The organism is Paraburkholderia sp. J10-1, assembly GCF_905220165.1.
GTDB lineage: Bacteria > Pseudomonadota > Gammaproteobacteria > Burkholderiales > Burkholderiaceae > Paraburkholderia.
On sequence record NZ_CAJMYW010000005.1, the window covers coordinates 344,757 to 402,427 of the forward strand.

Below are 57,671 nucleotides of genomic sequence, written 5' to 3' on the forward strand. Positions count from 1 at the left end.
CATGGAGTCGCTCAACGTCGCGGCGGCGGCGGCCGTGTGCGTGTTCGAGCAATGCCGGCAGCAACGGCATGCGCGTTGACGCTCGCAGCAGTCAGTAATAAAAAAGCCCGCGTCGTGACGCGGGCTTTTTTATTTCAGGCAGGCCGTTTCAATACGACGGCTTGTCGATGCGAATTTCCTGCAGGATCGTGGTGGCGATTTCCTCGATCGACTTGTGCGTTGACGAGAGCCACTTGATGCCTTCGCGGCGCATCATCGCCTCGGCTTCGTTCACTTCATAGCGGCAGTTTTCCAGCGCGGCGTACTTGCTGCCCGGACGCCGCTCGTTGCGGATCTCAGTGAGACGCTGCGGGTCAATTGAAAGGCCGAAAATCTTCGTGCGATGCGGCAGCAGCGAATTCGGCAGCTTGCCGCGCTCGAAATCGTCGGGAATCAGCGGATAGTTCGCGGCCTTCACGCCGTACTGCATGGCGAGGTAGAGGCTGGTAGGCGTCTTGCCGCTGCGTGACACGCCCACGAGGATCACATCGGCGTCGGCGAGGTTGCGGTCGGACTGGCCGTCGTCGTGCGCGAGCGAGAAGTTGATCGCCTCGATACGGTTCTTGTATTCGTCGGTGTCGGCGTTCTGGTGGCCGCGACCCATCGCGTGGCTCGACTTCAGTTCCAGCTCTTGCTCGAGCGGCTCCACGAAGGTCTGGAACATGTCCATCACGAGCGCATTCGCGCGCTTGACGATTTCGTTCGAATTGCTGTCCACGAGCGTTGTGAACACGATCGGCCGGCGGCCTTCCTGCACGGCGGCTTCGTTGATCTTCTCGGCGGTCGAGTAGGCCTTGTCGGTCGAATCGACAAACGGCACGCGCACGAGGCGGAATTTCTGGTCGAACTGCGACAGGATCGAATGCGCGAAGGTTTCGGCAGTGATCCCGGTACCGTCGGAGACGATGAATACGGTTGGCGGCATCGGTTGAGGCTGGGTACGTGAGCTGCAGGGCCGCTCGGGACAGGCTTGGGCGCCCGGAAAGCCCCGTCCGGCGGGACCGAGGGGCAATTCTCGCCGACTGGCACAAATTCCAGAGTCGGCACGGTAGAATAGCGGCAACCTGTTGGATAAGCAATTGCAGTGCAACCGCGCCAAACAGCCGCCTATCGCGGCGCATTCTGGTGTCAATTTGCAGCGATTCCATCTAACTCCATGTAATCGCGCGCATCTTCGTGCTTTTCCATTGAACGGAAATTCGCTCGGCGCCTGAGCGATTGCTTCTCCAACAGGTTGCGCAAGACGCGAATCCGCTTCCAATGGGCGGACCGCGTTCGAGCCCACTTGCGCAATCGTGAATTTTTTTCACACTTAGGGGCTTGTATGACTAACACCGTTGCCAAGGATCAGGCTTATGTAGTGCCTTTCGAGCAGTTGCGGATGACCGATGTCGAGATCGTGGGCGGCAAAAACGCCTCGCTCGGCGAAATGATCAGCCAACTGGCTGAAGCAGGCGTGCGTGTGCCCACGGGCTTCGCGACGACTGCGCTGGCGTTCCGCGACTTCCTGAAACATAACAACCTGACCGAACGGATCGCCGCTCGTCTTGAGACGTTCGACGTCGACGACGTGAAGGCGCTGGCCGAAGCTGGCAAGGAGATCCGTCAATGGATCATCGACGCGCCGCTGCAGCCGAAGCTCGAAGCGGACATCCGCGCCGGCTTCGAAACGCTGCAGGCCGGTTCGCCGTCTGAGCTGTCGTTTGCCGTGCGTTCGTCGGCAACGGCGGAAGACTTGCCCGACGCATCGTTTGCCGGTCAACAGGAAAGCTACCTCAACGTGGTAGGCATCGAAGACGTGCTCGATCGCCTCAAGCACGTGTTCGCGTCGCTCTACAACGACCGCGCTATTTCCTATCGCGTCCACAAGGGCTTCACCCACGCCGAAGTCGCACTGTCGGCTGGCGTGCAGCGCATGGTCCGTTCGGACCGCGGCGCCGCAGGCGTGATGTTCACGCTGGATACCGAATCGGGCTTCAAGGACGCCGTCTTCATCACGTCGAGCTACGGCCTCGGCGAAACGGTTGTTCAGGGCGCCGTGAATCCGGACGAGTTCTACGTCTTCAAGACCACGCTCGCACAGGGTAAGGCTCCGATCATCCGCCGCTCGATCGGCTCGAAGCTCATCAAGATGGAATTCACGCAACCGGGCGAACCGGGCCGCGTGAAGACGGTCGACGTTACGCACGAACAGCGCAACCGCTTCTCGATCACCGACGAAGACGTGATCGAGCTGGCCAGGTACGCCGTCATCATCGAGCAGCACTACCAGCGTCCGATGGACATCGAGTGGGGCAAGGACGGCCTCGACGGCAAGATCTTCATTCTCCAGGCGCGTCCGGAGACGGTGAAGAGCCAGGCCGCGGGCAAGGTCGAGCAGCGCTTCAAGCTCAAGGGCCAGTCGCAGGTTCTGGCAACGGGCCGCGCAATCGGCCAGAAGATCGGCGCGGGCCGCGTGAAGGTGATTCACGATCCGTCCGAAATGGAACGCGTGCAGCCGGGCGACGTGCTGGTCGCCGACATGACCGACCCGAACTGGGAGCCGGTAATGAAGCGTGCGGCGGCGATCGTCACGAACCGTGGCGGGCGTACCTGCCACGCGGCGATCATCGCGCGTGAGCTGGGCGTGCCGGCAGTCGTTGGCTGCGGCGACGCGACCGACGTGCTGAAGGACGGTGCGCTCGTGACGGTGTCGTGCGCGGAAGGCGACGAAGGCCGCATTTACGACGGTCTGCTCGAAACCGAGGTCAGCGAAGTCCAGCGTGGCGAGCTGCCGGCCATTCCGGTCAAGATCATGATGAACGTCGGCAATCCGCAGCTCGCGTTCGACTTCTCGCAACTGCCGAACGCAGGTGTTGGCCTCGCGCGTCTCGAGTTCATCATCAACAACAACATCGGCGTTCACCCGAAGGCGATTCTCGAGTACCCGAACATCGACGCGGACCTGAAGAAGGCCGTGGAAAGCGTTGCACGCGGCCATGCGTCGCCGCGCGCGTTCTATGTCGACAAGCTGACGGAAGGCATCGCCACGATCGCGGCGGCGTTCTATCCGAAGCCCGTCATCGTGCGTCTGTCCGACTTCAAGTCGAACGAGTACAAGAAGCTGATCGGCGGTTCGCGCTACGAGCCGGACGAAGAGAACCCGATGCTCGGTTTCCGCGGCGCGTCGCGTTACATCGCCGAGGACTTCGCGCAAGCGTTCGAAATGGAGTGCCTGGCGCTCAAGCGCGTGCGTGAAGAGATGGGTCTCACGAACGTCGAGATCATGGTGCCGTTCGTGCGCACGCTCAAGCAGGCTGAGCGCGTGGTGGGCCTGCTCGAGAAGTTTGGCCTCAAGCGCGGCGTGAACGATCTCAAGCTCATCATGATGTGCGAAGTGCCGTCGAACGCGATTCTCGCCGAAGAGTTCCTGCAGTACTTCGATGGTTTCTCGATCGGTTCGAACGACCTCACGCAGCTCACGCTCGGCCTCGACCGGGACTCGGGCATGGAACTGCTGGCCGTCGACTTCGACGAGCGCGATCCGGCCGTGAAGTTCATGCTCAAGCGCGCGATCGAAACTTGCCGCCGCCTGAACAAGTACGTCGGCATCTGCGGTCAGGGCCCGTCCGACCACCCGGATTTCGCCCAGTGGCTCGCGGAAGAAGGCATCGCTTCGATCTCGCTGAACCCGGACTCGGTTGTCGAGACGTGGCAGCAGCTGGCGAAGTCGCAGTCGAAGTAAGCGTATTGCCGAGGGTGCGAATCCTCGGGGGAGCTTGATGCGGCTTCCTGAGCGGCGTTACACGCTGCGGAAAAAAGTGTCAGCTTCGTGCTATAACACCCCGGTCTATCCGGGGTGTTTTACTTTGGGAGGTCGCCGTGGGTCCGCATGGTTTGTTCTGGTGGATTGCCGCCGGCGTGCTCATCGTCGCCGAGCTGATGACCGGCACCTTTTACCTCTTGATGATCGCGCTAGGCTTGCTCGCAGGCGCGCTCAGCTATGAGCTTGGCGCGCCGCTCGACGTCCAGTTGATTGTCGCGGCGGTGGTTGGGCTCGCAGCTGTGGTCACGCTGCGGCGCTCTCGTTTCGGCCGCCGCCGGCGCATGACCGATGCCTCGACCGATCCGGGCGTGAATCTCGATATTGGCGCAACACTCGCCGTCGCCGCCTGGCGCGATGGCCGCGCGCGCACGATGTATCGCGGCGCCGAATGGGATGTCGAACTCGCACCTGGCGAGCCCGAAGATGCGCCGCTCTATGAAATCAAGGCGGTGCGCGGCAGTTGCCTGATCGTTGCGGCGAAGCGCGAGCACCGCGAAGCCAAGGCGTCCGGCACCGCTCAAGACGGCGCACGCCACGCATAGCGGGTCGCATTCGAACTCACACCAGCAAACTACACAGAAGCGAACGGAGGTCCCGTATGCAAGTCCCAGTCGTCGGCCTGATTCTGCTCGTGATCGTCATCGTGCTGATCGCGCAGACCATCAAGATCGTGCCGCAGCAGCATGCCTGGGTGCTCGAACGGCTTGGGCGTTACCATGCCACGCTCACGCCAGGCTTGACGATCGTGTTGCCGTTCGTCGATCGGGTGGCCTACAAGCACGTGCTGAAGGAGATTCCGCTCGACGTGCCGAGCCAGGTTTGCATCACGCGCGACAACACGCAGCTTCAGGTGGATGGCGTGCTGTACTTCCAGGTGACCGATCCAATGAAAGCGTCGTACGGGTCGAGCAATTTCGTCTTCGCGATTACGCAGCTTTCGCAGACCACGCTGCGTTCGGTCATCGGTAAGCTCGAACTCGACAAGACCTTCGAGGAACGCGACTTCATCAACCATAGCGTTGTGTCGGCGCTCGACGAAGCCGCCTCGAACTGGGGTGTGAAAGTACTGCGCTACGAGATCAAGGATTTGACGCCGCCAAAGGAAATCCTGCACGCCATGCAGGCGCAGATCACCGCCGAGCGGGAAAAGCGCGCGCTCATCGCGGCCTCGGAGGGTCGCAAGCAGGAGCAGATCAACCTGGCGGCTGGGGCGCGCGAGGCGGCGATCCAGAAGTCCGAAGGCGAGCGCCAGGCGGCGATCAACCAGGCACAAGGTCAAGCGGCCGCCATTCTAGCCGTGGCCGAGGCGAACGCGCAGGCCATCCAGAAGATCGGCAACTCGATCCAGTCGCAGGGCGGTATGGATGCCGTCAACCTGAAGGTGGCCGAGCAGTACGTGAATGCTTTCGCCAATCTCGCGAAGCAGGGTAATACGCTGATCGTGCCAGGCAATATGGGCGATCTGAGCACGATGATCGCTTCGGCACTCACGATCGTGAACCGGGCGGGTTTGCGCGAGGGGCAGATCAGCGGTGCCGGTGCGACAAAGGGTCCATAGGCGCCGAGACCGCCGAAAATGACAACGGGCCGCATGAGCGGCCCGTTTTTCATCTGAACGATTCCGGAAGAATCAGGTGGGCGAGCGCATCAGGCGCGCCTTTTCGCGCTCCCAGTCGCGTTTCTTCTCGGTTTCGCGCTTGTCGTGCAGCTTCTTGCCTTTAGCGAGGCCGATCTCGCACTTCACGCGGCCGCCCTTGTAATGGAAGTTCAGCGGCACGAGCGTGAAGCCGCGCTGCTCGACCTTGCCGATCAGTTTGTCGATTTCTTCGCGTTTCAGCAGCAGCTTGCGGATGCGCGTGGGGTCGGGCTGGATGTGCGTCGAGGCCTCGGGCAGCGGGCTGATGTGCGTGCCGATCAGATACAGCTCGCCATCCTTGATCATGACGTAGCTTTCCTTGATGTTGGCTCGCCCGGCGCGCATGGCCTTGACTTCCCATCCTTCCAGCACGAGCCCGGCCTCGTGACGCTCTTCGATGAAGTAATCGAAGAACGCTTTTCTGTTGTCGATGATGCTCATAGGAAAATGGGATCGGCCCAACTCGTTTAAAATTACGATTTTAGCAAAGCGGGCTCCCGAAAGCCCGTGGCGCTTTCACCCTAGCCACGCATTGCGCAATTTATGGCGGATGTCCAGAAAACCGTGTTGATTCGCCATTCGGCGGAGCAGATGTTCGACCTCGTCACCGACGTCGCCGACTACCCCAACTTCCTGCCGTGGTGCGGCGGTGTCGAGATTCGCCGTCAGGACGAAAGCGGCATGGAGGCGAAAATCGACATCAACTTCAAGGGCATCAAGCAGCACTTCGCCACGCGCAACTCGCAAAAGCGGCCCGAACGCATCGACATGGAATTCGCCGACGGCCCGTTCCGCAAGTTCACGGGCTACTGGCGCTTCACGCCGCTGCGCGCCGACGCCTGCAAGATCGAGTTTGCGCTGCATTACGAGTTTTCAAACATCATTCTCGAAAAACTCATCGGGCCGGTGTTCCATCACATCGCGAACACCTTCGTCGACTCTTTCGTGAAGCGCGCCGACCAGCGCTACGGCAAGCCATGAGCGCGAACCTTTCTGTTGACGTCTGCTATGCGCTGCCGGACGCGCAAACGCTCATCAGCATCGAGCTGCCGCCCGGCGCGACCGTCCAGCAGGCCATCGACGCGAGCGGCATCCTCGCACGCCATCCCGAGATCGATCTGGCAAAGCTCAAGGTGGGCGTGTACGGCAAGCTCAAGCCGCTAGACACCGTGCTCGCCGACCATGACCGCGTGGAAATCTACCGGCCGCTGATCGTCGACCCGAAGATGGCGCGCCAGCGCCGCGTCGACAAGACCCGCAAGGAAGGTTCGATCGAAGGGCGCAAGTGGTTGCCCAAGGACTCGCGCTAGGGCTCGAAGCGGGTTGCCCACGGGCGGCCGCACAAACGTAATGGGCGAGACAGCATGTGCTGTCTCGCCCATTTGGCCTTTTGGGGCATCGCGCTCAGGCGGTGGTAGTCCGACCGCTTCGCTTCGCGTCGGTATGGGAGTGCGTGAGGCGGCTGTCGTTGCCGATTCCTGGTAGATCGCCGTCCGGCACGATGCCGTCGCCGTGCGCGGTCTCTGCGGGGCCGCCCGAATGCTGGCGTACCGACCAACTTACGCCCGCCACCAGCAGCACGACGGCCGCGACTTCCAGGCCGCGCGGCAGCCGGTGATCATAGATAAAGCCGTAGAGCAGGGCGAACAGCGTTTCGAAGGCGATCATCTGACCCGAGAGCGTGAGCGGCAGGCGCTTGGCGGCGGCGTTCCACAGGCCGTTGCCGAGCCACGAGGCGCCGATCGCGAGCACCAGATTCAACTGCCAGAACGTGGTCCAGCGGCCGGCGTCGACGGTTTCCTGGACCCAGTGCGACGGCACGACAAGAATGCCGAGCCAGAGCAGGCCGCCAAGCGCGCCCGTCACCACGCCCCAAAGCACCGACCATTCGTTGCCGCCGAAGTGCGCATTGCGCTGCAGATAGCGGGCGTTCTCGACGGCGAACCAGGTCCAGCACACGAGCGCGCCGACGGCGCAGCCAATGCCGGCAATGCGCGTGAGGATGCTCGCGCCGCCCGCGTCGCCAGCCGCGGTGAAGACGTCCACGTTGATGCAGACGATGCCGGCCGCGATCATGGCGAGCGGCCAGATCAGGCGTGAAAGCGGCACGGCGCCGTGGTCGCGACGGCCGAGCAGCGTGACCGTGACGGGCAGCACGCCGACGATCAGCGAGGCCGGCGCAATGCCTACCAAATGAATGGCGCTCGCGAGAAAGAGGTAATAGAGCACGTTGCCCACGAGCGCCAGTTTCACGAGCGCGACGAGATCGGCACGCGTCAAGCGTGGCCAGACCCGGCGCAGCATGGGCAGGAGCGCGGCGAGCGAGACAAGCCCATACATGACGTAGCGGCCCGCGCTCAGGAGCAGTGGCGAGAATTCCGCCAGTTGCCGGGGCACGACGAACACCGTTCCCCATAACGCGCCGGCGAGCACGCCGTACAACACACCACGCTGCATTTGTATTGCCTCCAGAAACTTCGGGTGACCCAATCGGGCCGTTTTAACAGGACGGCCGAAGCTTAACTGGAGGCGTGCGTGGCCGTCTTGTTCAATCCTGCACCGTGTGCCCGATATTCGGGTCGGAGGCGTGGCGCACCCGCACGCCTTGCGCCGGCCGGGCCCGAGCGTGGAAATAATCCCGAAAACGGCGCTAAGCTACTGTTAGCGCTGATGATTTCCAGGGCGCTATCGCGTATAATCTGCTTTTGCGCCTATAGGATTTGCCATGCGTCTGATCCAGAAAGCACTCACGTTCGATGACGTGCTCCTCGTTCCCGCCTTCTCCGACGTTCTCCCGCGCGACACCAGCCTGAAGACCCGGCTGACCCGCAATATCTCCCTGAACATTCCGCTCGTGTCGGCCGCTATGGATACCGTCACGGAAGGCCGTCTGGCGATCGCCATGGCGCAGCAGGGCGGCGTCGGCATCATCCACAAGAACCTCACGCCGGCCGAGCAGGCGCGCGAGGTCGCGAAGGTGAAGCGCTTCGAGTCGGGTGTGGTGCGCGATCCGATCACGATTCCGCCGCAAATGAAGGTCGCCGACGTCATCGCGCTTTCGCAGCAGCATGGCATTTCGGGCTTCCCGGTCGTGGAAGGCGCGCAGCTCGTCGGTATCGTCACGAACCGCGACCTGCGTTTCGAAACGCGTCTGGACGAGCCGGTGCGCTCGATCATGACGCCGCGCGAGCGCCTCGTGACCGTCAAGGAAGGCACGCCGCTGACCGAAGCCAAGGCGCTCATGCACAGCCACCGCCTCGAGCGCGTGCTGGTCGTGAACGACGCGTTCGAACTGCGCGGTCTCATGACCGTCAAGGACATCACGAAGCAGACCGAGCACCCGGCCGCCTGCAAGGACGAGCACGGCAAGCTGCGCGCAGGCGCGGCCGTCGGCGTGGGTCCGGACAACGAAGAGCGCGTCGAGCTGCTGGTGCAGGCCGGTGTGGACGTGATCGTGGTCGACACGGCGCACGGCCACAGCAAGGGTGTGCTCGAGCGCGTTCGCTGGGTCAAGAAGAATTTCCCGCACGTCGAAGTGATCGGCGGCAACATCGCAACGGCTGATGCGGCGCGCGCGCTCGTCGAGTACGGAGCGGACGGCGTGAAGGTCGGCATCGGCCCGGGTTCGATCTGCACGACGCGTATCGTGGCAGGCGTGGGCGTGCCGCAGATCAGCGCGATTTCCAATGTCTCGGAAGCGCTCAAGGGCACCGGCGTGCCGTGCATCGCCGACGGCGGCGTGCGCTACTCGGGTGACGTTTCGAAGGCGCTCGCAGCCGGCGCGAACGCTGTGATGATGGGCAGCATGTTCGCGGGCACCGAAGAGTCGCCGGGCGACGTGTTCCTGTATCAGGGCCGCCAGTACAAGTCGTACCGCGGCATGGGCTCGGTCGGCGCGATGAAGGACGGCGCCGCGGACCGCTACTTCCAGGACAACTCGGCCAATATCGACAAGCTCGTGCCGGAAGGCATCGAAGGCCGTGTTGCCTACAAGGGGCCCATCAACGCAATCCTGTTCCAGCTGATCGGCGGGGTGCGCGCCTCGATGGGTTACTGCGGTTGTCGCACGATCGACGACCTGCATGCGAAGGCAGAGTTTGTGCAGATCACTGGCGCCGGCCTGAACGAATCGCACGTGCACGATGTGCAGATCACGAAGGAAGCGCCCAACTACCACGTGGACTAAGCCCCGATGAAGCCGCTGCTGCGCGTGCTGCTGATTGTCGATGCGTTGACGTTGCTGGGGTTTGGCGTGCTGTTCGTTCTCACGCCCTCGACCCTGGTGTACAACGCGCTGCAACTGGTGCAAACGCAGCCGGCACTCGTTGGGCAGGCGTTTGGTGTGGTGCTGTTGGGCTTCGCGTGGCTTGCGCTGCGTGCGGCCTTCCACGGGGAGATGACAGTGCCTGTGGGCCGCACCGTGGGGCACGTCAACTGGATTGCCGGCGTGCTGATGTTGGTCTGGCTGATCGGGTTGCGTGCGCCGCAGCTCACCGGGTTGGGCCAACTGGTGGCTGGCGCGGTTGGCGTGTGGCTGATCCTCCTCGGCCTCGGCGGCGTCCGGCTCGCGGGCGCGGTGCGCAAGCGCCAGAAGGGGCAGGCGAGCGGCAACGCCGTGCAGCAGCGTAAGGCGGCGAAGGCGCAGCCGGAACGCCGTGACGAGCCGGTAACGTACGCGAAGCCGGGCTTTCTGAAAACGATGGCGTGGGGCGGTGCGCGCGAGGCGAAACGGCCGGCGGCGCCGGTCGAACCGGTCGTGGAAGTGCCGACCGTGACGCCCGCAGCGGTTCCGCCGGTTACGCCGCGTCCAGCGACGGTTGCGCCGCCGGCCGCCAGTGCGGTGCAAGCTCAAGAGGCGCGCCAGGCGGCTCGCGACGAAGCGGCCGACGCACCGAGGCCCCCGCTGCGTGGCTGAGGCCGCGCTCAGACCCGGCCTCCGAAACACCAGACTTAATGCGTCCACAGCAGCGTCCAAAGCTCACCCGAATTTGCGCTACCCGGTTCCGCCGTAGTGCGCTGCCCTGGTCCCGATGAATTCACGCTGCGCGCGTTTTTATTGTCGCGCGGCTTTCCGTATCCGTTCTTTTTTTAGGTCTCGTCCGCAGCCATGCACGACAAAATCCTGATCCTCGACTTCGGCTCGCAAGTCACCCAGCTCATCGCGCGCCGCGTGCGCGAAGCCCACGTCTATTCGGAAATCCATCCGTACGATGTGGACGACGCGTTCATTCGCGAATTCGCACCGAAGGGCATCATCCTCTCGGGCGGCCCGAACTCGGTCACCGACACCGATACCCCGCGCGCGCCGCAAGCCGTGTTCGAACTGGGCGTGCCGGTGCTCGGCATTTGCTACGGCATGCAGACGATGGCCGAACAGCTCGGCGGCAAGGTCGACGGCGGCCACCTGCGCGAATTCGGCTACGCCGAAGTGCGCGCGCGCAACCACACGAGCTTCCTCGAAGGCATCGAAGACTTCCGCACGAGCGAAGGCCACGGCATGCTCAAGGTGTGGATGAGCCACGGCGACAAGGTCACGGAAATGCCGCAGGGCTTCAAGCTGATGGCCTCGACGGAATCGTGCCCGATCGCGGCGATGGCCGACGAAGCGCGCCACTTCTACGGCCTGCAATGGCACCCGGAAGTCACGCACACGGTGCAGGGTCGCGCGATGCTCGAGCGCTTCGTGCTCGGCATCTGCGGCGCCAAGGCCGACTGGGAGATGGGCCACTACATCGACGAGGCCGTCGAAACGATCCGCAAGCAGGTGGGCAACGAGCACGTGATTCTCGGCCTCTCGGGCGGCGTGGATTCGTCGGTGGCCGCGGCGCTGCTGCACCGCGCGATTGGCGACCAGCTGACCTGCGTGTTCGTCGATCACGGCCTGCTGCGTCTGAACGAAGCCGAGCAGGTGATGACGATGTTCGCCGACAACCTCGGCGTGAAGGTCATCCACGTCGATGCAAGCGAAGCGTTCATGTCGAAGCTCGCGGGCGTGACCGACCCGGAAGCGAAGCGCAAGATCATCGGCGCAGAGTTCGTCGAGGTGTTCCAGACCGAAGCGGGCAAGCTCAGCGACGCGAAGTGGCTTGCGCAAGGCACGATCTATCCGGACGTCATCGAGTCGGCTGGCAAGGGCAAGAATGCCGCGCACACGATCAAGAGCCACCACAACGTGGGCGGCCTGCCGGAAACGCTCAACCTCAAGCTGCTCGAACCGCTGCGCGAACTCTTCAAGGACGAAGTGCGCGAACTGGGCGTGAAGCTCGGCCTGCCGCACGAAATGGTCTATCGCCATCCGTTCCCGGGCCCGGGCCTTGGCGTGCGGATTCTCGGCGAAGTGAAGCGCGATTTTGCGGATCTGCTGCGCCGTGCGGATGCGATTTTCATCGAGACGCTGCGTAACACGATCGACAAGGAAACCGGCAAGTCGTGGTACGAACTCACGAGCCAGGCGTTCGCTGTGTTCCTGCCGGTGAAGAGCGTGGGCGTGATGGGCGATGGGCGGACTTATGAGTATGTCGTTGCGCTGCGCGCGGTGCAGACGCTCGATTTCATGACGGCGCATTGGGCGCATCTGCCGCATGAGTTGCTTGGGCATGTGTCGAATCGCATCATCAATGAGGTGCGTGGCATCAACCGAGTGGTGTACGACATCTCGGGCAAGCCGCCTGCGACGATTGAGTGGGAGTGACACCAATCTGAGCTGTAATCTGGCCAGGCGAGGCAGATACTGGTAGAAAAATGAAAAAGCCCGCGATGTTGCGGGCTTTTTCACATCCACACCTCGATCTATGACGGCGTCGCGTCGGTCGCGTTCAATCCTGCCTCTGTATCCGGCGTGTGAGACGCATGCGCCCCGGCGGCTCGAAGTACGTTCCGAACCGCACGAGGCCCGCCTTTTTCAAATGACAGGTCATCTCGAAGCTGACTAGCACACCGGGGTCGTCGTTTGCCAGGATCGAGACATCGATCGACCGGATACGCGGCTCGTACTTTAGCAGCGTTACCTGCATCTGGTCCCGGAGCTGATGTGCCGAGGCTGGCAGCGCCATATAGATGTTCGTCAAGTCAGGCAGGCCATAATCGGGCAGGTGCTTGAGCGAGCCCGCGCGAGTGTTCAGGATCCGCTGCACGTTATGCTGCACGCTCAGGCATTCAAGCGTGCGATCGTCGTATGCGTCCAGCGATTCCCCGCCGATCTGGCCGAGGAGCATGTCGTAGAGTGACGGTCCTGTGGACATTGGGTTTGTCCTCAGCCTTCGGCGTGAGCAGGCGTGCCCGTTTCTGCTGTTGCCTGTTCGCGGTCGACAAAATCAATCGTGAGATTTCCGTCGGTCGAACTGGACAGCACGATCTTCGCCGGAACTGTGGCGCTGGCCATGCGGGTGAGGAGTTCACGGGAAACCGATGGCAAGATGCGCTGGTTCAGGAACGCGTCCACATTGCGCGCGCCAGAATGGCGTTCGAGACATAGCTGCGCCATCGTGTCAATCAGCGTGTCGTCGCAGACGAGTTCGACCGCATGCTGTCTGCGAAGACGCTCGTCGACCTTTGCCAGTTTCAGCCGCACGATCGTGGCGAGTGCGTGCACGTCGAGGGGGCGATACACCAGGGTCTGGAAACGCGCGAGAAGGGCCGGCTGAAAGTGTGCGAGAAGTTGTGGCCGGATCGCGTCGAGCAGGGCCGCGTGTGCAATCTGCGGTGTATCCAGCACAGCTTCGTCGATCTGTTCACTGCCCAGGTTGGAGGTCATGAGGATCACGCAGTTGCTGAAGTCGATTTCACGGCCTTCGCCGTCTCGCATGGTCCCGCGGTCGAACACCTGGTAGAAGATATCCAGCACGTCGCGGTGGGCTTTTTCAACTTCATCGAGCAGCACGACGCTGTAAGGGCGCTGGCGCACCGCCTCGGTCAGGATGCCACCGCGGCCATAGCCGACGTAGCCTGGAGGCGAGCCCTTGAGTTGCGATACCGTGTGCGATTCCTGGTACTCCGACATGTTGATTGTCGTGAGTGCAGCCTCGCCCCCGAAGAGCAGGTCCGTGAGCGCGAGGGCGGTCTCCGTCTTGCCGACGCCCGACGGACCCGCGAGCAGGAATACGCCGAGTGGCGCGTGTTCGTTCTTGAGACCTGCTTTCGCCGTGCGCAGACTCTCCGCGAGCGCAGCAAGCGCCTCGTCCTGCGCGACGACCCGTTTCGCGAGCTGGGTCTCCAGCGCGAGCAGGCCCTGCAACTCGTCTTCGAGGAGATTGCCAACCGGTACGCCGGTCCATTCAGCCACCACGCGCGCGATCGCCTGAGCGTCCACATCGGCAAAGATCAACGGTGCTTTGCCCTGCGCTTGTGCGAGCGCTTCGCGCGTTTCGACAAGTGAAGCGTTGCTGCCGGCAGCCCCAGCGCCGCGTTGTTCGAGCAGCGCCTGTACGAGGCCGAGTTCCTGTCCGTAACGCTTCTGCAGCGTTTCCATGTGGGCGTTCGCATCGATGAGGGCAACATCGAGTGAAGCACCTCGCCCTGGTGCGCTTTCGATGCCGGCGCGCGCGTCGTCTTCGAGGGTGGCTAATTCCAGCTTCAGCGCGGCCACCGCGGCGTGGGCGCGTTGCAATTCCGCCGGCGGCGATTCGAGACCCATTCGCACGCGCGCGGCCGCCGTGTCGATAAGGTCAACCGCCTTGTCTGGTAACTGCCGTGCAGGAATGTAGCGGCGGGATAGCTTGACCGCGGCCACCAGCGCCTCGTCGCGGATGTGGACATTGTGGTACGTCGCGTAGCGATCCTTGAGACCGCGCAGCATCAGGCAGGCTGCCGCGTCATTGGGCTCGCCGACCTTGATCATCTGGAAGCGACGCTCGAGCGCGGCATCGCGCTCGAAGTATTCTTTGTACTCCGACCACGTCGTGGCTGCGATCGTGCGCAGCCCGCCGCGTGCCAATGCCGGCTTGAGCAGATTGGCGGCGTCGGCGCCGCCAGCTGCATTGCCCGCGCCGATCAGGGTATGCGCCTCGTCGATAAAAAGCAAAATCGGCACGCTTGATGCCTGCACTTCGTCGATCACGTTCTTGAGGCGCTGCTCGAACTCGCCCTTTACGCCCGCGCCAGCCTGCAGCAGGCCCAGGTCGAGCGTGAGGATGCGCACATCGCGGATCACGTTGGGCACGGTGCCCTCGGCCACGCGCAGCGCAAGGCCTTCGACGAGCGCGGTCTTGCCCACGCCAGGTTCGCCTACAAGAATCGGGTTGTTCTTGCGGCGCCGCGCGAGCACGTCGACCATCTGCTGGATTTCGCGGTCGCGCCCGAACACCGGGTCGATCTTCCCATCGCGTGCCTTTTCCGTTATATCGATTGCAAAGCGTGCCAGGGCGTCGCCTTCTACGCTGCGCTTCGTAGCCTGCGCTGGTTTTGCTTCGGTAACCTTATTAGCCGAGCCGACCTGACTCGGGACAGCGGTTTGGTCAGAGGGAACTTCTGGCTCCGCCCGCTCGTTCTCGCAGGTTCGCAGCCCGAGACGGGGCAGCAGGCGCTCAATCTGTGCGGTGCTGACTGACAGCAACTGCCACGCATTGGTCGCGCGCAGGACATGGGGCGCCTCGACGATGGCCTGCAGGATATTGGCCGAACGGATGGTCGTCTCGCCTCTGTCGGCCAGATTCAACGCGTTGGACCATGCATATTGAAGCACGGCGGCGAGGTGCGGAGAGAGGCTGGGGCGGCCACGCAGGTTGCGTGGTGTGTGGTCGATTGCCTTGAGCAGTGCTTCCCATACGGCGTCGATATTCAGTTCATAGTGGTTCATGATCGCCGGGATATCGCCGTCCCCGGCCTCGATCAGCTTGAGCAGCCAGTGTTCGACCGTAATCTCGTCTGCGAGCCGTGTCTGGCACAGGCTTGCCGCGGCCTCGAGCGTGTTTGCGCAGTGGGGATTGAGCCGCTGCAGAAGCTGGCTGGCGTCGCGAAAGTAGGAGTTTCGGTCGTGGTGCACGGTCATGGTCGAGCTGTTGGTACATCGGAAGAAGGGGCGCGCCAACTGAAAGCGGTCGCCCCTTGCGGGAAAAAACCAGTCTGCCCGAGGGCAGACTGGTAAAAGGAGGCCGTCCATGCGTGGCAGGCCTCCAGACTACCGTTGGATCAGGAACGCTCGTTCCAGGTATCCGAATGGATAATGTTGCCGTCCTTGTACGACCAGGTGATCTTTTCGTAGCGCAGCTCGACTTCCTCCAGATGGTTGTGCTTCTCGAAGTCAGGCACCTTGATGTCGAGCATCTTCGGACGCACGGCGACGACCTTCACGTTCTCGAGTTTCGTGTTGAAGTACTCTTTTTCCTTGCCCGCGTCATCGATCTTGTACCACTTGATCTCCGCCGACTTCAGCGTCTGGCCGCTGGTGACGGCTTTGTAGAGGTACGGCGTCGACGCGTCGGTTTCCTTGATCAGCGTGATCGGCGCGTGAACGCGCGTGCCTGTCAGCTTGCCGGTGTTGCCATCGGTCGGAATATGCAGGCTGTGATCGAACTGCGTGATTTCGATACTGCCCTCGCGGCCTTGGACGGTCACCGAACCCTTGATGTCCGCACCACCATCGTCCTTGAGCCACATGTATGACGGAATTGCCATTTACCACTCCCTTCTTCTTTGCTGCGACATTCGCCCGGAATCAGTGATCGGGCTTCAACATCCCGAAGCCTGCGCTTCGGGGGCTAAAAAGAACTACCCCGGTGTGTTTGCCGAACGAACCTGTGGCGCGGCCGCAGCTGTTGCCGGGTGGGCGGCGATATCGTCCGGAACGAGTGTGATCTCGACCCGGCGGTTGCGGGCGCGTCCCTCTGGTGTGTTGTTGTCCGCGACCGGACGGGTATCGCCATAGCCCTGGATGGCGAACTGGGTGGCGGGAATGCCCGACGCATCGACGAGCCAGTCGCGCACGGCGCCTGCGCGCGCAACGGACAGCGCCAGATTGCCGCGTGGGTCGCCGACGATGTCAGTGTGACCAGCCACGAGAATGCGCTTGCCAGGATTCGCGCGGATCATCTCGACGGCGCCGACCATGACCCTGTTCGAGCCGTCCCTGAGCTGCGCCTTGCCGCTGTCGAAGAGCGACATGCTGTCGAGGGACACGATGGTGGGCGGCGGCGGAGGCGGCACGTACGAGGCGATAGCGTCGTCGAGCGGCGGGATCAAACCCGCGCCGTGGTACATCCCAAATGACAGGTTCAACGGCACACCAGTCCGGGCATAACGGTCGAGCTGATCGCGATCGGCCACGAGCGATTGCAGGGCGTCGCGCCGTGGTGCGTCGTGCGCCGCAGGTATCGAGCGAAAGCGTGCGAGGTCTGCGCCGATCCTCGTGAGGAGTGCTTCGTTATTCTTCGCGGCGCCCCAGAATGCAATGCCCGCCGCGCAAGTGAGGAGTGTGAGCGCATGAGCGAAGGCGCTCATCCAGGGCGAGACCCACCGGGGAGCAGGCAGTGCCTCGATCAGCGGTTGCGGCAGGGGCCATGGCGTTGGGGAGGCGACGACTTCAGCAGGGGCGATCGTCGTACGCTGTTCGACTTCGCGCTCCCAGAGGCACGCTGGCCCGCTAGCCGGTCCGCAGTCGATCCAGCCCGCACCATATAGCGGCCACGGGGCGGCGGGCTGTTGTCGGTCCGCGAGCGTCCCCAATACGACACGCTGCGTCCAATTGATGAGGGAATCAAGGCCGGCTGAGCGTGCAACTAACGTGGCGGCCTCACGCCTGCTGGCGGCAGTTTCAATCGCCTCCCCGGCGGCACGCACAGCCACCTCGAAATTCCACGAGCCGGTGTGTGGCGCGCTTGTCGTTACGCCGTGCCATTGCGCGGCGACAGGGCCGTCAACACGCGTACCGTCTACGGCGGCATGCGTGCCTCTCGTCAGACGCTGATAGATCGACACATAGGCTGGCAGACGCGTGCCGAGCATGCGGCAGGCGTCGGCTACTGACTGGCGCGCCAGACGCAGTTTCTGTGTGAGTGCGTCCGTGTTGGGATGTATTGCGGGAGCAATACTCAGCACAACGCCATCGGGCGAGCGACCGTCGCGCCAGTGCCGCACCGCAATGGCGAGGCGCGGGAGATCGCGCGGGTCGTCGACACGCAGCCAGATTGCACCGTCGCCAATCCAGACGAGGCGCGAGGTGCCGTCACGGTCAAACAGCGCAGGCAGCGCGTCACCCGTGAGCATGACAAGCGGCATGCCGGTGTGTAGCCCGTCAGGGATGGCGGTCATCGCTGCACCAAGGGCGGCCAGAACCTGCGCATTCTGCCGGCGTGCCAGTGCGAGTTGACGGGTGCGCCACACGAAAAGGCCAATCGCCACGGCAATGGCAACGGTCGTGAGCGCCCAGGCGGTAGCGCGCGCGAGCGGCAGCACGAGCCAGATCAGCGAGAGCGCGAGAATGACGGCGAGCAGGACATTGAGGCGAAGCGGGTACGTGCGCCCGTGGGCGCGTCCCTCGCTTCCTTTGAGCGGGGCAGACTTCACGGACGCGACTTCCCCGAAAGAAGATGGGCAAGCTGCATGTCAAGGCCCCCATGCCATACGAGCCACAGCAATGCTGCCACTACGCAGCAGATGCCGAGGACCGCCCACGATGACAGCCTGTAGAGCCAGTCCGAAGGACGGCGCACGGTGTGATCTGTGGTGAAGGAGGGGGTAGCCGCTGCCCGCGATTTGTTGATTCGCGTAATCAGTGTGCTGGTCAGTTCATCGAGCCTGGCCCCGCCGTCGAGCGCGTAGCGACCGGTAAAGCCCATGCCGAGCACGCTTGAGTAGCATTCGAGCAGATCGACGTTGGCAACAGGGTCCCGCAGGCGCTTCTCAAGGCGCTCGAACACACGCTCGCCCGCGTCATGCATGTCAAAGAATTCGACCTGCAGGGGGCGCAGCTCCCACGTGGCACGGTCATTGCCGTCGAGGTGACGCAGGGCGACTTCGTCAAGCAGGCCGCATTGCGCGATTCTCGCATCCATGCACACGTCGTCCGGGTAGCCCCGTTGATGGAGCCCGTCAGCAAAGTCGTGGATGAGTTCGCGGCAACGCTTCTGCATGCTCCCGGCCGTTTGGGCGATCCCGCCTTCGGCAACCGAGGTCACGAGCAAGGCTGTGTTGCGCAACAGATCGCGGATACCGCTGACAGGGGGCTCGCCGGGTGCCGCGACGACGTCCCTCGAACGGCCCGTCTGCAATGCAGGCTCCGTGCGGTTGAAATTTCGCCTGAAATTGAGACCGATCATGAGCGCAGCACCGCGTAAAGTTCAAGCGTGGCGTCGGGTATCGACGAGGGCAGATAGACTTGGGCGGCACGTGCCGCGAGCATGCGCGCATGGGCAGCGCTACCTGCATCCAGTGCAAAGTATTGGTTGTCCAGCCGCACAGGAATCGCGGCCGGCACACGCTGCACCGCCTTCAGTGGAATGCCAGGCAGCGCTGCGTTGACGATCTGTCCGACGTCGTCTGGTGCGCCGATCTTGCAAAGTTTGGGTACCAGTTCGACGAGATCGAAGGCGGTAGACGAAGCGTGCACGGACAGATACCAGTCGACGGCGCCGTCGAGCAGACGTTCGTCGAGAATCTGCGCCGCCCATGTGGTCGGCGTTTTACTCACAAGGCCAATTGCCACCACGCGCGACGGAATGATGGCGTCCAGCAGATCCCGGACCATTGATTCGAGCTTAGTGAATACCTCGTCAGCGCGCACGTGATCGTAGACGGGAATGTCCGTGAGCAGCGCCGTTGTGGAGAAAGTCGCGAGCGCGCTGACAAGCCGTGCGAGCGTCAGATATAGCTGCTCGGGTGTCCGGGTGAGATTCGTCGCGTAGTGACGTAGCTCCGGCCATGCACTATGGATGCAGTGCAGTAACCAGAATAGCTGCACATCCGCAACACCATATTCGGTCACTTCGCCAACGCGTTCGCTACGACGAGCGCCAAGCGCTGCACTTTTCGCGAGCAGGATGTCTTCGAGACGATTGATACGCGCGGCATGCAACGGATGCGCCGCGAGTGTCAGGCAGGCTGGCACAAACTTCTCGTCGACGCGAAACTGACCGCTTGCTGTACGCGTGATGCGGGCAACCGCGCAGACCGTGTCATCGGCGTGCTCCTCGAAATCAAACAACAGCCGTACGGCCAACCGCTCGGCAGAGATTTCGGCTTCGCTCGCCCCGTTCAGGTCGTTGACCTTCGCGTACTCCCGATATGACCTCCGCGGGCGCGCGAGCGGCGTCTCATCCATGCGGCAGTTGTTGCCATTGGCGTCCGCGAGTGCAAGAGCCGCGTAGATGACCATGCTCTGCCGGTCTGCGATCAGTGCCTGGTTGAGATCACGCGCGGGCGGCAATGCGTCAGCGAGCGACGTGTCGATCGGTGTGCCGTCAGGAAAGCGAAGTTTCAGGGTGACGAGCTTCAGGCGTCCCGTCTCGAGTGCCTCGTCGTCGATCGAGACGGCAAGCGTGCCCCAGGCATAGGCCAGAGCGGCCGTCGCGATCTGCTGCATCGCGAACCCCGTATAGCGATCCTGCTGCTGGAAATGTTGCTGGGAAAGGATCAGCCCTTCGTGCCACAGCGGTTTGTCGATTCGCATGGGTGAGGTGGTCTTTGCTGTTGTTGATCTGCGGGCTTTTTGTGGGGGGCAGGCGTCGCTTCGGACGTATCGCACATCCCGGTGCCGTCCCGATTCGAACGCATCGCGCTGCATGATGCCACCGGTGAACCCGCTTCTGGTTGATATGGACTACTTAGTGACTATGATTGTGAGGAGATGATGAAAAGGATCTTTCGAGAAACTGAAATGCATTTGTTTCGTTATTTGAGATGGATCAAAAGCATATAGTGCTCGGCGAGATGGGAAGCAAGGCAGACATCTATACCAAAATAAAATCAATCAGATTGATCGGCATGCCGAAAATCAAAATGCATAGAGAGAAAATTTATTAGCTGACATCATGGATGGGGTGTGTTTTTTCGAATGATTCCTCGAATTGACAGCTGCCGGTTTGAACTATTAAATGGCTGCCGCATGAGGCCGCAGCGAAAACTGGAGTAGGTGTCTCGAGGTAACTTGTCCTGAATTGGATAAATCCGAAATATGGGCCACTGCCATGAGAATCTGGGGATTTCTGCGGGAATTAATCGAATATATTCGTGGAGCCCAAATTGGACAGCTTTCAAAGAGAAATCCCAAAATCACGGGTCTCAATTACGCTTGACCTCCATACCGGGGGCGCTCAAAAGAAAGTCGAACTGCCGCTCAAGCTGCTGGTTGCCGGCGACTTCAGCGCTGGACGCGAACAGGCAGCCCTTGCCGCACGCAAGAAAGTCAGCATCGACAAAAACAATTTCGATGCGGTGCTCGCTGACTATGCGCCCGACCTGCGACTGGAAGCGGAGAACACGCTTGCCGCCGATGGCACCGAGTTGCCAGTGAATCTCTCGTTCCGTTCGATGAAGGACTTCGAACCCGAGCACGTTGCCCGCCAGATTCCCGAGTTGCGTGCGCTGCTCGCGATGCGCAATCTGCTGCGCGATCTCAAGTCGAACCTGCTCGATAACGGGACGTTCCGCCGCGAATTCGAAAAGGTCCTGAAGGACAAGGGCCTGTCTGACAAGCTGCGTGGCGAGCTCGCGCAGATCGCCACGGCAGCCACCCAGCCGGAAGGTCATGCCTGAACGGGGCAAGGCCCGCCAGGCCTTCACCGCATTCCGAACTTACGTAGTCGCACGAACCACACGAAAGCAGAAAGGTAAGGACATGAAACAGAATGAATCCCGCCAGGGTGCGACAGAGACCGTCGTGCATGACGCCCCGGCAGCGGCCGCCGACAGCGTGTACGCGGCGCTGTGCAGCAAGATCAATCTCAAGCCGGTTGCTCAGGCGCGTCCGCTCGAAGCGTTCCGTGACAGCGACATGCTTTCCGAGGCATCGGCCGACGAGCGCATCGCGCGCGGCATGGGCGCGTTTCTCGAACTGGTCTCGAAGTCGAGCCAGCCTGTTGACCGTCTCGACAAGTCGCTGCTCGATTTCCACATTGGTCAGATCGACCGGCAGATCAGCCGGCAGCTCGATGCGGTCATGCACAACCCGCAGTTCCAGGCGCTCGAAGGTCGTTGGCGTGGCCTGAAGATGCTCGTCTCGCGCACGGACTTCCGCAAGAACGCGAGGATCGAGGTGCTCGACGTCTCGAAGGATGCACTACAGCGTGACTTCGAAGACACACCGGAGGTCATCCAGAGCGGCCTTTACCGCCATACGTATATCGACGAATACGATACCCCCGGTGGCCAGCCCGTCAGCGCGATGATCAGCGACTACGAGTTCGAGAACTCGCCGCAGGATATCGCCCTGCTGCGCAACATCTCGAAGGTGGCCGCGGCGGCCCATATGCCGTTCATTGGTTCGGTGGGCGCAGCGTTCTTCGGCAAGAAGTCGATGGACGAGGTGGCCGCCATCCAGGATATCGGCAACTACTTCGACCGTGCCGAGTATCTGAAGTGGAAGGGCTTCCGCGACACGGACGATGCACGGTATGTGGGCCTCACGATGCCGCGCGTGCTGGGTCGCCTGCCTTATGGCAAGGACACCACGCCGGTGCGCGCATTTAATTACGAGGAGGCCGTCAAGGGCCCGGATCACGACCGGTATCTGTGGGTCAATGCGTCGTTCGCATTCGCGACCAACATGGTGCGCAGCTTCGTGAACAACGGATGGTGCGTGCAGATCCGCGGCCCGCAGGCCGGCGGCAAGGTCGACGATCTCCCCGTGCACCTCTACGACCTCGGTACCGGCATCCAGCCGAAGATTCCGACGGAAGTGCTGATTCCCGAGACGCGCGAGTTCGAGTTCGCGAACCTGGGCTTCATCCCGCTCTCGTTCTACAAGAACCACGACTTCGCTTGTTTCTTCTCGGCGAACTCGACGCAAAAGCCGGCGCTGTACGAGACGAAGGAAGCCACGGCTAACAGCCGCATCAATGCGCGTCTGCCGTACATCTTCCTGCTTTCGCGCATCGCTCACTACCTGAAGCTGATCCAGCGCGAGAACATCGGCACGACCAAGGACCGGCGTCTGCTTGAGCTCGAGCTCAACAACTGGATCAAGGGGCTTGTGACCGAGATGAAGGATCCGGGCGATGAACTGCAGGCCTCGCATCCGCTGCGGGACGCCAAGGTGACGGTTGAAGACATCGAGGACAACCCGGGCTTCTTCCGAATCAAGCTCTTCATCATCCCGCACTTCCAGGTGGAAGGCATGGATATCGGGCTCTCGCTTGTGTCGCAGATGCCGAAGGCGAAGAGCTGAACGTCGCCAGGCGTCAGCCGCGGTAACAGGGGAAGCCGGAGCGTCCACCCGGGCGCTCCGGCGTTGGCTTATCCAGATCCTTCCAGTTGAGGCGCAGTCGCAGCATGTCGAACGACCAGTACCTGCAGGCTTATCAGTTGATCGTGGCGCCCCAGCCAGCGCCGTTCTCGGTGCAGGAATTCGAGGGGAGCGACGGCATCAGCGAGCTCTACCAGTACGATGTCCGCTTCACGAGCCCGGTGGCGGCCATACCGATGGATCAGGTGCTAGGGCGTCCCGCGAAGTTCGTGGTGACCCCGGTCGACCCGAACATGGACGGCCTGCGAAAGATGTTCGGCGAGAACGCGGCGCAGTTCAGCAAGGCGCCTGCGCCCTATAGCGTGTACGGCATCATCACTCGTTTCGAGGAGCTGGGTACGTCGGCGGACCAGACGCTCTACCGGGCGGTGCTGGAGCCGAAGATGGCCGATCTGGCCAGAGGCGTGACGAGTCGGTTGTTCCAGAAGCAGTCGGCCGAAGAGATCATTACCGACACGCTGCGCCACTATGAATATCGTGCGGGTGTGGATTTCGAATTCAATCTGCGCGGCAAGTACAAGCGCCACGAGTACATTACCCAGTATCACGAAACGACGTTCGCCTTCATCCAGCGCCTGTGCGCCGAGGAGGGGATATGGTTTCGCTGGGAACAGAAGAAGGATCGCGCGGTGCTCGTCTTTGGTGACGACCTTGACGCGTATTCGCGCAAGCAGCGCGTGGTACCCCTACGGTCGGACTCCGGGCTCGAGAGTTCGGGCGCCGAAGCGATCAAGACACTCGAGCGGCGTACACGGCGGGTGCCGGAGTCGGTACAGCTGAAGGACTATAACCACCGTCAGGCCGATGTCTCGCTGCTGGTGGACGCCAATGCAGCGCCCAACGACGCGACGACCAATGCGGTCGACTACCACTGGGGCGAGCACTACGAGACGCCTGCTGAGGGCCGTCAGATCGCGCGCCTGCGCCATGAGGCGTGGCTCGCCACGCAGATCACGTATCACGGAACCGGCAATCCGTTCTGGCTCGAAGCGGGTGAGGTGATGCGCATCGACCCGGAGCCCGTCGACGCACCGTACGGGATCTTCGTGACGTCGGTGACATTCTCCGGTGGCCGTAGCAAGCCATTCTGGATCACGTTCGAGGGCATTCCCGCTGACCGGGTGTGGCGTACGTCGCTCTCGTCGGTCGCACAGCCACGCATCGAGGGTATCCTCCCGGCGCGCGTGACGTCGCCTGGGAATTACAAATATGCATATCTGACAGAGCAGGGCTGGTACGTTGTCATCCTGCCGTTCGACCTGGACACGTGGAGTCCGGGTGGTACAAGCCGTCCGGTGCGGCTGGCCAAACCCTACAGCGGCGACAACTACGGCCACCACTTCCCGCTCATCGATCCGGTGGAAGTGGGTCTCATCTTCACGGCGGGCGATCCAAACCGGCCGGTGATCATGGGTGCGATGCACGACAGCTCGCATCCGGACCTCGTCAACAACCTGAACAACACCCGCAACCTGATCCGCACCGCTGCGCAGAACGAACTGCGCATGGAGGACAAGGAAGGTATCGAGCACATCCACCTGACCACACCGTTCCAGACGAGCGAGCTGAACCTGGGGCATATGGTGGATGGGGACCGCAAGGAGCGGGGACAGGGCGCTGAACTGCGTTCGGACGAACGGGTGGCAGTGCGGGGCGCAAAAGGCGTCCTTATCTCCGCGGAGGCGCAACCGGCGGCAGCCGGTCAGCAGCTTGCTATGCAGGATGCGGACGCGACCTTCAGGCAATCCGAGGATATTCTCAAGTCTCTTAATGACAGCGCGGAGGCAGCGAAAGCAATCCTCGCTGAAATCGACTGGCAACGAACGCTTGTCGAAGAGAATCTCACTAATCTCAAGAAGTCGGTGATAGTCGCTAGTGCCCCTGACGGCGTGGGCATTTCCAGTGGGGCTCATTTCCAGATTTCCGCACGCAAGCAGCTTTTCGCCACAGCTGGCGCGGGGATGGATATCGGCATTATGAAGCGTATCGCTATTGCAGCTGGTGAAGCGATTTCGATCTTCTCCGCGAGACTCGGCATTCGAATCTTCAGCGCGAAAGGCAAGATTCAGATTCAGTCACAGGGAGACGCAATGGAGGTCATGTCCATGCAAGACATGAATGTAAGTTCGTCAAACGGTCAGACTGTCATCACTGGCAGCAAGGGCGTCACCATCGGCGATGGATCTGGTGCTTACATCAAGCTCGCCGGCGGGAAGATCACGCTTGCCAGTCCCGCCGGCGAAATCGAGCTTAAGGGCAATTTGACGGTCAACGGCGCCGAAGGCGGCAATTTCAGCTTCCCTTCCTGGACCGCGACGCCTGTCAAAGACGTTAAGGGCCTTTTGAATTTCGGATTTTCTGAGTAAAGGCAATCATGGCGCACCCTCCGATAAAGACTCCCGCGCAGGCTCCCGCATCTGCGAATACACGCGTGGCGCAACTTTCGTTCGCGTTTCCGTTTCTTAAGCGGGGGCAGACAGCGGATGGGAAAGGAATTCCGTTCGCTGACGAGCACGACATTTATCGGCTCCTCGCGGAGCACGAACCTGGCGGCTTCTATCTCGTGAGTCCGAGCGGAATGTGGCATGGCGGCATTCACGTTACGGAGGCCGGTGCCGGGCAATCGCTTGACCTTGACTCAGGGGTACGTTGTATCGCGGACGGAGAGGTAGTGGCTTATCGAATTAATAAGTGGCCGCTTGCAAGTTACCTTCCCATTCCCATGCCGTCGTTTGCGGCGGGCCTCTCAGGCACTCCCGGCAATGCGTTTTACACCTCGAACTACAGCACCGCATTCACACTGGTGCGTCATCAGATGGAGTTTCCCAAAGGCAACTGTCTCACGTTCTACAGCCTCTACATGCATTTGATGGCTCACGGAGAATACGCGAGTACACCGAAACGAAAACTTCCTGCATATTGGCCCAAGGATCTGGACGATTCCGGCTGTGACAAGGTGACGATCACACTTGACTCCCATGGCAAGGGCATCGCTATCAAGGCGGGAGAACTGATCGGGCACCTCGGCTGCTACGACTCGCTGAGATTGCGCACAAGTGGTTCGCGCATGGTACACATCGAAGTGTTCAGTGACGACGGCATCGTGCAGTTTATCGAGCAGGGGCGCAAATGGGTGAATCAACCTGGTCGCACCTCGGAAGACTGGGCAGGTCTGGGGCTAACTGCCAGCCCAACCATTTTGCGCGTGCAGACCCAGACTCCGCTCTTTCAGAACCATACGCTGGCTGGGCAAGGGCAAAATGCGCCAGTTACCGATGTCACGCGGGTCTATTCGCTCGCGGCACTGCAAAAGCGAAAGGACAATCCGTTTACTGAGAAGACAACGGACGCAAGCGCTAAATACAAGGTGAACTGGTGGAAGGTCGATAGCGCTGACACATTGAGAAGATCAATTGAAGGCTGGGTGCGTGAGTTCAATTTTCCCAAGGGTAAGGTCACACGGGAGTTCGCGCAGAGCTGGATAGATTTTCTGCCACTTGACGGTGAGTCGGACCACGCGCACAGCATATTCTCTACCACAGACGAATGGGTGGACTATGCAGGTGGCAGCGACGCGGCAGGTCTGGGTGATCGCACGAAGCTCAGCGAACTTATGACCAAGGTGTACGCCGCGCTCTTTCCCAAGGGTGACGGCAAGCAGGCTGCTGTGGATCTGTGCACGATGTCGAAGCCGGATGGCAACCAGTACCCGTGGCTCATGGAGGCAGCTTCCCGTCTTATCGTCAAACACGAAAGCGAGTGGGCGAACCCGGGCAAGTGGAAAGAACTGATTGTCGCGCTTGAGGAGAAATCAGACAACAAGGCGCAGTACGACTGCGAGCAAGAGCGCATTGACAAGCTGGCCTGGTGGACGGATGTGGCAGCAGGTATCGAGGAGTTCCCGACGTCCGATGTCTACCATTTACATCCTATCGCGTTAGTGGCAAATTTCCTCTCCGATAATTGCACTTGCGCAAACAAGGAAATATCGGTAGAGACAGTTGGCAGGATTACGACTATTGCGTCCAATGCGACTATCAAACGGTTCATTGATGGAATTAACAAATCGTTTGTTGATTATAAATTTGATTCTTGCCTTTCCCGGGCACATTTTCTATCGCAGGCCATAACCGAAAGTGCAGAATTTGCTTATACCAAGGAACAAGGCGATCACCACCCTTACGATCCGTGGCGCGGCCGAGGTCTCATCCAGGTTACTCTCAAAGAAAATTACACTGCATATCAAAAATATTCTGGAATGGATGTTACATCCAGTTCAAATGCAATGGAGAAACTTGAGAAAAATCCTGATGCAGTGCTTTCGGCAGCATGGTTTTTTGCAATTCGTCATAATCTCCTGACCGCTAGTGAGAAGGATGATTTCATTTGGATTACGAGAGTGGTGAATGGTGGATTCAACGGGTACTCAAAAAGATTAAATTACTTTAACAGGGCTGTGGAGGCCATGGAAATAAAAGGATGTTTAAAATTGAACAACAACGGCGTTTATAAATTTGAAGAAAGTGCTGCTTACAACGAAAAAAGAGCTTCATTTGCTTGGGGGCTTTGGAATGACCCATTTTTGAAAAAAGAGGGGATTACGACCAAAACGAATGAAGAAGCTATCAAGGGATATAAAAGATATATTGAGCTGGATGATGCTGCGGGAAGGCCAACTGATGAGAAAGGAAACCCTCTCGATGGCGGTTGGTATTTAATAGGAGAGAAAACAAAAGTTCGAACGTACGCCGAAGGTCGTTTATCTGCATTAGGTGTCGGAAAATGATATTCAAGAATCGTCATCATCGTGGTTTAAGGATCGCGATATTATTAATATTTACATTCCTTCTTGGTTCTCAAGCTAGATCCGCTGGCACTGAATTTTCCATTGTTGGTGTGTTCGAAGGCAATGGAATGCCGAGTCATTTTTTATACCGCCAAACTGAAGGCGGCTTGATGGTGAAGTATCACTCATCATCGCTGAATCAAAACTTCAATTATGCAGTCGCAAAATTTGATGAATGTAGCTCATTATCGTTGTACGTTGTCCCGCATCTACCTCAAATTGTAGTCGATGGAAGTTGTGCGAGCAACGGCGGTCAAATTTTTCAAAATGTCTATCAATGGGATAATATGAAGAGGAATTGGTGTTTAATCAGGGAAATAACCGGTGAAAGGCCGGATGTACCTGCCGGTAAATTAATACCATCCGAGCAGATCGAGAGAGTTTTAAACTGCCCGCTGCTTGGCGAAAGCGGCCCATATACGTATGAATCCCCCGCCGAGGTATCCAAGGATGTCACTACTGAGCTCGCCAGATTCAATCGTGCGCGGGAATCGAAACAGATGCTCCAAAAATTCTTGAATTCATTGTCACCATTTGACGCAAGAGAGTTGGCGCACTACATCACTACGGATAATGTCTCAGATATTAACGACCTCGCCTTCTATCTTACAGATGCAGGACGTGCATTCGACGCACTTCCGGCTCTGTTGACGATTAATCAAGACTTTCCCACGCGGGTTGTTGCCAAGTTAAATCTGGCAGACGCGTATTGGAAAAATGGTTATAAAAACGACGCTAAAATAGCTTACGCTCAATACGTTATTGAAATGACCAACCGTGGACTAGCTTCTAAAATTCCGGAGCGAGCCAGAGTGCGCGCGCGTTGAATATTTCGGTAACTCGCCCGACGAATTCAGGCTGTAGGGATTTTTCAGTCGAAAATTATATCGCAGAGAAATTTCTTTCATCTGAAGTAGAGAACTCGCTTTGAAATGTACCGATGACTAATCTCCTGAAGTTCGTCATGATCTTCCTGATGAGCGGTTCGATATTCGCGAAAAGCAGGTGCTCGGATATTCAAGGAAAACAAGGTTTTCACCCATTAATCTTGACAAATGGAATAGTCTGTTTTGTTCAGGAGCCTGTGCTGAATTCGAATACTGGGGTGCCGATTGGCGAAGACGCAATTTCTCTATATTATATATCTAATGGTAATGCTCCAGTAAAGGCGATGGGGCGAGGCCTTCTCTATGATGAATCGCCTGGTAAAATCGTCGATTCATTTCCGTTGGCTACTGATCAGGATAATAACAGAATAGCCGTGATTCATTCTGTGGATGTGCGCCAGTCTCTTGTAGAGGAAAATTCATCTGGACAATTCTATTCAGTTTCTGTTTTTGTCATAGCCGACAACAACCTTCGCCGTGATGAGCGTGCCTCTGATTGGTTTGGAGCCGACTACAGCTGGATATCTAACAATCGGCGAGTAACATATGTATTTCCTTATCAAACAAAGAAAGATGTTCGACGGGCAGTGGATTCATCATTCGCGTCATTAATGAATGGTGATAAAATTATTAGTGCAAAAGTTAAAAATAAGAGTTATCTCTTTGATTTGCCGAGCATTAAGGATGAAACAAAGAAGTATCTTATAGCGGGAGATAAGGTCACTGTTGACAAGGCCACGGCCGGGTGGTGTCAAATCAGCTATAACGGGGGTAAGAAGGCAGTACAGATGTGGTTGCTATGCAGCGCGCTTGCAGTCGATGCGCGATCAAATTGAGAATCACTGAACGATGCTGTGGACGGCTAGAGACTCACGACAGCCCTTTGATGAGGGAAGGTAGTTGTTAGGTGTTGACAGATGATATTTATTTAACAACACCATTATGTCTTTATGCTATCAAGATCATTTTCTTCTGAATTACTGTTTTTTCTAAAACTGAGGGTGGTAGTATTAAATTTATTGATTTTATTCACAATCTCGATTTTCGTGGTCAAAATTTCTTTTGCAGGCGCGCTAACACAGCCGCCACAAAGTGAAATGACTCTTTGCAGCGAAGGGGAAGACATTTATTTTAATTGTCCACTGAAAGATGGAAAAATCGTTTCCATCTGCGCAAAAGGCAACGTTTCACCGAATCGCGGGTATGTGCGATACAAGTATGGCATTGAAAATGATATTATCGAATACCCTAAAAAAAATCTCCCTCCCGGCGATAATTTTATTTTATCCGATGTTTCTGAGGGAGCTATACATGGATTGCATCTTAAATTTTCCGTCAATAAATATATCTATGTAATTTCGTCCGTTTGGCCTGCTGGGTTATATGTATCAAGAAACAATAAAATTATCTTCGATAAAGAATGTAAAGCTTCGCGCTACAAGAGTTTTTCAAATAAAATTTTTGATGGAATAAATCAAGCAGCACCTTCCAGGGTGGATGTACATTGAGCGAAGTGCTGGACTTGCCTTTCGTTTTTTCAAATATCTCAGTGACGAGTATTGAATGAAGAACTTCGTATATGAAGGTGATGCTACCAGCCACGGCGGTAAGGTGCTGTCTGGATCGGGCAGCATCAAGGTGAAAGGCCGACGGGCGGCGCGTGTAGGAGACCGGGTTTCCTGCCCATTGCACGGGGATAACGAGATCATCGAGGGGAGCAGTCGAGTGAAGGATGGTCAAATCATGCTTTCGCGCGATGGCGATCATACTCGCTGTGGAGCAACGCTCATTTCTTCCGGCTGCGGAGCACGGGTGAGTGACTGATGCCAGTCGATTTCAACCGTATCCCGCCGCGCGTCGCCGTGCCACCTGCGCCGAGGGTATCAGTGGTGCCCTGGGGCCTGCTGCTTGCAATTGTGCTCGCGGCAAGCTTTACGTTCTCTGCTGAACACTGGTCGGCGAACCATCCTGGAGATACCTTGAAATTCGCAATGCGAGCTGGTGCCTATCCATTGCTGGCTTGGGCATTCCTTCTCGCCTTGTGGTTGGCGCACGGCCATGTGCGCAGAAGTCAGGCAATTGCGAAAAATCGCGTGAGCGATGAAGCCGAGATGGCATGCCACAGTTCCGCCAGCGAGCCGATCGCGGTCCTTGGGCAGGCATGGTGTTTTTCCTCAGACGACAACGAGAATTCCGCAGAGGTTTCGCGGCGCGGCACGTTGAAGCTGGCTTCGCGCAACAGTGCATATGCACCCGATAAGGTTGTGCTCGCGCGTTGGATTGATCTGCCAGGTTCACCTTTTTTTCCAGGTAACGCCCTTTCAGAATCTGCGAGGCACCGTGCTGCGGCGAGCTGGATACTCGAAAACCTGATCGCCAAGATCCAGTCTCAACTTCATGATTTTCCGTCAGGCACCCGAATACAGGTATTAGTGCATGGGCAAACGCGGCTCGCAATCAGTGAGCTGGATGTATTGGTCGATGAACAATTGAAAAAGACCGCTCCATCCCTGCGGTTCGATGTTTCGACCACTGACGCTGTGCTTCCGCTTTTCGCGGCGGACGCCTGGCTTGACGGTCGTCGAAACGGCAGCATCATTCTGTTGATTGCCCTTCAGCTCCATGATGCGATCAGTCGTCTCATTTCAGACGGAATAGCGGAAACGGGTGTGGCCCTACTCGTGAGTCCAGTAAAGTTTACGCGGGACGCGTTCCAGTCGTCAGTGCGTTTGCATCGCCCTGCGCAGGGACCTTTCGACAGTGTGAGCGACGTACTCGGCCTTGCGACCCGTTGGGGGCGAACAACACCGGCATGCGTCAGCCCTGTTTGGTCACATGGCGTAGCGATCGAGCAGTTGAACGAGTTTCGTTTGGAGCGTAATTCGGGCGATCGATTGAAAGTTGATGCTCTTGAAGAGTCGGTGGGCAATTGCTCGGGTGCTGGTTCATGGCTCGCGTTGGCAATGGCTGCCGAATGCGCCAACGCAAGCGGTAAAGAGCAGCTCGTGATCTCAGGTGAAGGTAATGGTTTCACAGCCCTTGTATGCAGAACAAAAACATGACTGGTAACGAAAGCAAGAGCGGTTCTGCCGCACCTTTTTACGTCGGACTTGCGTTGACGATTCTTTTTTGGGGAGTCGGTCTCGCGGTTTGGTTCGAAGGACTTGGACAAGGATGGTCTAGCTCAACCAGGATCATTATCGTACTTGTGCTTGTCATCATCTGGTTGGCATTACTTATTTTAATAAAGTTCTTCGAGCTGATTCTCCTACAGATCGCAACGCTGCGTGCTGCGCGCTGGCTTACCCACTATGACGTCAACCACCGTGCCGGTTCGGCTGGACAACAGGCACAAGCCGGCGACGAATCAGTTCCAACGGATTTCGCTGACAGCTTGCGGCAGATGCTCCGCGAACGGCACGGTTTCTTCTGGCGTTACCGGGAGAGTTGGGTGCTCGTCGCTGGGGACCTCCCAATCGTCAAACGCATTGCACCAGGTCTTGCCGAACTAGGTTATGCCTTCACGGGCGACACCATACTGCTGTATGCAAATCAGACCAGCACAACGATTGACACGAGCAGGCTTGATCAGATTCGTCAGCTGCGCCGTCGCCGGCCCGTTGATGCAATCGTTGCAGTGGCGCGCGCCAGCAGTTCCGTTAAGACTGGTTTCGAGGCAGATGCCATTGCCCAGCGCCTCGGGCGCCATGCCCGTGCCCTGCGCTGGGCTGCGCCGGTCTATCTCCTGAACGCCACGGATTTTGAGGGTGACGAATCCATCGAAGACGAACCGATCGGATTCACATGGTCGGCTCCGCGTGTCCATGCCGAAGATCTGGATCACTCGCTGCGAGGTCTCTCACACACGCTCGCGGATGCGGGCGTCGTCCGCCTGACCCGAAATCATCGTGATCGCTATCCGGCGCTTCTTTCCAGGCACATTGACGCGCGTCGCACTGACATCCTGCAGTTTGTCAAGCAGACGGCACAGTCGCGCTACTGGCGCTTTTCGATTCACGGGCTGCTCTTCGCACCGCTCTTCAAGGCGCGCGATGCAGCGGGTGATCCGCGACCGCCCGAAGGCGGCCAGGAGAAACCTGAAGCAAAGGAGCAGCCTGACGAAACTGGAACACCTGAAACCGTTCACCGCACAGTCTGGCAGTTCATCGCTGATCACAGCCGCCATGTTCACGGCCGTCGCGTCGGCTTCTCGTTTTCGACCACGGCCGCGTGGGTCGCGACGGCGGCGGTCGGCATGTGGACTGTCGGCACGATGATCTCAGGGTTCTCGAACCGCGCCACGATCAACACCGCATCGGGCACACTCGAAAAGCTCACGGCCACCACCGACCGCACACAGTCGCTGCAACTCCTTGACAGCCTCGACAAACAGATCGACACGCTCGAGTATCGCCAGCAACACGGCGCACCGTGGATCACCCGCTTTGGGCTCAATCACGACCGCGCGCTGCTCGACGCGCTCTGGCCCGGCTACGACATCGCAGCCTCACGGGTGCTCGTCGCACCGATGCGCGAGAAGCTCGAGGAACGTCTGCGCCAGCTCGCCTCACTCACCGATGCCGAAATCGCCAGTGGCGGCGAAGCCCAGGCCCAGGCAGCCTACGACACACTCAAGACCTACCTGATGCTCGCCCAACCCACGCGTGCGCTCGCGAGTTTCCTCACGCCGCAACTCATCGCAACCGACGTACCGGCGCGCCCGCTGAACGCGCCAATTTCGGCCGGCACCTGGCAGGATCTGCGCGAGCACACGATCACATTCTTCGCCAATCACATCGGACACCCGGTGAGCGCAGGCGCGGCGCTTGCAATCACACCTGACGTGGGACTCGTTGCTAGTGCGCGGCAAACGGTGATCGGCGTGCGCGGTATCCAGAACTCGACCGATACCCTTTACCAGCAGATCATCGCCGAGGCGCAGTCCAAATATCCGCCCGTCACGCTGGCGACGCTCCTGGGCGATACCACGAGCCGCGGCCTCTTCACCACTTCAGCAACGATCCCTGGTGTGTTCACGCGTGCCGCATGGGACGAGCGCATCTCGAAGGCCATCGACGACGCAAGCGGACAACGCGAGGTGGCCGGTGACTGGGTGCTCTCTGATGTGCAGGCAAACAACGCGGCACCCTCAGCACTGCGCGATGCGCTGCGTCAGCGCTATTTTGACGACTACCTGCGTGCGTGGGCGGTGTTTCTCAACAGCATGCGCTGGCAGAGCGCACCAAGCCTGACGGGCACCGTCGACCAGCTCACATTGCTGGGCGATCCGCAACGCTCGCCGCTCGTCGCCTTGATGAACGTGATTGCCTACCAGGCCGAGGCGGGTGCGAGTTCGCAGTCGCTTTCCGACACGCTCATCAGCAAGGCACAGCAGCTTGTGGGCGGCGGCGAGAAAGATCCCTCGAAACAGCCACAGGCGCAGGCACCGGTTGCGCCGCTGGCTGCGGGCTTCGGCCCGATTCTCAGGCTCACGGGTAGCGATCTCGTGAGCGGCGCGCCAGCGGCAACAGGCAAGGATGCGGCGAGGCTCGCTGCAACCAGCGATCTGAGCCTCGCGCGCTATCTCGAGCGCGTCACCGCCATGCGCCTGAAGGCACAGCAGATTGCCTCGAGCCCCGACGCAGAGGCCATGTCGCGCCAGGCGGCTCAGGCGGTGCTGCAGGGGCGCCCATCGGACATCGCAGACAGCCGCGAGTACGCGAGCCGCCTGGCGGCAAGCCTGGGCGAACAATGGGCCGGATTTGGCGAGCTATTTCGCGCGCCGCTCGACCAGAACTGGCGTGTCGTCGTTCAGCCGGCCGCGGCAAGCCTCAATGACATCTGGCGCCGCTCGATCGTCGCCGACTGGAACCGTTCGTTTGGCGGCCGGTATCCGTTCTTTGATTCCGACAACGAGGCCTCGCTGCCTGAGATGGCGCGCATCATGCGACCCGACAACGGCGTGATCACGCAGTTCGTCACGACGCAGCTCGCGGGCGTCGTCGAGCGCCAGGGGGATCGCTGGGTGGCAGTGCAGGGCGCCAACCGCGGCTCGCTCACGCTCGATCCCGCGTTCCTTGACGGGTTGAACCGGCTCACGCGTGTCGCAAACGTATTGTTCCCCACCGGCGACGCCCATCTGCGCTTCGAGCTGCGTGGTGTACCGACACCGGGCATCACGGATATGCGCATCGTTCTTTCGGGCAACGAACTGCACTATTTCAACCAGCGTGAAGAGTGGCAGCCGTTCGAGTGGCCGGGGCAGTCGCTGGAAAACATCTCGCATATTGAGTGGCAGACGGCCGAGGGCGGACTGCGTTCGGCGTTCGACGCGCAGGGCCGCTTTGGTCTTATCCGTCTGCTGGAGCGCGCACAGGCCGAACAGCAGGATAGCGCGCGCTGGCTGCTAACCTGGAAGCCCGATGCAAGCCAGGCGGTCCCGCTGCGCATCCTGATGCGCAGTGAGGCGGGCACCGGACCACTCGACGTGCTCAAGCTGCGCCACTTCACGCTGCCGGAGCGGATTTTTATCAGCGCGTCGCCCTCATCCGGAACGGCAATGACAGGCGCAAGTCCGCCGCCGTTGCCGGCAGCGGCAATCGCAGCGGGCAAGCGTGCGGCGACGCCGCTGCCGGGCGGCGCGGCGCCGGAGGACGAATGAAGCTCGGAGACATTTTCAGAAGTCTCTTTCCCTCGCGCGACGTGGAGCAGGTCGCACGCGAGCGCCTTGATGCCTGGGCGGACTGGCTCCAGCCGCTTGCCGGCGAAACCGGCGTGGGACGTGACCCGGGCTACGAGGACACGTTTTTCCACCTCAGGGACGAGGCGGCAAAACTGTCGGATATCGACGATGCGCTCATCGTCGCGTCCTGTGAGCGCCTCACGAAGGAGACCGGCAAGGATCTGCGTGTGGCGGCCTACTACGCGCAGGCAAGGCTGCGTCAGGACGGGCCGGCGGGTTTTGCCGACGGACTCGAGCTGGCCGCCGCGCTTGCCGACCGCTTCGGTGAATCTGTCATGCCAGCGCGCCCGGAGGCAAAGAAGGGTGCGCTCGAAATGCTGGCCACCACGCGCATGGTGGATCTGCTCGAGCGCCGCGGTGAGTTTTCGTCGGGAGACCTGGAGCGGGCGATCGCGGCACTCGACCTGCTCGTCGCGCGTACGCAGGCGTGGCCGGAGGCGGCACGTCCTGATCTGCAGCCGCTTGTCTCGCGATTCCAGCGCAACGAGGAGCACGTCGCGACGTCGACTCAGGTGTCGCCATCTCCGTCCGTTTCTGTGCCGGCAACCGCCCCGCTGGGCGCCATTGCGTCCACGCGCGATCTTCTCGAGCAGGCGCGCGTCATGGCCACCTGGCTGCGCGACCAGGAGAACGGCTATCTGCCGTCGGTGCGGCTTGTGCGCAGCGTCCGATGGGACACGCTACACGAGGTGCCACCGGCCGACGCCGCTTCACGTACACGCCTGGTTCCGCCACGTGCCGAACTGCGCCAGCAGATGACACGGCTCATGCTGCAGAAACAGTGGACCGAACTGCTCGAGCGCGTCGAGGGCGCGTTCATGGAGGGCGTCAATCATCTCTGGTTCGACCTTCAGTATTTCCAGCATATGGCGCTGGACCAGCTTGGCGCGCCGTATGAGACGTGGCGCGAACAGCTGCGCGCGGACTTTGCGCTTTTCCTCGAAAGACTGCCGGGTATCGAACGCCTCGCCTTCAACGACGGCACCGCGTACGCCGACGACAACACGCTCGAATGGATCGCGCGGCACGCGGTCGTGCGGGACCTGGAGGCGGGGGAGACACTCGCTCCGCTTCCTGTGTCGGCCGCAGCTGACGACGGCTCCGCCGGCGACTGGCCGGAGATCGAAGCGCAGGCGAAGGACATGAACGCACGCGAAGGCGTGGAGGCAGCGTTCGCATGGCTGGAGGCACTTCCTGGCATGAAGGGCGAGCGCCACCGTTATCTGCAACGCCTCATCATGGCGCGCCTGGCGGAGCACGCCGGTCGGGCTGACATGGCCTGTGCGCTGCTCATCGAACTCGACGCGATGGCGCATCAGTTGCCGCTTGCGCGCTGGGAGCCGGCACTCATCTTCGAGATCAAGCAACAGCTCATGCGTGTACTCAAATCACTGGCGAGCCGCAAGGACGCCGACAAGGTGACGCTGGCGAATCGCGCCAGCGCGTTGCAGGCAGAACTGGTCGTGCTTGATCCGGCTCGCGCGCTGACGTTGTGACAGAAATGAAAAAATACGGCCTTGCTCTGAGCGCTATTGCGATCATCATCGGGATTGGACTGTACGTATATACGATCTTTTTTGCATCGAACGGTGAGTTCTGTCTTTTCGCGACGAAAACATATGACTCGATCGAGAAGGAATGGAAAGCAAAAAATCTCTGGATTGCCTTGCGAACGTCTGAAACCAAAGACGAATGCAACAAGCAATCGAATGAGGTTATTCGAAGCATGCTCAAAGACTTCAAAGATCGATGTGCAAGTGGTCAGAATCTTGAAGAGTGGATGACACCGTTCGAATGCAAAGAGCTTTTGAAGAAGCAGCGCATGGTGACTATTTTTGACGTTACGACGTGGGAACCCGCTAACCAAAAGTTCGATTCGTGCATGAGGCAGCACGGTTTCAACAAGGTCCCGTCACCCAAAGTGCGGGCCTGCAACGACATTGGCGGCTTTTAACGCAAGACGCAAGAGATGACTCAAATACTCATGAAAGACGACGATCCCATCCTGCGGTACTTCGAGGAAGAAATGCGCTACCTGCGCGAATCCGGCAAGGAGTTCGCCCGCGCGCACCCCGACCGCGCGCGCCTGCTGAACCTCGATCGCGTCGGTGACCGTGATCCCTATGTCGAACGGCTTCACGAAGGGTTCGCCTTCCTGACCGGACGACTGCGGCAGAAGCTTGACGACGAATTTCCCGAACTGACGGAGGGCCTGGTCAGCCTGCTCTGGCCACACTACCTGCGTATGATTCCGTCGCTTTCTGTGGTCGAGCTTGTGCCACTCGCCGAAAAGCTCGAGAAGACGGAAGTTCTGCCCGCGGGTGTGCCGGTGCGCTCCGCGCCGATCGCCGTGCCGTCGCCAACCGGTACCGAAAGCGCGACCCCGCGCACGATCCAGTGCCTCTACCGCACCACGCAGCCCGTGACGCTGCAACCGCTCAACCTCACACAGGCGGCCCCAGGCGTGCGGCACGATGGCCGCTCGGTGATCCGGCTGGCCTTCGCGCTCCACGGCTCCGCCCGCCGCAAGGAGACCGATCTCTCGCGTGTGCGCCTCCACCTCAGCGCCGATCTGCCAACGGCGTTCGCGATGCATCTGGCGCTCACGCGTCAGGTCGACTCGATCGGCTGGCGGATTCCAGAGTTGCGCAACGGCGAACTGCTGCCGCTGCGCGAGGTGAAAATAGAATCCGCCGGTTTCTCAACTGAGGAACGCCTGTGGCCGAAACCCGATGAGGCGTTTTCGGGCTACCAGTTGCTCCTCGAATACTTCACGTTCCGCGAGAAGTTTCTCTTCGTCGATCTTGTCGGTCTCGACATCGAAAAAATTCCGCCTGGGTCGACCCGCTTCGAGCTGGAGATCGTGCTCAGCGAGATGTACCCGGGTGACCAGCGCTTTACGACGGAAAACATCCGGCTGTACTGCACGCCTGTCATCAACCTGTTCGAGGTCGATGCCGAGCCGGTGACGATCGACCACCACCAGACAGAATATCGGGTCGTGCCGGCCGGGCAGGGGAACAACAACATCGAAACGTATTCGGTGGACAAGGTTTCGGCGTTCGATCACCTCGACGCCAACCGCTACGAGTATGTCCCGTTCGCGACGTTTCGGCATCGTGGCGGCATGCTGCGACATGAGGCGCCCGAGCGATACTTCCATACGCGGGTACGTGCCGGGGTGTCGGGGCTGCACGAGACCTGGCTCGTGCTCGGTGGCCATGCATGGGATACGCTGGAAAACCTGCCGGAGGAAAGTCTCTCGCTGCAGATGACCGCGACCAATGGCATGCTGCCGCGCAAGGGCCTGCGTGAGGCAAGCATCTGCGAACTTGCCGAAAGCACACCAGATGTTGCGGGCGTGCGCAACCTGGTCGCTCCCACACTGCCGCTTTACCCGCCGACCGGCGACCGCTTCCAGTGGCGGGTGCTCTCGCACCTTGCTCCTAATTTCCTCTCGCTGATGAACGCCGAAGTGCTGCGCGGTGCGCTTGCCCTCTACGACTGGACCAACGACGAGCTGAACCGCCGACGCCTTGCGGGCATCCTGTGGGTCTCACAGGAGCTGCTCGAGGAGGTGTCGGGCGGCTCAGTCGAGCGCGGCGTGCTAATCGAGGTGACGCTCGACTCCCACGCGTTCGCGGGTGAGGGCGACGTCATGTTATTTGGCGAGATGCTGCACCGGTTTTTCGAGCTGTACGCGGAGATCAACCTGTTCACGAAACTGTCGATCGTCAGTCTCCCATCGCAAACGCGTACGACATGGCCTCGCAGCAAGACACACAGGGCTGCGCTATGAAGCCGCGCGACGTACCTGATCTCGAGCCGCTTGTCGCGGCGCTGCTTGCCCGCGCGCCACAGATGAGCTTCATGCAGCTCTGCAGGCTACTGGAACACAGCGCGCCAGATCACTCTGGCTTCGGCACGCAGGACACCCCGGCCGGTGAACCTGTGCGGTTCCGGCCGCGGCCGCGCATGGGTTTTCCGGCGGGCGAAATCGCTGCGGTGGAGTTCGATGACGAACGGCCTGATGCACCGCCCACCGTACGTACGACGTTCATGGGTCTTTATGGCGTCGATGCGGCGATGCCGCCGCATTTCGTGGACGACATCGCGTTGCGCGAAGAAGGGCACGAGGCGCTTGAAGCGTTTCTCGATCAGTTCAATCACCGCAATGTCACGCTGCTTTACCGCGTGTGGAAGAAGTATCGCTATCCGGAGAGCTTCCGCGCCGGTGGCATCGACGATCATTCCCGTAACCTGCTCTGTCTCGGGGGCTTCGGTTGGGGCGGGAAGCCGGCGCGTGCCGGACTCCCAGATTCACGCATGCTCGCGCTGCTCGGCTTGCTGATCCAGCGTACGCGAACGGCAGAGGGCCTCGCCGGTGTGATCGCACTGGCCGCACCCGGCGTCGGAGTACGCGTCGAGGAGTTTCACGCTGCATATGCCAACACCGGCGCCCCGCGGCCACTCACCGCAAAGCCAGCAGCTCAACCGGTGCAGGCCGCACGCCGCGGGTTGGGCGCCGGATATGTGCTCGGCAAGCGCCTCGCATACCGTAGCCGCGCCGTACGTGTGACACTGCGCCCCGCCGACGCGCAGCAGGCTCACGATCTCTTGCCGGGTGCGTGGCTGCACCGGGAGGTGAAGGCCTTTGTACAGCTCTATATCGGCGAGAAGGCTGACGTGCACCTGCGTATGGAGCTGTCCACCCGGCTTGTGCCGGAACCGGCCATTGCTGCTGTGCATGCAGACGCCCCTCCGCGCCTCGGCTGGACAACGGTCCTCCCCGCTGAAGAGGACCGCCTGATTACCATTGCGCTCGGCGTCCACGAAGCGATTCCTGCGCCTGCGCCCAATCCGTATCTGACTCCCCAACATGTCTGAAACCAACTCCTGGACTCAACGGTGTCTTGCTGCCGTTCTCGCCCTTGCTGCGCCGACCCTCCTGCTTTCGGGCTGTGGCGCCTGGCAGACCATTTCCGATACCACGTCAAATGCATTCCATGCGGTGTTTTATCGTCAGGTCAAGGTCCTCAATGTTGATCTGACGGCACGCGGAGCCGTCAATCCCGACGACGCCGGGAAGGCCAACTCGGTCGCCGTGCGTGTCTACCAGCTCAGGGAGCGTAAGGGATTCGACGGCGCATCTTACGACGATCTGCTCAGGCGAGATCAGACGGTACTCGCGCAGGATCTCAATGCAAGCATGGCGGCAGTCGTAAATCCGGGCGCATCGTCGAGCCTCTCGGAGCCGATGAATAAAGACACGAAGTACGTGGCGGTCGTGGCGTTCTACCGGCAGCCTGGTACGGACGGCGCGTGGAAACGTGTGATCGAGACGAAGAAGCTGGATCCTGAAAAACCGCTGGCGCTTGAGCTTGTTGCCAGCCGGGTGCAGTCACCGGGCGAGGGTAGTGGTGGAAAGACCGAGAAATAGGGTGGCTTCCGTCTCTGGCAATTGCTTACGATGTTCCGGGCAACGCAGATTGAGGGCTAGGCGGTGAGCTCCGCGGCCACCTCCGGGAGGAACGTGGCAAGGCAAACCCATGCACCGCAAGCCGAGCTATCCAAGCCTCGGCCCGCGCACGGTCACGCCCTCAATGCTTGAGGCACGTATCCGCATTCTTCCACGTACACGTATCCAGCCCAGTGTGAATAATCGGCTTCACCGTCTTCCCTTCCGCCAGATCGCGCATCACCATCGCCGCTTGATAGCCCATTTCCTCAGGCCGCTGCCCAACCAGCACATTGACCTTGTGTTCCTTGAGCGCCTGCAACTCAGGCCCAAGCGTATCGGCTGAAACGATCACGAACTGGCCGCTGTTGATCTTGTCCATGATCGGCGCGACAACCTGCGAATACGCCTCAGGCGCAAAGAGCGGCCAGCCGCCCTCGAGCACGAACGCCTGGAGACTGGTGGCGTTCGCCGTGAGCGTGTCCTGCATCATCTGGTTCGCTTTCGCGGCGTCGTCGTTCACGTAAAGCGGGCAGGCGCTGATCTCATGCCAGTTGTTCTCGCCAGCAAGCTTCTTGATGCCCTTCTTGCCAGAAAGCACATCGCGTGTCCCCTGGGCGCGCTGGTTGATATTCTCGGCCGCCGGGTTGCCCATCACGAGGCAGATGTTGCCGCCCTTGGGCATGAGCATCTTCAACTGCTCGCCGAGCTTCACGCCCAGTTCGTAGTTGTCGGTGCCCACATACGCCTTGCGCAGCGACTGGTCCTTCGGCAGCAGATCGGCGTCGGCGGTGATGATCGGGATCTTCGCGTTGCGGCGGCGGATCACTTCGGCAATGGCCGGCGCATTCGACGGTGAAATCGCAATCGCGGCCACACCCTTGGTCAGCAGGTCGTCGACGATCTGCACTTCCGCGCTTTCGTCCGCTGCAGTCGCGGGCCCGGTGTAGTAGCAGTTGTAGCCCTGTTTGCTGAGCTCCTTGTTCGCCCGATCGCAGCCCTGGTGCATGAGGTCGAAGTACGGATTGTCGAGGCCCTTCACGACCAGCGCGAGGGTCTTGTCGGCTGCGTAGGCGGAAGAGGCCAGCATGGCGAGCCCTCCGATCGCAGCGAGATACTTCCACGCTTTCTTCATGGTTTCCTCCTGTTCGGCGCCGGTTGTGCGGCGCGCGTGTCTCGTACAGTCTTCGTCATCGGAAGGAAAGCCCGCGCCCGTGCCTTGGGCTTCCTGCGGAACCTTGCGTTATGTGTGATGGCTGGCGTCCGGCGGTTCCGCGTGCAGTCCGGCCGCGCCTCCCTGAAACGGTTCAGTCTCCTTGCCGCTCGCCGCCGAGCCGGTTGAACAGCACCGCGATGATGATGAAGCCGCCCACCACAGTGCCCTGCCAGAACGAGTCGACGCCGAGCAGGATCAGGCTGTTGCGGATCACTTCGATGAGCGCGGCGCCGACTATCGTGCCGAATGCGCTGCCCACGCCCCCCGCGAGATTGGTGCCGCCGATCACCGTGGCGGCGATTACGCGCAGTTCGTCGCCGGTGCCAAGGCCGGTGGTGACCGCGCCGAGCCAGCCCACTTCCAGAATGGCCGCGACGCCCGCCATCAGGCCGCCGAGCACATAGACCGAACAGATCACGCGCCGCACCGGCACGCCGGTGAGATTCGCCGCATGACGATTGCCGCCGACCGCGAACACATAGCGGCCCCAGCGCGTGAAGGCGAAGGCGAACCAGAACAGCACGCCGAGGACGATCAGGAACCACACGGGATTGGCCACGCCGAGTGTCTTGCCGCCGCCGAGCACGAGGAGCTTGTGGCCGTCGGGTCCGAATTCGAAGATGGTGCGGCTGCCGGAGATCACGAGCGCGAGGCTGCGGCCCACGCTCAGCATCCCTAACGTTACGACAAAAGGCTGCATGTTGAGATACGCAATGAGCAGGCCGTTCACGAGGCCGACCAGGCCCGCGGTGAGCAGGCCGAGGCCAATGCCGGCCCAGATCGGATAGCCCGCGTTCATGGTGACCGAAAGCACGATGCCGCTCAGGCCAATCGTCGAGCCGACCGAAATATCGATGCCGCCCGTGATGATGATGGCCATCATCCCGAGCGCGACGATGGCGACGAAGGCGAAGTTGCGCGTGACGTTGAAGAGATTCTGCTGCGTGGCGAACGTCGAAGTGACGAACGAGAGCAGGACACAGGCAATCAGCGTAGCGAGCACGACCCAGAACACCTGGCTCGCGATCAGTCCACTCCAGCGAGTGTGGGTCTTCGCGGATTGGGGATCGTCAAGCACTGTTGGCATCGCGTTTGGCCTTTGCGGCGCATCGTTCAATTTCAGGTCTCCTGTCGGTCGCACCTGGCGCTTCAGCGCTTGGTGCGGCCCCATGCAACGCAGTCGCGCGGGTCGGCTTCAGGCGGCGGCAATGGCTCCGGTAATCAGGCCGGTGACTTCCTCCGGCGAAGACGCGGCGGTCTGTTTATCCGCCACCTTGCGCCCGCGCCGCATGACAACCACGCGATGGGCGACCTCGAAAACGTCGGGCATGCGGTGACTGATGAGAATGACGGCAATGCCGTGCTCGGACAGGCGTTTGATGAGGTCGAGCACCTGCGCCACCTGGCGCACGCTGATCGCAGCCGTGGGTTCGTCCATGAGCACGAGCCGCGCGTCGGACAGACGCGTGCGCGCAATCGCCACGGCCTGCCGCTGGCCGCCCGACATCTGCCGGACGAGATCGCGCGGGCGCGTTTCGGACTTCAGTTCCTTGAAAAGCTCGGCGGCGCGCCGGTACATGGCCGCGTGATCGAGCACGCGAAAGGGCCAGATGCCGAGGCGCGGCTCGCGGCCGAGAAAGACATTGGCCGCCGCAGTGAGGTTGTCGCAGAGGGCAAGGTCCTGATACACGACCTCGATGCCCTTTGCGCGGGCGTCCACGGGCCGGTTGAAATGAACGGGCTTGCCGTCGATGAGCACTTCGCCATGGGAGGGCGGGAAGTTGCCGGCGATGACTTTCACCAGCGTCGATTTTCCGGCCCCGTTGTCGCCCATCAGTCCGACCACCTGGCCGGGTTCCAGGCTCAGCGTCACGTCGGTCAGCGCTTGAATGGCGCCGAAGTGCCTGGAAACGCCTCTGAGTTCAAGAAGACTCATGGACTGTCGCGCTCGCGCTTGTGAAGCCGCTCGCTGCAGTGTCCAGGGCGGCCGGGAGACATGCTGACTAGCCTGTTTTTTAGAGCACGATGGGGCTTTTAGCAAGACTATTTCATCAGCCGGTCCTGCGGCGCCTCTAAAAGGGCGCCGATGAGATAAAATTGCGTTTTCGCCGAAAAACTCCGCCAGACGGACCTGGCGCGCGTTAGTCTCAGGCTTCCAGCGGCATCGCACTCGTCCCCTTGAGTTCGTCGAGACAGACGATCGACTGCACGCTGTTCACGCCGGGCGCGCGCATCAGCGTATCGAGCAGGAATTCGGATAGCGCCTTCAGATCGCGCGCCACCACCTTCAGCACGTAGTCGATATCGCCAGTCACGGAGTAGCACTCCTGCACTTGCGGCAACGTTGCGACGAGCTCCTTGAACTTCATGAGCTCGCGCATGTGCCCGCGTTCCATCGTTACCTGAATGAAGGCGACCACGCCGAAGCCGAGCGCCTGCGCGTCCAGACGCGTCTCGTAGCGCCGGATCACGCCGAGTTCTTCGAGGCGCCGGTGACGGCGCAGCGTCTGCGCGGGCGAGAGCTTGATCGCGGCCGCGAGTTCGAGGTTCGAGGCGCGGCCGTGTTCCTGCAGTGCGGCGAGCAGCCGCATGTCGATCGTATCGAGCGCGAGATTTTGCATTTATCTTGCGTGAGATGGGTTTAAGGCGAGAGGGAATTGTATCAATCAGGGTTTGCCTGCGTACGAGATGAAATCATATTTTTCCGCGCCAACTATACACTGGGCGCACCCGATCGGGCTGGCGGCCCATACCGCCAAGCCTGGCAGCACGGCAACGCAGAACGTTGCGTGTGCAATTTTATTTCGTGGAGCGGAGCCGGCGTCCTATCCGGATGCCTGGGCCTCGCGCCGATAAGTCGGAGACAGGAAGAGACATGGTTTCAAACGACATGCGTGAAAATCGCGGCCAGCTAAAACGCGGCCTCAAGAATCGCCACATCCAGCTCATTGCGCTGGGCGGGGCGATCGGCACGGGCCTGTTCCTCGGCATTGCGCAGACGATCCAGACCGCCGGCCCTTCGGTGCTGCTCGGCTACGGCGTTGCTGGGATCATCGCGTTCTTCATCATGCGCCAACTGGGCGAGATGGTCGTGGACGAGCCCGTCGCCGGTTCGTTCAGCTATTTCGCCGACAAGTATTTCGGCCCCTTCGCGGGCTTTCTCTCGGGCTGGAACTACTGGGTGCTCTACGTGCTCGTGAGCATGGCCGAGCTTTCGGCGGTCGGCATCTACATGCACTACTGGTGGCCGACGCTGCCCACGTGGGTCTCGGCGCTCGTGTTCTTTGTCCTGATCAACGGCATCAACCTCACGAGCGTGAAGTCGTACGGCGAACTCGAATTCTGGTTCGCGATCATCAAGGTGCTGGCGATCGTCGGCATGATCGCCTTCGGCGGCTGGCTGCTGTTTTCGGGCTCGGCCGGTCCCGAGGCGAGCGTCTCGAACCTCTGGCGCAACGGCGGTTTCTTCCCGCACGGCGTTTCGGGTCTCGTCATGGCCATGGCCGTCGTGATGTTCTCGTTTGGCGGGCTGGAGCTTGTCGGCATCACCGCAGCAGAGGCTGACGATCCTTCGCATAGCATTCCGCGCGCGACGAATCAGGTGATCTACCGCATCCTGATTTTCTACATCGGCGCGCTCGGCGTCCTGCTTTCGCTTTACCCGTGGCAGAAGGTCGTGGCTGGCGGCAGCCCGTTCGTGCTGATCTTCCACGCGATGAACAGCGACCTCGTGGCCAACGTGCTCAATGTCGTCGTGCTGACGGCCGCGCTCTCGGTCTACAACAGCGGTGTGTACTGCAACAGCCGCATGCTGTTCGGCCTCGCGCAGCAGGGCAATGCACCGAAGGCGCTGCTCAAGGTGAGCCGGCGCGGCATTCCGCTCACGGCGCTCGGTGTATCGGCGTTCGTCACGGCTGCCTGCGTGATCATCAATTACTTCATGCCGGGCAAGGCGTTCGAACTGCTGATGGGCCTCGTCGTGTCGGCGCTCATCATCAACTGGGCGATGATCAGCCTGATTCACCTGAAATTCCGCCGCGAGAAGGCGCGTACCGGCCAAACGACCACGTTCCGCAGCCTCGGCTATCCGCTGACGAATTACGTGTGTCTCGTGTTCCTCGGCGGGATTCTCGTTGTAATGTATCTGATTCCGGATCTGCGGATTTCCGTGTACCTGATTCCGGTCTGGCTGGGCGTGCTTGGGCTCGCCTACCGTCTGTGGTGCCGCAAGTCGGCGCCGGCGCTGCAGCGTGGCGTGCCGGCTCCGTAAGCGCTGATATTCGTCCCGAATTTCGTCCAGAGAGTTAAACAGCATGTTCGAACACATCGATGCCTACCCCGGCGACCCGATCCTCTCGCTCAACGAGAACTTTCAGAAGGACCCGCGTCAGAACAAGGTCAATCTGAGCATTGGCATTTACTTCGACGACGAAGGCCGTCTGCCCGTCATGAAGGCCGTTCACAAGGCCGAGGCGGCGATTCTCGAAGAGCCGGGTCCGAAGCCGTATCTGCCGATGGCGGGTTTCGCGCAGTACCGCGACGCCGTGCAGGCACTGGTGTTCGGCGCTGAGTGCCCGTCGCGCGCGGCCGGCCGCATCGCGACCGTGCAGACGCTGGGCGGTTCGGGCGCGCTCAAGGTCGGCGCCGATTTCATCAAGCGCTATTTCGCGACCAGCCAGGTATGGGTGAGCGATCCGACGTGGGAGAACCACCGCTTTATCTTCGAGCGTGCGGGGTTCACGGTGAACACGTACCCGTACTACGACGAGGTGACGGGCGGCCTGAAGTTCGAGGCGATGCTCTCGTCCATCGACGCGCTGCCGGCGAAGAGCGTCGTGCTGCTCCACGCGTGCTGCCACAACCCGACGGGCGTTGATCTGGACCGCGGGCAGTGGGAGCAACTGATCGACGTGCTGCAAAAGCGCGATCTGCTGCCGTTCGTCGATATGGCGTATCAGGGCTTCGGCGCGGGCCTCGAGGACGACGCGTTCGCGGTGCGCGAGCTCTCGCGCCGCGGTGTGCCGGCGCTGGTGGCGAATTCGTTCTCGAAGAACTTCTCGCTCTACGGCGAGCGTTGCGGCGGCCTGCACGTGATCTGCGAGGACGCGGCGGCGGCCGACCGTGTGCTCGGCCAGCTCACGGGCTCGGTGCGCTCGAACTACAGCAATCCGCCGACTCACGGCGCGAAGATCGTCACGCGTGTGCTGAGCACGCCGGAACTGAAGGCGTCGTGGGAGCAGGAGCTGGCGGCGATGTGCGAGCGCATTGCGCGCATGCGCGTGGCGATTCACGACGGCCTGCGCGCGCATGCGAGCGAAGCGGCGCTCGCGCGCTACGTGAAGCAGCGCGGCATGTTCACGTATACGGGCTTGAGCGAGAAGCAGGTCGAGCGCCTGAAGGAAGAGTTCGGCGTGTATATCCTGCGCTCGGGCCGCATGTGCGTGGCCGGGCTGAATGAGAAGAACGTGAGCGTTGTGGTCGACGCGGTCGGCAAGGTGATGAAGGACTGAGGGCAGGGCCGAAAGCCCGTCAATCCTTCTAGCGCCGCTGGGGAGCCGGTACAAGCCGGGCGTTCCAGCGGCGTTTTTGCATCTGGCGGTCAGAATCGCATGCCGGCGCCGCATCCACCGGCAATGCCGCCGCCACTGCCGCCTGCCGCTCCGCAGAACACGCCGCAGTCCGAAAGACTGGCGGTAAGCAGGAGGCAGAGGGTGGCGAGGCGAAGTCGCCGCGTAGCGGGCCGTTTGAGGCGGATGTGTTGTTTCATCATCGAGGGTGAAGAGGGCGTGGCGGGTCTAACCGCTTAACAATACGCCTCGGCCGCAGCCCCGTGCCATCAGACAATTCCAGGTTTCGTCGTCTGCGGCCATTCATCCCGCATCAAACCGCAAGCCTGTCAAGCCGTAAGAAGTCGATGACACACATGCCAGCGGCGCACGGTCTTCCAGGTCTTACCCTGATAGAATGCGTGGGCCGCAACGTAGTGGATTGCTGATGAAATTGCTTGATGCCCTCGTCGAACAACGGATTGCCGCCGCAGCCGCGCGCGGTGACCTCGACGACCTGCCCGGCGCCGGTGCGCCGCAGGCGCTCGACGACGACCTGCTCGTGCCCGAAGAAGTGCGCATAGCCCACCGCATCCTGAAGAATGCGGGTTTCGTGCCGCCCGCAGTCGAACAGCTGCGTGCCTTGCGCGACCTCGAAGACGACCTCGCCGCCGTGGGCGACAAGGCCGCGCAATGCCGCCTGCGCGCGCGCATGCTCGCGCTCGACATGGCGCTCGAATCCTTGCGCGGCGGCCCGATGGTCGTGCCGCACGAATATCGCCGCCGCATTGCGGAGCGCCTGTCCGAACGTGCCGCCGGCGAGTCCGGCCAGCTGGCGCTCTCGGCGGGGGCGGCGTGACGGGCTCTCCCGTTCAGCCACAGGCCCCTGGCGGCGAGCGTGAAGAGGCGCACCCGGCTGCCAGTCTGAAGGCTGGCCCGGCTCCCGCCGATTCGCTCGTGCCGGCGTCCGGGGACGATTCACAATCCGCCCCACAACCTGCCTCCCAACCCGGTCCCGTCTCCGAGCGCGACCAGCATTTCATGCGCCTCGCGCAGGCCGCAGCCGAAGAGGCGCGCGCTGCCGGCGAAGTACCCGTGGGCGCGGTGCTCGTGCGCGGTGACGAAGTCATTGCTTCGGGCTTCAATCACCCGATCGGCGCGCACGATCCGTCTGCACACGCGGAAATGGCGGCGTTGCGCGCGGGCGCTCACGCGCTGGGTAACTACCGCTTGCCCGGCTGCGAACTCTATGTGACCCTTGAACCGTGCCTGATGTGCGCCGGCGCGATCATGCACGCGCGTATCGCACGTGTGGTGTTCGGCGCCCATGATCCGAAAACCGGCGCATGCGGCAGCGTGGTCGATGCCTTTGCCAACGAGCAGTTGAATCACCATACGAGCGTGTCAGGCGGTGTGCTGGCGGACGAGTGCGGCGAGGCGTTGCGATCGTTCTTCGCCGACCGGCGCCGTGCGAGCCGGGAAGCGCGCCGTGCGGCTCGCGCACAGGCCGAGGAAGCGCAGGGAGGAACCGGCATAGCCGGTCCGAACGAACCCGCGGGTTGAATCTCACGGTTGAATCGAATTCGACATGACCATTCATCGCACCATCGAACTGATCGCACCGTCTGGTTATCCGCACGACCCGGAAGCGGTGCACCGCGGGCTCGCACGGTTGCGCGCGCAGGGCCATCACGTCGACGGCGTGCAGGCGACCGAGCGGCGCTATCAGCGTTTTGCCGGCACGGATGGCCAGCGCGCGGCCGAACTGAATCGCCTGGCCGACCCGTCGCGCGATTTGCCGGACATCGTGCTCGCCGTGCGCGGGGGCTACGGCGCAGTGCGCATCCTCCACGGCCTCGACTACGACGGACTGCAGCGGCGCTTGAAGGACCAGCCCATTGCGTTTGTGGGGCATAGCGACTTCACCGCCGTTCAGCTCGCGCTGCTCGCGCGCGCCGGGCTCACGACGTTCGGCGGTCCGATGCTGTGCAGCGACTTCGGCGCTGAAAGCCTGAGTAGTTTCACGATGCATCACTTCTGGGACGCGCTCTCGAAACCGAGCTACACGCTCAAGGTGAATGCGCCCCAGGCTCAATCGACGAATGTTTCGGGCACGCTCTGGGGCGGCAATCTGGCGGTGCTGACTTCGTTGATCGGCACGCCTTATCTGCCGCCTGTCGAGGGCGGTATCCTGTTCGTGGAAGATGTGAACGAGCAGCCGTTTCGCATCGAGCGCATGATTTACCAGTTGCACCTGGCCGGCATTCTCGCGCGTCAGCAAGCGCTGGTGCTGGGCGACTTTTCGGGCCACAAGCAGTTCGATTACGACAACGGCTACGATCTGCGTGAAATGGTGGAGCAGGTGCGCGCTTTGGTTGGCATTCCGGTGGTGACGGGCCTGCCGTTCGGCCATATTCCGGATATGGTCACGTTGCCGATGGGCGCGCCGGCACAACTGAGCAGCACGGCTCATGGCTTCGAGTTGACCGTGAGCGATTATCCGTATTTGAGCTGATTCCGCACTGCCACAGAAGCGCTTTCGGGCGCTTTTTTTATGGGTTATTACGCAACTAACGGCCAGATCCAAGCGGCGTCCGACCATGTTCATTGCAACGCTTCTTCCGTAAATTGTTGACAAAAAGTGTGACCGAGTTGGGGCGGGGAATCACCATGCAGGTGCTGAATTCCCCGAAATAAAGCGCCTTTCACCGATAAGAAGCATGTGGCAGCAGGTGCGTGCGTGGGGATCTTCCCCAGGTTCGTCCAAAAAATTGTTGACAATATTTATGTCCAACCTAGGATACCCAACATAGAGACCCGAGCCATGGCAAAGACCGATATCGACGCCGAAGCAACCGGCATGAAGCCCGAAGCCATCGCCGCGCGAATCCGCGCAGCGATTCTCGAGCACCGGCTGCCGCCAGGCGCGAAGTTGACGGAAGCACAGTTGTGCGAAGTATTCGGCGTGAAGCGCGGCCCGATCCGCCAGGCGCTCGCGCTGCTTGCGAAGGACCATCTCGTGGATCTGGAGCCCAATCGTGGCGCGTTCGTCGCAAGCCCGACGCTGCAGGAAGTGCACGAGGTGTTTGAAATGCGGCGGATCATCGAGTTGGCCGTGGTGGGGCGAATTTGCAGCGCGCAGCATGGCAACCGTCGTTTGAAAAGCATCGGCGAGACGATCCGGCGCGAGCGCAAGGCTTTTGAAGGGCACGACTTTCCGACGTGGATCCGGCTTTCAGGCGAATTCCATACGTCGCTCGCCACGCTCACCGGCAATACGGTGCTGTGCGATTGCCTCAATGGACTCGTGGCGCGTTCGACATTGATTTCGGCGCTCTACGAATCGCCGGGCCGCAGCCCGTGTTCGTTCGACGACCACGAGGCGATTCTCGCGGCGCTCGAGGCCGGAAACGAGAAAGAGGCAGTCGAGCGCATGGTGCGCCATTTGCAGGGTGTCGAGCTCCGGATGCTTGACCGGCCGGCAGGCGCTTCGGTCGATTTACAGGAAGTGTTCGGCGCTCGCGAGGCGGCTGCGCACGGACGCTGAGCGTCTTCTGAGGCGGCACTGAAGCGGGACTTGAAGCGGATTGCGGTAAAGGATTGCAGTAAAGCGCGGCGGCTCACGACGTACGGTGGCCGCCGCGGCTGAAAAGGATGGAGTGGGGCGCATGCCGTGCATGCGTACGGCTCACACAGGCACAGCGTTACAGGGCGCCCGCAAGCGGCGACCGGTGCGGTGCCTGCAAGGGCCAAACCATTCGGGGATATCGCGGCGGCCGCGTCCAGCGGCGGTACGCACGCGTTTCGAGGCGTTCAGGCGTCTTTTTTCCGTCGGCAAATCCATCCAAGGAGCGGATCATGGCTCAGTTCAGCGCGTCACCTGGCAGTCCGGCAGTGCCCAATTTCGAATCTGGCGAAAGCAGCGAGTCCGCAGAAAACCTGCGCTTGCCGGCCGGCTACAGCGAGCGGCTCTACAACCACGACCTCGCGCCGCTCAAGGAGCAGACCTGGGGCGCGTACAACATCTTCGCGTTCTGGATGTCCGACGTGCATAGCGTCGGCGGCTATGTGTTCGCGGGGAGCCTCTTCGCGCTTGGCCTCACGAGCTGGCAAGTGCTCGTAGCGCTGATCGTCGGCATCTCCATCGTCAACGTGCTTTGCAACCTGATCGCGCGGCCCAGCCAGCGTCACGGCGTGCCGTACCCGGTGGCCTGTCGCGGTACCTTCGGCGTGCTCGGCGCCAATATCCCCGCTGTGATTCGCGGCCTTATCGCCGTGGCGTGGTATGGCATCCAGACCTATCTTGCTTCGAGCGCGCTCGTGATCGTCGTGCTCAAGTTCGTTCCTCAACTCATGCCTTATGCCGATGTGCACAAGCACGGCCTGCTTGGGCTGTCGGCTGTCGGCTGGGCCGGTTTCATGACGCTCTGGGTGCTTCAAGCCCTGGTGTTCTGGAACGGCATGGAGACCATCAAGAAGTTCATCGACTTCGCGGGCCCGGCGGTTTATGTCGTGATGTTCGCGCTTGCGGGCTACATGGTGTATCGCGCGGGCTGGCACAACATTGGTCTGAATCTCGGCGGTGTGAAGTATCACGGTGCAGAAGTGATTCCCGTGATGATCACGGCGATCTCGCTCGTGGTGTCGTACTTCTCGGGGCCGATGCTCAACTTCGGCGACTTCTCGCGCTACGGCAAGTCGCTCAAAAGCGTTCACAAGGGCAACTTCTGGGGTCTGCCGGTCAACTTCCTCGCATTCTCGCTCGTCACGGTTATCACGACGTCGGCCACGCTTCCTGTGTTCGGAGAACTGATTACTGATCCCGTCGAAACGGTCGGCCGCATCGACCACCCCACCGCTGTGATTCTCGGTGCACTCACGTTCACGATCGCGACCATCGGCATCAACATCGTCGCGAACTTCGTTTCGCCCGCGTTCGACTTTTCCAATGTCGCGCCGCGGCTCATCAGCTGGCGTGCGGGGGGCATGCTCGCTGCCGTCGCCTCGATCTTCATCACGCCGTGGAATCTCTTCAACAACCCGGCTGTGATCCACTACACGCTCGACATACTCGGTGCTTTCATCGGGCCTCTGTATGGCGTCCTGATTATCGACTTCTATCTCGTGAAGCGTGGACGTCTCGCCGTGGATGATCTCTATTCGGTGTCGCCGAAGGGAGCGTACTGGTATCGCAACGGCGTGAACTGGCGTGCGGTGTCGGCCTTGTTGCCCGCAGCGGTGATCGCGATTCTCTGCGTGATGGTGCCGTCGCTCGGAGGTGCCGCGAACTTCTCGTGGTTCATTGGCGCAGCGCTCGGCGCGCTGTTCTATCGCGCGCTCACGATGGGCGAACGCGCTCGCGCAAAGGCATGAGCGGCACGCAAAACCAGGCATCGGCGAAGGAATCGAAATGCGCATCAAACTGATCAATCCGAACACCACGCAGCGTATGACCGCGGCGATGGAGCAGTGCGCGCGTGCCGTGATCGCACCGGGCACGGAGGTGGTGGCGGTGAGCCCGACGATGGGCCCGCCGTCGATCGAAGGCTATTACGACGAGGCGCTCGCCACACCTGGTCTGCTCGCCGAAGTGGAGGCGGGCGAGCGCGAAGGCTTCGACGGCTACGTGATCGCGTGTTTTGGCGACCCAGGCCTCTACGCGGCGCGCGAGTTGGCTCGCGGGCCCGTCGTGGGCATCGCGGAAGCCGCGATGCATGCGGCGAGCGTGCTCGCGCCCGGCTTCTCGGTCGTCACGACGCTCTCGCGCACCCGCGCAATGGCCTGGCATCTCGCCGAGCGCTATGGCATGACGCGCTTTTGCCGCAACGTGCGTGCGATCGACGTGGCCGTGCTCGAACTCGATGAGCCGGGATCGGCCGCGCGCCGCGCGATCGTCGAAGAGTGCCGCCGTGCGCTCGAGGAAGATGGCGCGGACGCCATTGTGCTGGGTTGCGCGGGCATGACGAGTTTGTGCGCGCAAGTGGAGGACGCGCTGGGCGTGCCCGTGGTGGACGGTGTGACGGCCGCCGTGAAATGGGTGGAGGCGCTCGTCGCACTGCGCCTGACGACCGCCAAGCGGGGTGACTTCGCGCGGCCGCTGGCCAAGCGTTACGACGGCGATTTCGCGCGCTTCAGCCCGACCAACCCCGCGCCGGTCACGGAGACGCCGCCGCCCGTGCGCCCGCTGCGCTACGGGTAAACGTGTAACGCCTGTGAGCCGATGTGGCCGCCCATCTGTCCGGCAAACCGGGCGGCCACATACACCTCGCTTGACCCGTACTATCTGAGCGTGCGTATGGGCGCGTACGGGTGATTTCGCTACACTGAACCGGTCCTGTAAGCAGGTTGCGCGGACCGTCCGCCACGCCTGGCCAGACAGCGCCGGCGGCCGCTTCACGGCGCCTTGCCGTTGCGCGGATATTTCGTCTCATCCTCTCTATTCGATTGATTCGACCAGCATGCCACTCGATCCCCAATATCCCCGCGATCTGATCGGTTATGGCCGGTATCCGGTGCAGGCCAACTGGCCCGGCCAGGCGCGCGTCGCGGTGCAGTTCGTGCTCAACTACGAAGAAGGCGGCGAAAACTGCGTGCTGCACGGCGACCCCGGCTCCGAACAGTTCCTCTCCGAAATCGTGGGCGCGGCTGCGTATCCCGCGCGCCACATGAGCATGGAGTCGATCTACGAATATGGTTCGCGTGCGGGCGTGTGGCGCATCCTGCGCGAATTCGAAAAGCGCGGTTTGCCGCTTACCGTGTTCGGCGTGGGCATGGCGATCGAGCGTCATCCCGAAGTCGCGCGCGCATTCGTCGAGCTGGGCCACGAGATCGCGTGCCACGGCTACCGCTGGATTCATTACCAGGACGTTTCGCCGGCCAAAGAAGCCGAGCACATGAAGCTCGGCATGGAAGCGATCGAGCGCGTGACAGGTGTGCGCCCGCTCGGCTGGTACACGGGCCGCGACAGCCCGAATACACATCGTCTGGTGGCCGAGTATGGCGGCTTCCTCTACGACTCCGATTACTACGGCGACGACCTGCCTTTCTGGATGGACGTGGAAGTCACGGGCGGCAAGACGGTGCCGCAACTGATCGTGCCTTACACGCTCGACACGAACGACATGCGCTTCGCGTCGCCCCAGGGCTTCAACACGGCGGACCACTTCTTCACGTACTTGCGCGACGCGTTTGACGTGCTCTACGAAGAAGGCAACGAGGCGCCGAAGATGCTGTCGATCGGCATGCACTGCCGGCTGCTCGGGCGCCCAGGGCGTTTTCGTGCGCTGCAGCGCTTTCTCGATCACATCGAAAAACATGAGCGCGTGTGGGTCACGCGCCGCGTGGACATCGCGCGCCACTGGCGCGAGCATCATCCCTATCAACCGCAGCAGAACGACCACCGCGGGGCCGCCGCATGAAGGCAATGCACTACACCCTCGAACAGCTGAATCAAGCTTCGGCCGACGCCTTCGTGGCGGCGCTTTCGGGCATCTTCGAGCACTCGCCCTGGGTGGCCGAAGCGGCCGCGCAGCAGCGCCCGTTTGCAAGCATCGACGCGCTGCATCGCACCATGTCGCAGGCCGTGGAAGCCTCGGGCGAGGTCAAGCAGCTTGCGCTCATTAACGCCCACCCGGAGCTTGCGGGCAAGGCTGCCGTGCGCGGCGAGCTGACTGCCGAGTCCACGCGCGAGCAAAGCGGCGCGGGCCTGAATCAGTGCACGCAGGAAGAGTTCGACAAGCTCCTCGCGCTCAACGGCGCGTATCGAGAGAAGTTCGGATTCCCATTCATTCTGGCTGTGCGCGGCTATGACCGCCACGGCATCATCGCGAACTTCGAGGCGCGCGTGAACAACAGCCGCGCCGATGAAATGCGCGCGAGCCTCGACCAGATTTACCGCATTGCGCGCTTCAGGTTGGATGAACTGATCGACGCGTAACGTGGCGATGCGCCCTCCGGTTTTTCGCGAGAGGGCGCAGCGCCGTTTTGATCTACAGAAAAGACACGAAGGAAGACAACGATGGCACTCCCGACTCTCGACCCCAACGCCCCTGATTTCACGCGCCGCTTCGTGAATCTCGCGGACCCGCGCCTGGGTGCGCAGGCGCTCGAGGCGAGCGACGACTTCTTCGCACCGAAGGATCGCATGCTCAATCCGGAGGCTGCCGTCTTCATTCCGGGCAAGTACGACGAACACGGCAAGTGGATGGACGGCTGGGAAACGCGCCGCAAGCGCACGACCGGCTACGACTGGTGCATCGTGAAGCTCGCGCGCCCGGGCGTCATCAAGGGCCTCGATATCGATACGAGCCACTTTACGGGCAACTATCCGCCGGCGGCGTCGGTTGAAGGCGCGTATGTGGCGGACGGCGCACCCACTGCGACGACGCAATGGACGGAAATCGTCCCCTCGACCTCGTTGAACGGCAATAGCCACCACTACGTGGAAGTATCGAGCGAGAAGCCGTACACGCACTTGCGCGTGAACATCTATCCCGATGGCGGCATTGCGCGTTTGCGCGTGTATGGCCAGCCGCAAGTGGACTGGGCGGGCGCGAGCCGCACCGAACTGTTTGACCTGGCCGCGATGGAAAACGGCGCGTACCTCGTTGGCGCGAACAACCAGCACTTTGGCATGGCCTCCACGCTGCTCATGCCGGGTCGCGGCGTGAACATGGGCGACGGCTGGGAAACGCGCCGCCGCCGCGAGCCTGGCAACGACTGGGCGATCATCGCGCTCGCGCAACCGGGCATCATCAAGAAGATCGAAGTCGATACGGCGCACTTCAAGGGCAACTACCCCGACCGCTGCTCGTTCCAGGCCGCGCGCGTGGTCGGTGGCACGGACAGCTCGCTCGTGACCCAGGCCATGTTCTGGCCGGTGCTGCTCGGCGAGCAAAAGCTGCAAATGGACAAGCAGCACTACTTTGAGAGTGAGCTGGCCGCGCTCGGCCCGGTTACGCACGTACGCTTCAACATTTTCCCCGATGGCGGCGTTTCGCGCGTGCGTCTGTGGGGCACGCTCGCGTGATCGGGTGACGAGGCCATCATGAGTGAAACAAGGACGACGCTGACCATCGAGCCGCTCACGCGCGAGGCGTTCGCGCCATTCGGCGACGTGATCGAGCTGGCAGGCGCAAAGCAGATTCCGATTAATCTCGGTACCACAATCCGCTATCACGACCTCGCGAAAGTGGATGTCACCGACGAAGGCGGCCGCACGCTCGTGAATCTGTTTCGCGGGCAGCCTCGCGAACTGCCGTTCGAAGTGAAGATGCTCGAGCGGCATCCGCTTGGCAGCCAGGCGTTCGTGCCGCTCAACGAGAAGCCGTATCTCGTGGTGGTCGCGCCGGCTGGCGATCTGGATGTCACGCAGATTCGCGCTTTCGTATCACGCGGTTGGCAGGGCGTGAACTATGCGAAGGGCGTTTGGCACCATCCGCTGATCGCTTTGGGCGAGGTAACCGATTTCATCGTCGTCGATCGCGGCGGCGATGGGCTCAATCTCAACGAGCAGGATTTGCCTGAGTCGCTTTGGTTGACGCAAGAGGCGATGAACGCGGCGATACGCTGATCATCTGCATTCCCGAGCAGTTCAAAAAGCCACGACCGACGTCGTGGCTTTTTTTATGTTTGCGCGGTTCGCTTCGCTCGATGAGCCGTTGCGCCAGATTCTTGTGCGTCTGCGCAACAGTTTCACTTTCGCGGGGAGAGGGCGGCGCCCACGAGAAGAAGGCCGCGGTTGGTTCAGGAGGGCGCATACGTGGATCGATTTGGCCGCCGAGCGCGAGCGCCGGTTCAATCTCGACACGCTTCGATGCGCCCACGCGCAGGCGCAGCCGCGCGTAACAGTCACGCAAGCGCGGAACTTGCCCGCCATCTGATGTGTGCGCAAAGCGCAGCGACCTTTGGTGAACGCTTCTTTTGGGGCTGTGCGCACGCACGGCGTCGATCGGGTATCCGGCTGCGTTCAGCTTATAGCGCGCTATGACAACGAGCTGGAGCAGTTCGTCCTCGTCAGGCTTGCCCGAAACGCAGGCTATTCGAAACGCGCCCCCAAAAGCAAAAGGACCCGAAGCGTATCGCACTTCGGGTCCTTCCTTTCCT

Annotated in this window: 50 protein-coding genes (1 of these 50 only partly in view); 36 read left to right on the plus strand and 14 right to left on the minus strand. The window is 61.0% G+C overall.

The window, feature by feature from the left end:
• Positions 1–79 carry the end of an RNA methyltransferase gene (locus U5A65_RS18965; protein WP_321934859.1) on the plus strand. 707 nt of this gene lie to the left of the window's left edge, so the window shows 79 of its 786 coding nt (coding positions 708–786); its start codon lies off the left edge, out of view; it ends in the stop codon at positions 77–79.
• A gap of 69 nt (positions 80–148) precedes the next feature.
• Here the strand turns inward: U5A65_RS18965 and U5A65_RS18970 are convergent, their stop codons facing one another.
• Positions 149–964, minus strand: a complete 816-nt coding sequence (locus U5A65_RS18970) for a pyruvate, water dikinase regulatory protein (RefSeq protein WP_321908775.1) — start codon at positions 962–964, stop codon at positions 149–151.
• 399 nt (positions 965–1,363) lie between these two features.
• Between U5A65_RS18970 and ppsA the strand changes: the two genes are divergently transcribed.
• The 3 genes from ppsA to U5A65_RS18985 all read left to right on the plus strand — a co-directional run bounded on the left by ppsA (position 1,364) and on the right by U5A65_RS18985 (position 5,402).
• On the plus strand, positions 1,364–3,763 hold the full coding sequence (ppsA, locus tag U5A65_RS18975) for a phosphoenolpyruvate synthase (protein WP_321908774.1): 2,400 nt from the start codon (positions 1,364–1,366) through the stop codon (positions 3,761–3,763).
• 137 nt (positions 3,764–3,900) lie between these two features.
• Entirely contained in the window at positions 3,901–4,386 is a 486-nt protein-coding gene (locus tag U5A65_RS18980) for an NfeD family protein (protein WP_321946963.1), read from the plus strand.
• A 56-nt stretch (positions 4,387–4,442) separates the two neighbouring features.
• Positions 4,443–5,402, plus strand: coding sequence for a stomatin-like protein (locus U5A65_RS18985; RefSeq protein ID WP_321946964.1), 960 nt, complete (start codon positions 4,443–4,445; stop codon positions 5,400–5,402).
• Between the two features lie 72 nt (positions 5,403–5,474).
• On the opposite strand, the gene smpB is transcribed toward U5A65_RS18985, so the two are convergent.
• The gene (gene smpB, locus U5A65_RS18990; protein ID WP_028204044.1) at positions 5,475–5,921 is read right to left on the minus strand and encodes an SsrA-binding protein SmpB; all 447 of its coding nucleotides are present in this window, start codon (positions 5,919–5,921) and stop codon (positions 5,475–5,477) included.
• 102 nt (positions 5,922–6,023) lie between these two features.
• Here smpB and U5A65_RS18995 point away from each other — a divergent pair, with 102 nt between their 5' ends.
• Together U5A65_RS18995 and U5A65_RS19000 are read left to right on the plus strand one after the other, a co-directional pair.
• Complete coding sequence (locus U5A65_RS18995; protein WP_042265786.1) at positions 6,024–6,461, plus strand: type II toxin-antitoxin system RatA family toxin; 438 nt, start codon at positions 6,024–6,026, stop codon at positions 6,459–6,461.
• Positions 6,458–6,790, plus strand: a complete 333-nt coding sequence (locus tag U5A65_RS19000) for an RnfH family protein (RefSeq protein ID WP_321908769.1) — start codon at positions 6,458–6,460, stop codon at positions 6,788–6,790. The genes U5A65_RS18995 and U5A65_RS19000 overlap by 4 nt, the downstream gene beginning before the upstream one ends.
• A 94-nt stretch (positions 6,791–6,884) precedes the next feature.
• Here U5A65_RS19000 and U5A65_RS19005 read toward each other — a convergent pair whose 3' ends face one another.
• Positions 6,885–7,937 (minus strand): DMT family transporter, encoded by a 1,053-nt coding sequence (locus U5A65_RS19005; protein WP_321946965.1) that lies wholly within the window; start codon positions 7,935–7,937, stop codon positions 6,885–6,887.
• Positions 7,938–8,205: 268 nt separating this feature from the next.
• Between U5A65_RS19005 and guaB the strand changes: the two genes are divergently transcribed.
• From guaB to guaA, 3 genes are all read left to right on the plus strand, one after another.
• Positions 8,206–9,666: an IMP dehydrogenase gene (guaB, locus tag U5A65_RS19010; RefSeq protein ID WP_321908767.1), complete on the plus strand. Its 1,461-nt coding sequence runs from the start codon at positions 8,206–8,208 to the stop codon at positions 9,664–9,666.
• 6 nt (positions 9,667–9,672) lie between these two features.
• A complete protein-coding gene (locus U5A65_RS19015) occupies positions 9,673–10,395 on the plus strand; it encodes a hypothetical protein (protein ID WP_321946966.1) in 723 nt (240 codons plus the stop codon).
• A gap of 192 nt (positions 10,396–10,587) precedes the next feature.
• The gene (gene guaA / locus U5A65_RS19020) at positions 10,588–12,171 is read left to right on the plus strand and encodes a glutamine-hydrolyzing GMP synthase (protein ID WP_321946967.1); all 1,584 of its coding nucleotides are present in this window, start codon (positions 10,588–10,590) and stop codon (positions 12,169–12,171) included.
• A gap of 124 nt (positions 12,172–12,295) precedes the next feature.
• Here guaA and tssE read toward each other — a convergent pair whose 3' ends face one another.
• The 6 genes from tssE to tssK all read right to left on the minus strand — a co-directional run bounded on the left by tssE (position 12,296) and on the right by tssK (position 20,079).
• Positions 12,296–12,721, minus strand: a complete 426-nt coding sequence (gene tssE / locus U5A65_RS19025; protein WP_321908762.1) for a type VI secretion system baseplate subunit TssE — start codon at positions 12,719–12,721, stop codon at positions 12,296–12,298.
• An 11-nt stretch (positions 12,722–12,732) separates the two neighbouring features.
• Positions 12,733–15,465 (minus strand): type VI secretion system ATPase TssH, encoded by a 2,733-nt coding sequence (tssH, locus tag U5A65_RS19030; RefSeq protein WP_321947026.1) that lies wholly within the window; start codon positions 15,463–15,465, stop codon positions 12,733–12,735.
• Positions 15,466–15,605: 140 nt separating this feature from the next.
• Positions 15,606–16,091 (minus strand): Hcp family type VI secretion system effector, encoded by a 486-nt coding sequence (locus U5A65_RS19035; protein WP_321946968.1) that lies wholly within the window; start codon positions 16,089–16,091, stop codon positions 15,606–15,608.
• 93 nt (positions 16,092–16,184) lie between these two features.
• A complete protein-coding gene (locus tag U5A65_RS19040) occupies positions 16,185–17,978 on the minus strand; it encodes an OmpA family protein (RefSeq protein WP_321946969.1) in 1,794 nt (597 codons plus the stop codon).
• Entirely contained in the window at positions 17,975–18,730 is a 756-nt protein-coding gene (locus tag U5A65_RS19045) for a DotU family type IV/VI secretion system protein (protein ID WP_321946970.1), read from the minus strand. Before U5A65_RS19045 ends, U5A65_RS19040 begins: the two co-directional genes overlap by 4 nt.
• Positions 18,727–20,079 (minus strand): type VI secretion system baseplate subunit TssK, encoded by a 1,353-nt coding sequence (gene tssK, locus U5A65_RS19050; protein ID WP_321946971.1) that lies wholly within the window; start codon positions 20,077–20,079, stop codon positions 18,727–18,729. The genes U5A65_RS19045 and tssK overlap by 4 nt, the downstream gene beginning before the upstream one ends.
• Before the next feature lie 572 nt (positions 20,080–20,651).
• Between tssK and tssB the strand changes: the two genes are divergently transcribed.
• The 15 genes from tssB to tssJ all read left to right on the plus strand — a co-directional run bounded on the left by tssB (position 20,652) and on the right by tssJ (position 40,787).
• The gene (tssB, locus tag U5A65_RS19055) at positions 20,652–21,164 is read left to right on the plus strand and encodes a type VI secretion system contractile sheath small subunit (protein WP_321946972.1); all 513 of its coding nucleotides are present in this window, start codon (positions 20,652–20,654) and stop codon (positions 21,162–21,164) included.
• 82 nt (positions 21,165–21,246) lie between these two features.
• The gene (tssC, locus tag U5A65_RS19060; protein ID WP_321946973.1) at positions 21,247–22,794 is read left to right on the plus strand and encodes a type VI secretion system contractile sheath large subunit; all 1,548 of its coding nucleotides are present in this window, start codon (positions 21,247–21,249) and stop codon (positions 22,792–22,794) included.
• A gap of 104 nt (positions 22,795–22,898) precedes the next feature.
• Positions 22,899–25,238, plus strand: a complete 2,340-nt coding sequence (locus U5A65_RS19065; protein ID WP_321946974.1) for a type VI secretion system tip protein VgrG — start codon at positions 22,899–22,901, stop codon at positions 25,236–25,238.
• A 65-nt stretch (positions 25,239–25,303) separates the two neighbouring features.
• Complete coding sequence (locus tag U5A65_RS19070; RefSeq protein ID WP_321946975.1) at positions 25,304–27,658, plus strand: hypothetical protein; 2,355 nt, start codon at positions 25,304–25,306, stop codon at positions 27,656–27,658.
• Entirely contained in the window at positions 27,655–28,545 is an 891-nt protein-coding gene (locus U5A65_RS19075; RefSeq protein WP_321946976.1) for a hypothetical protein, read from the plus strand. Before U5A65_RS19070 ends, U5A65_RS19075 begins: the two co-directional genes overlap by 4 nt.
• A 137-nt stretch (positions 28,546–28,682) precedes the next feature.
• Positions 28,683–29,441, plus strand: coding sequence for a hypothetical protein (locus U5A65_RS19080; RefSeq protein WP_321946977.1), 759 nt, complete (start codon positions 28,683–28,685; stop codon positions 29,439–29,441).
• Positions 29,442–29,651: 210 nt separating this feature from the next.
• Positions 29,652–30,113: a hypothetical protein gene (locus U5A65_RS19085; RefSeq protein WP_321946978.1), complete on the plus strand. Its 462-nt coding sequence runs from the start codon at positions 29,652–29,654 to the stop codon at positions 30,111–30,113.
• A 55-nt stretch (positions 30,114–30,168) separates the two neighbouring features.
• Complete coding sequence (locus U5A65_RS19090; RefSeq protein WP_321946979.1) at positions 30,169–30,429, plus strand: PAAR domain-containing protein; 261 nt, start codon at positions 30,169–30,171, stop codon at positions 30,427–30,429.
• On the plus strand, positions 30,429–31,667 hold the full coding sequence (locus U5A65_RS19095) for a hypothetical protein (RefSeq protein ID WP_321946980.1): 1,239 nt from the start codon (positions 30,429–30,431) through the stop codon (positions 31,665–31,667). The genes U5A65_RS19090 and U5A65_RS19095 overlap by 1 nt, the downstream gene beginning before the upstream one ends.
• On the plus strand, positions 31,664–35,266 hold the full coding sequence (locus U5A65_RS19100) for an ImcF-related family protein (protein WP_321946981.1): 3,603 nt from the start codon (positions 31,664–31,666) through the stop codon (positions 35,264–35,266). Before U5A65_RS19095 ends, U5A65_RS19100 begins: the two co-directional genes overlap by 4 nt.
• Positions 35,263–36,843 (plus strand): type VI secretion system protein TssA, encoded by a 1,581-nt coding sequence (gene tssA / locus U5A65_RS19105; protein ID WP_321946982.1) that lies wholly within the window; start codon positions 35,263–35,265, stop codon positions 36,841–36,843. Before U5A65_RS19100 ends, tssA begins: the two co-directional genes overlap by 4 nt.
• Positions 36,844–36,848: 5 nt before the next feature.
• Entirely contained in the window at positions 36,849–37,301 is a 453-nt protein-coding gene (locus tag U5A65_RS19110) for a hypothetical protein (RefSeq protein ID WP_321946983.1), read from the plus strand.
• Between the two features lie 30 nt (positions 37,302–37,331).
• Positions 37,332–39,146, plus strand: a complete 1,815-nt coding sequence (tssF, locus tag U5A65_RS19115; RefSeq protein ID WP_321947028.1) for a type VI secretion system baseplate subunit TssF — start codon at positions 37,332–37,334, stop codon at positions 39,144–39,146.
• The gene (gene tssG, locus U5A65_RS19120; protein WP_321946984.1) at positions 39,143–40,234 is read left to right on the plus strand and encodes a type VI secretion system baseplate subunit TssG; all 1,092 of its coding nucleotides are present in this window, start codon (positions 39,143–39,145) and stop codon (positions 40,232–40,234) included. The genes tssF and tssG overlap by 4 nt, the downstream gene beginning before the upstream one ends.
• Positions 40,227–40,787 (plus strand): type VI secretion system lipoprotein TssJ, encoded by a 561-nt coding sequence (gene tssJ / locus U5A65_RS19125; RefSeq protein WP_321946985.1) that lies wholly within the window; start codon positions 40,227–40,229, stop codon positions 40,785–40,787. The genes tssG and tssJ overlap by 8 nt, the downstream gene beginning before the upstream one ends.
• 160 nt (positions 40,788–40,947) lie before the next feature.
• On the opposite strand, the gene U5A65_RS19130 is transcribed toward tssJ, so the two are convergent.
• The 4 genes from U5A65_RS19130 to U5A65_RS19145 all read right to left on the minus strand — a co-directional run bounded on the left by U5A65_RS19130 (position 40,948) and on the right by U5A65_RS19145 (position 44,642).
• Positions 40,948–41,940, minus strand: a complete 993-nt coding sequence (locus U5A65_RS19130) for a sugar-binding protein (protein ID WP_321946986.1) — start codon at positions 41,938–41,940, stop codon at positions 40,948–40,950.
• Between the two features lie 172 nt (positions 41,941–42,112).
• On the minus strand, positions 42,113–43,108 hold the full coding sequence (locus U5A65_RS19135) for an ABC transporter permease (protein ID WP_321908717.1): 996 nt from the start codon (positions 43,106–43,108) through the stop codon (positions 42,113–42,115).
• Between the two features lie 108 nt (positions 43,109–43,216).
• Positions 43,217–43,957 carry an ATP-binding cassette domain-containing protein gene (locus U5A65_RS19140; protein ID WP_321908714.1) on the minus strand — a complete coding sequence of 247 codons (741 nt, stop codon included), beginning with the start codon at positions 43,955–43,957 and terminating at the stop codon, positions 43,217–43,219.
• Positions 43,958–44,168: 211 nt separating this feature from the next.
• On the minus strand, positions 44,169–44,642 hold the full coding sequence (locus U5A65_RS19145) for an Lrp/AsnC family transcriptional regulator (RefSeq protein ID WP_158757692.1): 474 nt from the start codon (positions 44,640–44,642) through the stop codon (positions 44,169–44,171).
• Between the two features lie 269 nt (positions 44,643–44,911).
• Between U5A65_RS19145 and U5A65_RS19150 the strand changes: the two genes are divergently transcribed.
• From U5A65_RS19150 to U5A65_RS19205, 12 genes are all read left to right on the plus strand, one after another.
• Positions 44,912–46,291: an amino acid permease gene (locus tag U5A65_RS19150; RefSeq protein ID WP_415765211.1), complete on the plus strand. Its 1,380-nt coding sequence runs from the start codon at positions 44,912–44,914 to the stop codon at positions 46,289–46,291.
• A gap of 43 nt (positions 46,292–46,334) precedes the next feature.
• Positions 46,335–47,531: an amino acid aminotransferase gene (locus U5A65_RS19155; RefSeq protein WP_321934851.1), complete on the plus strand. Its 1,197-nt coding sequence runs from the start codon at positions 46,335–46,337 to the stop codon at positions 47,529–47,531.
• A gap of 484 nt (positions 47,532–48,015) precedes the next feature.
• A complete protein-coding gene (locus U5A65_RS19160) occupies positions 48,016–48,426 on the plus strand; it encodes a DnaJ family domain-containing protein (protein ID WP_321908707.1) in 411 nt (136 codons plus the stop codon).
• 98 nt (positions 48,427–48,524) lie between these two features.
• Entirely contained in the window at positions 48,525–49,130 is a 606-nt protein-coding gene (gene tadA / locus U5A65_RS19165) for a tRNA adenosine(34) deaminase TadA (protein ID WP_321947030.1), read from the plus strand.
• Between the two features lie 25 nt (positions 49,131–49,155).
• Positions 49,156–50,082, plus strand: a complete 927-nt coding sequence (ldcA, locus tag U5A65_RS19170; RefSeq protein WP_321908705.1) for a muramoyltetrapeptide carboxypeptidase — start codon at positions 49,156–49,158, stop codon at positions 50,080–50,082.
• A 309-nt stretch (positions 50,083–50,391) separates the two neighbouring features.
• On the plus strand, positions 50,392–51,114 hold the full coding sequence (locus U5A65_RS19175) for a GntR family transcriptional regulator (RefSeq protein ID WP_321947032.1): 723 nt from the start codon (positions 50,392–50,394) through the stop codon (positions 51,112–51,114).
• Between the two features lie 311 nt (positions 51,115–51,425).
• Positions 51,426–52,940 carry an NCS1 family nucleobase:cation symporter-1 gene (locus tag U5A65_RS19180; protein WP_321908702.1) on the plus strand — a complete coding sequence of 505 codons (1,515 nt, stop codon included), beginning with the start codon at positions 51,426–51,428 and terminating at the stop codon, positions 52,938–52,940.
• 37 nt (positions 52,941–52,977) lie between these two features.
• Complete coding sequence (locus U5A65_RS19185) at positions 52,978–53,766, plus strand: aspartate/glutamate racemase family protein (protein WP_321934850.1); 789 nt, start codon at positions 52,978–52,980, stop codon at positions 53,764–53,766.
• 259 nt (positions 53,767–54,025) lie between these two features.
• Positions 54,026–54,985 (plus strand): allantoinase PuuE, encoded by a 960-nt coding sequence (gene puuE, locus U5A65_RS19190; RefSeq protein WP_321908699.1) that lies wholly within the window; start codon positions 54,026–54,028, stop codon positions 54,983–54,985.
• Positions 54,982–55,503, plus strand: a complete 522-nt coding sequence (uraD, locus tag U5A65_RS19195; protein WP_321908698.1) for a 2-oxo-4-hydroxy-4-carboxy-5-ureidoimidazoline decarboxylase — start codon at positions 54,982–54,984, stop codon at positions 55,501–55,503. Before puuE ends, uraD begins: the two co-directional genes overlap by 4 nt.
• An 81-nt stretch (positions 55,504–55,584) precedes the next feature.
• On the plus strand, positions 55,585–56,595 hold the full coding sequence (gene alc / locus U5A65_RS19200) for an allantoicase (protein ID WP_321908696.1): 1,011 nt from the start codon (positions 55,585–55,587) through the stop codon (positions 56,593–56,595).
• A gap of 18 nt (positions 56,596–56,613) precedes the next feature.
• Positions 56,614–57,138: an ureidoglycolate lyase gene (locus U5A65_RS19205; RefSeq protein WP_321908695.1), complete on the plus strand. Its 525-nt coding sequence runs from the start codon at positions 56,614–56,616 to the stop codon at positions 57,136–57,138.
• Here U5A65_RS19205 and U5A65_RS19210 read toward each other — a convergent pair.
• Positions 57,071–57,652 (minus strand): hypothetical protein, encoded by a 582-nt coding sequence (locus tag U5A65_RS19210; protein WP_321946987.1) that lies wholly within the window; start codon positions 57,650–57,652, stop codon positions 57,071–57,073. The genes U5A65_RS19205 and U5A65_RS19210 overlap by 68 nt on opposite strands.
• Positions 57,653–57,671 lie beyond the last annotated feature (19 nt).

Bases quoted from the DNA above. Each gene is read 5' to 3' on its own strand.
- U5A65_RS18970 (WP_321908775.1), bottom strand. From the start codon at position 964: ATGCCGCCAACCGTATTCATCGTCTCCGACGGTACCGGGATCACTGCC.
- ppsA (WP_321908774.1), top strand. From the start codon at position 1,364: ATGACTAACACCGTTGCCAAGGATCAGGCTTATGTAGTGCCTTTCGAG.
- U5A65_RS18985 (WP_321946964.1), top strand. From the start codon at position 4,443: ATGCAAGTCCCAGTCGTCGGCCTGATTCTGCTCGTGATCGTCATCGTG.
- smpB (WP_028204044.1), bottom strand. From the start codon at position 5,921: ATGAGCATCATCGACAACAGAAAAGCGTTCTTCGATTACTTCATCGAA.
- U5A65_RS18995 (WP_042265786.1), top strand. From the start codon at position 6,024: ATGGCGGATGTCCAGAAAACCGTGTTGATTCGCCATTCGGCGGAGCAG.
- U5A65_RS19000 (WP_321908769.1), top strand. From the start codon at position 6,458: ATGAGCGCGAACCTTTCTGTTGACGTCTGCTATGCGCTGCCGGACGCG.
- U5A65_RS19005 (WP_321946965.1), bottom strand. From the start codon at position 7,937: ATGCAGCGTGGTGTGTTGTACGGCGTGCTCGCCGGCGCGTTATGGGGA.
- guaB (WP_321908767.1), top strand. From the start codon at position 8,206: ATGCGTCTGATCCAGAAAGCACTCACGTTCGATGACGTGCTCCTCGTT.
- U5A65_RS19015 (WP_321946966.1), top strand. From the start codon at position 9,673: ATGAAGCCGCTGCTGCGCGTGCTGCTGATTGTCGATGCGTTGACGTTG.
- guaA (WP_321946967.1), top strand. From the start codon at position 10,588: ATGCACGACAAAATCCTGATCCTCGACTTCGGCTCGCAAGTCACCCAG.
- tssE (WP_321908762.1), bottom strand. From the start codon at position 12,721: ATGTCCACAGGACCGTCACTCTACGACATGCTCCTCGGCCAGATCGGC.
- tssH (WP_321947026.1), bottom strand. From the start codon at position 15,465: ATGACCGTGCACCACGACCGAAACTCCTACTTTCGCGACGCCAGCCAG.
- U5A65_RS19035 (WP_321946968.1), bottom strand. From the start codon at position 16,091: ATGGCAATTCCGTCATACATGTGGCTCAAGGACGATGGTGGTGCGGAC.
- U5A65_RS19045 (WP_321946970.1), bottom strand. From the start codon at position 18,730: ATGATCGGTCTCAATTTCAGGCGAAATTTCAACCGCACGGAGCCTGCA.
- tssK (WP_321946971.1), bottom strand. From the start codon at position 20,079: ATGCGAATCGACAAACCGCTGTGGCACGAAGGGCTGATCCTTTCCCAG.
- tssC (WP_321946973.1), top strand. From the start codon at position 21,247: ATGAAACAGAATGAATCCCGCCAGGGTGCGACAGAGACCGTCGTGCAT.
- U5A65_RS19065 (WP_321946974.1), top strand. From the start codon at position 22,899: ATGTCGAACGACCAGTACCTGCAGGCTTATCAGTTGATCGTGGCGCCC.
- U5A65_RS19075 (WP_321946976.1), top strand. From the start codon at position 27,655: ATGATATTCAAGAATCGTCATCATCGTGGTTTAAGGATCGCGATATTA.
- U5A65_RS19080 (WP_321946977.1), top strand. From the start codon at position 28,683: ATGATCTTCCTGATGAGCGGTTCGATATTCGCGAAAAGCAGGTGCTCG.
- U5A65_RS19090 (WP_321946979.1), top strand. From the start codon at position 30,169: ATGAAGAACTTCGTATATGAAGGTGATGCTACCAGCCACGGCGGTAAG.
- U5A65_RS19095 (WP_321946980.1), top strand. From the start codon at position 30,429: ATGCCAGTCGATTTCAACCGTATCCCGCCGCGCGTCGCCGTGCCACCT.
- U5A65_RS19100 (WP_321946981.1), top strand. From the start codon at position 31,664: ATGACTGGTAACGAAAGCAAGAGCGGTTCTGCCGCACCTTTTTACGTC.
- tssA (WP_321946982.1), top strand. From the start codon at position 35,263: ATGAAGCTCGGAGACATTTTCAGAAGTCTCTTTCCCTCGCGCGACGTG.
- U5A65_RS19110 (WP_321946983.1), top strand. From the start codon at position 36,849: ATGAAAAAATACGGCCTTGCTCTGAGCGCTATTGCGATCATCATCGGG.
- tssF (WP_321947028.1), top strand. From the start codon at position 37,332: ATGAAAGACGACGATCCCATCCTGCGGTACTTCGAGGAAGAAATGCGC.
- tssG (WP_321946984.1), top strand. From the start codon at position 39,143: ATGAAGCCGCGCGACGTACCTGATCTCGAGCCGCTTGTCGCGGCGCTG.
- tssJ (WP_321946985.1), top strand. From the start codon at position 40,227: ATGTCTGAAACCAACTCCTGGACTCAACGGTGTCTTGCTGCCGTTCTC.
- U5A65_RS19130 (WP_321946986.1), bottom strand. From the start codon at position 41,940: ATGAAGAAAGCGTGGAAGTATCTCGCTGCGATCGGAGGGCTCGCCATG.
- U5A65_RS19135 (WP_321908717.1), bottom strand. From the start codon at position 43,108: ATGCCAACAGTGCTTGACGATCCCCAATCCGCGAAGACCCACACTCGC.
- U5A65_RS19140 (WP_321908714.1), bottom strand. From the start codon at position 43,957: ATGAGTCTTCTTGAACTCAGAGGCGTTTCCAGGCACTTCGGCGCCATT.
- U5A65_RS19145 (WP_158757692.1), bottom strand. From the start codon at position 44,642: ATGCAAAATCTCGCGCTCGATACGATCGACATGCGGCTGCTCGCCGCA.
- U5A65_RS19150 (WP_415765211.1), top strand. From the start codon at position 44,912: ATGCGTGAAAATCGCGGCCAGCTAAAACGCGGCCTCAAGAATCGCCAC.
- U5A65_RS19155 (WP_321934851.1), top strand. From the start codon at position 46,335: ATGTTCGAACACATCGATGCCTACCCCGGCGACCCGATCCTCTCGCTC.
- U5A65_RS19160 (WP_321908707.1), top strand. From the start codon at position 48,016: ATGAAATTGCTTGATGCCCTCGTCGAACAACGGATTGCCGCCGCAGCC.
- ldcA (WP_321908705.1), top strand. From the start codon at position 49,156: ATGACCATTCATCGCACCATCGAACTGATCGCACCGTCTGGTTATCCG.
- U5A65_RS19175 (WP_321947032.1), top strand. From the start codon at position 50,392: ATGGCAAAGACCGATATCGACGCCGAAGCAACCGGCATGAAGCCCGAA.
- U5A65_RS19180 (WP_321908702.1), top strand. From the start codon at position 51,426: ATGGCTCAGTTCAGCGCGTCACCTGGCAGTCCGGCAGTGCCCAATTTC.
- U5A65_RS19185 (WP_321934850.1), top strand. From the start codon at position 52,978: ATGCGCATCAAACTGATCAATCCGAACACCACGCAGCGTATGACCGCG.
- puuE (WP_321908699.1), top strand. From the start codon at position 54,026: ATGCCACTCGATCCCCAATATCCCCGCGATCTGATCGGTTATGGCCGG.
- uraD (WP_321908698.1), top strand. From the start codon at position 54,982: ATGAAGGCAATGCACTACACCCTCGAACAGCTGAATCAAGCTTCGGCC.
- alc (WP_321908696.1), top strand. From the start codon at position 55,585: ATGGCACTCCCGACTCTCGACCCCAACGCCCCTGATTTCACGCGCCGC.
- U5A65_RS19205 (WP_321908695.1), top strand. From the start codon at position 56,614: ATGAGTGAAACAAGGACGACGCTGACCATCGAGCCGCTCACGCGCGAG.